Annotated in this window: 50 protein-coding genes, 1 pseudogene and 1 riboswitch (1 of these 52 running past the window's edge); of the genes and pseudogenes, 24 read left to right on the forward strand and 27 right to left on the reverse strand. The window is 71.7% G+C overall.

Annotated elements, in window-relative coordinates:
* Positions 1-187: 187 nt before the first annotated feature.
* From AC1DX8_RS16395 to AC1DX8_RS16410, 4 genes are all read right to left on the reverse strand, one after another.
* Positions 188-982 (reverse strand): DsbA family oxidoreductase, encoded by a 795-nt coding sequence (locus tag AC1DX8_RS16395; RefSeq protein ID WP_477631011.1) that lies wholly within the window; start codon positions 980-982, stop codon positions 188-190.
* A 154-nt stretch (positions 983-1,136) separates the two neighbouring features.
* Complete coding sequence (locus AC1DX8_RS16400; RefSeq protein WP_477631012.1) at positions 1,137-1,883, reverse strand: C40 family peptidase; 747 nt, start codon at positions 1,881-1,883, stop codon at positions 1,137-1,139.
* 2 nt (positions 1,884-1,885) lie between these two features.
* Positions 1,886-2,088: riboswitch (cyclic di-AMP (ydaO/yuaA leader) on the reverse strand.
* Between the two features lie 217 nt (positions 2,089-2,305).
* On the reverse strand, positions 2,306-3,004 hold the full coding sequence (locus AC1DX8_RS16405; RefSeq protein ID WP_477631013.1) for an iron-dependent transcriptional repressor DtxR: 699 nt from the start codon (positions 3,002-3,004) through the stop codon (positions 2,306-2,308).
* Positions 3,005-3,104: 100 nt separating this feature from the next.
* A complete protein-coding gene (locus tag AC1DX8_RS16410; RefSeq protein WP_477631014.1) occupies positions 3,105-4,469 on the reverse strand; it encodes an MFS transporter in 1,365 nt (454 codons plus the stop codon).
* A gap of 90 nt (positions 4,470-4,559) precedes the next feature.
* Between AC1DX8_RS16410 and AC1DX8_RS16415 the strand changes: the two genes are divergently transcribed.
* The 3 genes from AC1DX8_RS16415 to AC1DX8_RS16425 all read left to right on the forward strand — a co-directional run bounded on the left by AC1DX8_RS16415 (position 4,560) and on the right by AC1DX8_RS16425 (position 6,776).
* Positions 4,560-5,309: a hypothetical protein gene (locus tag AC1DX8_RS16415; protein ID WP_477631015.1), complete on the forward strand. Its 750-nt coding sequence runs from the start codon at positions 4,560-4,562 to the stop codon at positions 5,307-5,309.
* On the forward strand, positions 5,306-6,046 hold the full coding sequence (locus AC1DX8_RS16420) for an SDR family NAD(P)-dependent oxidoreductase (RefSeq protein WP_477631016.1): 741 nt from the start codon (positions 5,306-5,308) through the stop codon (positions 6,044-6,046). Before AC1DX8_RS16415 ends, AC1DX8_RS16420 begins: the two co-directional genes overlap by 4 nt.
* 61 nt (positions 6,047-6,107) lie before the next feature.
* Positions 6,108-6,776 (forward strand): malonic semialdehyde reductase, encoded by a 669-nt coding sequence (locus tag AC1DX8_RS16425; RefSeq protein ID WP_477631017.1) that lies wholly within the window; start codon positions 6,108-6,110, stop codon positions 6,774-6,776.
* Between the two features lie 334 nt (positions 6,777-7,110).
* Here AC1DX8_RS16425 and eda read toward each other — a convergent pair whose 3' ends face one another.
* The 3 genes from eda to pdxH all read right to left on the reverse strand — a co-directional run bounded on the left by eda (position 7,111) and on the right by pdxH (position 10,678).
* Complete coding sequence (gene eda, locus AC1DX8_RS16430) at positions 7,111-7,803, reverse strand: bifunctional 4-hydroxy-2-oxoglutarate aldolase/2-dehydro-3-deoxy-phosphogluconate aldolase (protein ID WP_477631018.1); 693 nt, start codon at positions 7,801-7,803, stop codon at positions 7,111-7,113.
* The gene (gene edd / locus AC1DX8_RS16435; RefSeq protein ID WP_477631019.1) at positions 7,800-9,725 is read right to left on the reverse strand and encodes a phosphogluconate dehydratase; all 1,926 of its coding nucleotides are present in this window, start codon (positions 9,723-9,725) and stop codon (positions 7,800-7,802) included. Before edd ends, eda begins: the two co-directional genes overlap by 4 nt.
* Positions 9,726-9,937: 212 nt before the next feature.
* Positions 9,938-10,678, reverse strand: a complete 741-nt coding sequence (gene pdxH, locus AC1DX8_RS16440) for a pyridoxamine 5'-phosphate oxidase (RefSeq protein WP_477631020.1) — start codon at positions 10,676-10,678, stop codon at positions 9,938-9,940.
* Positions 10,679-10,735: 57 nt separating this feature from the next.
* On the opposite strand from pdxH, the gene AC1DX8_RS16445 reads away from it, so the two are divergent.
* Positions 10,736-11,137 carry a hypothetical protein gene (locus AC1DX8_RS16445; RefSeq protein WP_477631021.1) on the forward strand — a complete coding sequence of 134 codons (402 nt, stop codon included), beginning with the start codon at positions 10,736-10,738 and terminating at the stop codon, positions 11,135-11,137.
* On the forward strand, positions 11,134-12,048 hold the full coding sequence (locus tag AC1DX8_RS16450; RefSeq protein ID WP_477631022.1) for an oxygenase MpaB family protein: 915 nt from the start codon (positions 11,134-11,136) through the stop codon (positions 12,046-12,048). Before AC1DX8_RS16445 ends, AC1DX8_RS16450 begins: the two co-directional genes overlap by 4 nt.
* A 181-nt stretch (positions 12,049-12,229) precedes the next feature.
* Here the strand turns inward: AC1DX8_RS16450 and AC1DX8_RS16455 are convergent, their stop codons facing one another.
* A complete protein-coding gene (locus AC1DX8_RS16455) occupies positions 12,230-12,943 on the reverse strand; it encodes a hypothetical protein (protein ID WP_477631023.1) in 714 nt (237 codons plus the stop codon).
* 196 nt (positions 12,944-13,139) lie between these two features.
* Between AC1DX8_RS16455 and AC1DX8_RS16460 the strand changes: the two genes are divergently transcribed.
* Both AC1DX8_RS16460 and AC1DX8_RS16465 read left to right on the forward strand, forming a co-directional pair.
* Positions 13,140-14,333 (forward strand): sensor histidine kinase, encoded by a 1,194-nt coding sequence (locus AC1DX8_RS16460; protein WP_477631024.1) that lies wholly within the window; start codon positions 13,140-13,142, stop codon positions 14,331-14,333.
* Positions 14,330-14,995 (forward strand): response regulator, encoded by a 666-nt coding sequence (locus AC1DX8_RS16465; protein WP_477631025.1) that lies wholly within the window; start codon positions 14,330-14,332, stop codon positions 14,993-14,995. The genes AC1DX8_RS16460 and AC1DX8_RS16465 overlap by 4 nt, the downstream gene beginning before the upstream one ends.
* Before the next feature lie 185 nt (positions 14,996-15,180).
* Here AC1DX8_RS16465 and AC1DX8_RS16470 read toward each other — a convergent pair whose 3' ends face one another.
* Entirely contained in the window at positions 15,181-16,518 is a 1,338-nt protein-coding gene (locus tag AC1DX8_RS16470; RefSeq protein ID WP_477631111.1) for an MFS transporter, read from the reverse strand.
* Here AC1DX8_RS16470 and AC1DX8_RS16475 point away from each other — a divergent pair.
* Positions 16,517-17,407 carry an NYN domain-containing protein gene (locus tag AC1DX8_RS16475; protein ID WP_477631026.1) on the forward strand — a complete coding sequence of 297 codons (891 nt, stop codon included), beginning with the start codon at positions 16,517-16,519 and terminating at the stop codon, positions 17,405-17,407. The genes AC1DX8_RS16470 and AC1DX8_RS16475 overlap by 2 nt on opposite strands.
* 7 nt (positions 17,408-17,414) lie before the next feature.
* Here the strand turns inward: AC1DX8_RS16475 and AC1DX8_RS16480 are convergent, their stop codons facing one another.
* A complete protein-coding gene (locus AC1DX8_RS16480; protein WP_477631027.1) occupies positions 17,415-17,996 on the reverse strand; it encodes a pentapeptide repeat-containing protein in 582 nt (193 codons plus the stop codon).
* A gap of 108 nt (positions 17,997-18,104) precedes the next feature.
* Here AC1DX8_RS16480 and AC1DX8_RS16485 point away from each other — a divergent pair, with 108 nt between their 5' ends.
* From AC1DX8_RS16485 to AC1DX8_RS16495, 3 genes are all read left to right on the forward strand, one after another.
* Complete coding sequence (locus AC1DX8_RS16485) at positions 18,105-19,202, forward strand: citrate synthase 2 (protein WP_477631028.1); 1,098 nt, start codon at positions 18,105-18,107, stop codon at positions 19,200-19,202.
* A gap of 111 nt (positions 19,203-19,313) precedes the next feature.
* On the forward strand, positions 19,314-20,435 hold the full coding sequence (gene serC, locus AC1DX8_RS16490) for a phosphoserine transaminase (protein WP_477631029.1): 1,122 nt from the start codon (positions 19,314-19,316) through the stop codon (positions 20,433-20,435).
* Between the two features lie 241 nt (positions 20,436-20,676).
* A complete protein-coding gene (locus tag AC1DX8_RS16495) occupies positions 20,677-21,915 on the forward strand; it encodes a lytic transglycosylase domain-containing protein (RefSeq protein ID WP_477631030.1) in 1,239 nt (412 codons plus the stop codon).
* A 256-nt stretch (positions 21,916-22,171) separates the two neighbouring features.
* On the opposite strand, the gene AC1DX8_RS16500 is transcribed toward AC1DX8_RS16495, so the two are convergent.
* The 5 genes and pseudogenes from AC1DX8_RS16500 to AC1DX8_RS16520 all read right to left on the reverse strand — a co-directional run bounded on the left by AC1DX8_RS16500 (position 22,172) and on the right by AC1DX8_RS16520 (position 28,178).
* Positions 22,172-23,470 carry an MFS transporter gene (locus AC1DX8_RS16500; protein WP_477631031.1) on the reverse strand — a complete coding sequence of 433 codons (1,299 nt, stop codon included), beginning with the start codon at positions 23,468-23,470 and terminating at the stop codon, positions 22,172-22,174.
* Positions 23,467-23,934: a MarR family winged helix-turn-helix transcriptional regulator gene (locus AC1DX8_RS16505; RefSeq protein WP_477631032.1), complete on the reverse strand. Its 468-nt coding sequence runs from the start codon at positions 23,932-23,934 to the stop codon at positions 23,467-23,469. The genes AC1DX8_RS16500 and AC1DX8_RS16505 overlap by 4 nt, the downstream gene beginning before the upstream one ends.
* A gap of 162 nt (positions 23,935-24,096) precedes the next feature.
* The gene (locus AC1DX8_RS16510) at positions 24,097-25,608 is read right to left on the reverse strand and encodes an NCS2 family permease (RefSeq protein WP_477631112.1); all 1,512 of its coding nucleotides are present in this window, start codon (positions 25,606-25,608) and stop codon (positions 24,097-24,099) included.
* 1,239 nt (positions 25,609-26,847) lie between these two features.
* Positions 26,848-27,783, reverse strand: a pseudogene (locus AC1DX8_RS16515) (DUF3027 domain-containing protein); the annotation flags it as partial.
* Complete coding sequence (locus tag AC1DX8_RS16520; protein ID WP_477631033.1) at positions 27,783-28,178, reverse strand: cold-shock protein; 396 nt, start codon at positions 28,176-28,178, stop codon at positions 27,783-27,785. The gene AC1DX8_RS16520 and the pseudogene AC1DX8_RS16515, both read right to left, overlap by 1 nt.
* 114 nt (positions 28,179-28,292) lie before the next feature.
* Here AC1DX8_RS16520 and AC1DX8_RS16525 point away from each other — a divergent pair, with 114 nt between their 5' ends.
* Positions 28,293-29,609: an MFS transporter gene (locus AC1DX8_RS16525; protein ID WP_477631034.1), complete on the forward strand. Its 1,317-nt coding sequence runs from the start codon at positions 28,293-28,295 to the stop codon at positions 29,607-29,609.
* Here the strand turns inward: AC1DX8_RS16525 and AC1DX8_RS16530 are convergent.
* Both AC1DX8_RS16530 and AC1DX8_RS16535 read right to left on the reverse strand, forming a co-directional pair.
* Positions 29,590-30,531 (reverse strand): aldose 1-epimerase family protein, encoded by a 942-nt coding sequence (locus AC1DX8_RS16530; RefSeq protein WP_477631035.1) that lies wholly within the window; start codon positions 30,529-30,531, stop codon positions 29,590-29,592. The two genes, AC1DX8_RS16525 and AC1DX8_RS16530, sit on opposite strands and share 20 nt — an antisense overlap.
* A 92-nt stretch (positions 30,532-30,623) precedes the next feature.
* Entirely contained in the window at positions 30,624-31,592 is a 969-nt protein-coding gene (locus AC1DX8_RS16535; protein WP_477631036.1) for a hypothetical protein, read from the reverse strand.
* Between the two features lie 102 nt (positions 31,593-31,694).
* On the opposite strand from AC1DX8_RS16535, the gene AC1DX8_RS16540 reads away from it, so the two are divergent.
* On the forward strand, positions 31,695-34,022 hold the full coding sequence (locus AC1DX8_RS16540) for a helicase-associated domain-containing protein (protein WP_477631037.1): 2,328 nt from the start codon (positions 31,695-31,697) through the stop codon (positions 34,020-34,022).
* Positions 34,023-34,035: 13 nt separating this feature from the next.
* On the opposite strand, the gene AC1DX8_RS16545 is transcribed toward AC1DX8_RS16540, so the two are convergent.
* Positions 34,036-34,968: a hydroxymethylglutaryl-CoA lyase gene (locus AC1DX8_RS16545; RefSeq protein ID WP_477631113.1), complete on the reverse strand. Its 933-nt coding sequence runs from the start codon at positions 34,966-34,968 to the stop codon at positions 34,036-34,038.
* Positions 34,969-35,066: 98 nt separating this feature from the next.
* Between AC1DX8_RS16545 and AC1DX8_RS16550 the strand changes: the two genes are divergently transcribed.
* The 8 genes from AC1DX8_RS16550 to AC1DX8_RS16585 all read left to right on the forward strand — a co-directional run bounded on the left by AC1DX8_RS16550 (position 35,067) and on the right by AC1DX8_RS16585 (position 44,484).
* A complete protein-coding gene (locus tag AC1DX8_RS16550) occupies positions 35,067-35,816 on the forward strand; it encodes a hypothetical protein (protein ID WP_477631038.1) in 750 nt (249 codons plus the stop codon).
* Positions 35,817-35,819: 3 nt separating this feature from the next.
* A complete protein-coding gene (locus tag AC1DX8_RS16555) occupies positions 35,820-37,466 on the forward strand; it encodes a DNA repair helicase XPB (RefSeq protein WP_477631039.1) in 1,647 nt (548 codons plus the stop codon).
* A gap of 60 nt (positions 37,467-37,526) precedes the next feature.
* Positions 37,527-38,234, forward strand: a complete 708-nt coding sequence (locus AC1DX8_RS16560) for a response regulator transcription factor (protein ID WP_477631040.1) — start codon at positions 37,527-37,529, stop codon at positions 38,232-38,234.
* Entirely contained in the window at positions 38,235-39,770 is a 1,536-nt protein-coding gene (locus tag AC1DX8_RS16565; protein ID WP_477631041.1) for a sensor histidine kinase, read from the forward strand.
* Between the two features lie 51 nt (positions 39,771-39,821).
* Positions 39,822-41,411, forward strand: a complete 1,590-nt coding sequence (locus AC1DX8_RS16570; RefSeq protein WP_477631042.1) for a S1C family serine protease — start codon at positions 39,822-39,824, stop codon at positions 41,409-41,411.
* A 99-nt stretch (positions 41,412-41,510) separates the two neighbouring features.
* Positions 41,511-43,532 carry a HelD family protein gene (locus tag AC1DX8_RS16575; protein ID WP_477631043.1) on the forward strand — a complete coding sequence of 674 codons (2,022 nt, stop codon included), beginning with the start codon at positions 41,511-41,513 and terminating at the stop codon, positions 43,530-43,532.
* A 29-nt stretch (positions 43,533-43,561) separates the two neighbouring features.
* Positions 43,562-44,212, forward strand: a complete 651-nt coding sequence (locus AC1DX8_RS16580) for an HD domain-containing protein (RefSeq protein WP_477631044.1) — start codon at positions 43,562-43,564, stop codon at positions 44,210-44,212.
* A gap of 176 nt (positions 44,213-44,388) precedes the next feature.
* Entirely contained in the window at positions 44,389-44,484 is a 96-nt protein-coding gene (locus AC1DX8_RS16585) for a transposase (protein ID WP_477631114.1), read from the forward strand.
* A gap of 939 nt (positions 44,485-45,423) precedes the next feature.
* On the opposite strand, the gene AC1DX8_RS16590 is transcribed toward AC1DX8_RS16585, so the two are convergent.
* Both AC1DX8_RS16590 and AC1DX8_RS16595 read right to left on the reverse strand, forming a co-directional pair.
* Complete coding sequence (locus AC1DX8_RS16590) at positions 45,424-45,936, reverse strand: NUDIX hydrolase (protein ID WP_477631045.1); 513 nt, start codon at positions 45,934-45,936, stop codon at positions 45,424-45,426.
* Positions 45,933-46,670: a DUF4031 domain-containing protein gene (locus tag AC1DX8_RS16595; RefSeq protein WP_477631046.1), complete on the reverse strand. Its 738-nt coding sequence runs from the start codon at positions 46,668-46,670 to the stop codon at positions 45,933-45,935. The genes AC1DX8_RS16590 and AC1DX8_RS16595 overlap by 4 nt, the downstream gene beginning before the upstream one ends.
* Before the next feature lie 122 nt (positions 46,671-46,792).
* On the opposite strand from AC1DX8_RS16595, the gene AC1DX8_RS16600 reads away from it, so the two are divergent.
* Complete coding sequence (locus tag AC1DX8_RS16600; RefSeq protein ID WP_477631047.1) at positions 46,793-47,083, forward strand: WXG100 family type VII secretion target; 291 nt, start codon at positions 46,793-46,795, stop codon at positions 47,081-47,083.
* A 128-nt stretch (positions 47,084-47,211) separates the two neighbouring features.
* On the opposite strand, the gene AC1DX8_RS16605 is transcribed toward AC1DX8_RS16600, so the two are convergent.
* The 4 genes from AC1DX8_RS16605 to groL form a co-directional block, all read right to left on the reverse strand.
* A complete protein-coding gene (locus AC1DX8_RS16605; RefSeq protein WP_477631048.1) occupies positions 47,212-49,752 on the reverse strand; it encodes an ABC transporter permease in 2,541 nt (846 codons plus the stop codon).
* 2 nt (positions 49,753-49,754) lie between these two features.
* On the reverse strand, positions 49,755-50,573 hold the full coding sequence (locus AC1DX8_RS16610; RefSeq protein WP_477631049.1) for an ABC transporter ATP-binding protein: 819 nt from the start codon (positions 50,571-50,573) through the stop codon (positions 49,755-49,757).
* A gap of 169 nt (positions 50,574-50,742) precedes the next feature.
* Entirely contained in the window at positions 50,743-52,440 is a 1,698-nt protein-coding gene (locus AC1DX8_RS16615; RefSeq protein ID WP_477631050.1) for an alkaline phosphatase D family protein, read from the reverse strand.
* A gap of 135 nt (positions 52,441-52,575) precedes the next feature.
* Positions 52,576-54,201: a chaperonin GroEL gene (groL, locus tag AC1DX8_RS16620; protein ID WP_477631051.1), complete on the reverse strand. Its 1,626-nt coding sequence runs from the start codon at positions 54,199-54,201 to the stop codon at positions 52,576-52,578.
* Positions 54,202-54,546: 345 nt separating this feature from the next.
* Between groL and AC1DX8_RS16625 the strand changes: the two genes are divergently transcribed.
* Complete coding sequence (locus AC1DX8_RS16625; protein WP_477631052.1) at positions 54,547-55,437, forward strand: endonuclease domain-containing protein; 891 nt, start codon at positions 54,547-54,549, stop codon at positions 55,435-55,437.
* A 110-nt stretch (positions 55,438-55,547) separates the two neighbouring features.
* Positions 55,548-55,985, forward strand: a complete 438-nt coding sequence (locus tag AC1DX8_RS16630) for a phage tail protein (protein ID WP_477631053.1) — start codon at positions 55,548-55,550, stop codon at positions 55,983-55,985.
* 7 nt (positions 55,986-55,992) lie between these two features.
* On the opposite strand, the gene AC1DX8_RS16635 is transcribed toward AC1DX8_RS16630, so the two are convergent.
* The 3 genes in view from AC1DX8_RS16635 to AC1DX8_RS16645 are tightly spaced (each overlapping or abutting the next) and all read right to left on the reverse strand, a layout consistent with a single transcriptional unit that may run on beyond the window.
* Complete coding sequence (locus AC1DX8_RS16635) at positions 55,993-56,433, reverse strand: hypothetical protein (RefSeq protein ID WP_477631054.1); 441 nt, start codon at positions 56,431-56,433, stop codon at positions 55,993-55,995.
* Positions 56,433-57,479 carry a P1 family peptidase gene (locus AC1DX8_RS16640; protein ID WP_477631055.1) on the reverse strand — a complete coding sequence of 349 codons (1,047 nt, stop codon included), beginning with the start codon at positions 57,477-57,479 and terminating at the stop codon, positions 56,433-56,435. Before AC1DX8_RS16640 ends, AC1DX8_RS16635 begins: the two co-directional genes overlap by 1 nt.
* Positions 57,479-57,671 carry the 3' portion of a VOC family protein gene (locus AC1DX8_RS16645; RefSeq protein ID WP_477631056.1) on the reverse strand. The gene runs 179 nt beyond the window's last position, so the window shows 193 of its 372 coding nt (coding positions 180-372); its start codon lies off the right edge, out of view; its stop codon occupies positions 57,479-57,481. The genes AC1DX8_RS16640 and AC1DX8_RS16645 overlap by 1 nt, the downstream gene beginning before the upstream one ends.

Consider the following 57,671-nt stretch of genomic DNA (forward strand, 5'->3'; position numbering starts at 1 on the left):
GGTCAGGGCAGCGTTAGCGTGGGACACGAGGGCCTCCTGTTTTGTGAGCGGATACCTAGGCAGTTCCACTCCACCGCGGGAGGCCCTCCCGCGCCACTGATCAGATCAGCGGATCACACCCACTCAACCAACGTCCCCGGTCAGTACAGCTAGCAAAGGTTCCTTGGACGGGAGGAACTGGAGGGCGTCAGGCGCCGGCGCTCATCGACTCGTGGTCGTCGTTCGCGGCCGCCTCGATCAGCTGGCCGATGACCTCGATCGAGTGGGCACCCGAGAGCGCGACCCGGCGGTTCGCCATGAAGAACGGCACCCCGGAGATGCCGATGTCGATGGCCGCGGCCTGGTCGGCCCGCACGCGGTCGGCGTACTCGTCGCCGGCCAGCACGGCAGAGACGCGGCGTCCGTCGAGGCCGGCCTCGGCCCCGAGCCGCTGCAGGGTCTCGATGTCGTCGACCGCCTTGCCCTCGGCGAAGTGGGCGCTGTAGAGGCGCTCGAGCACCGCGGCCTGGAGGGCGGGGCCGCCCTGGGCGAGCCCGAGCGCGACCAGCCGGTGGGCGTCGAAGGAGTTCGCCCGGAGCTGCTTGTCGACGTCGATGTGCACGCCGTCGGGACGACCCATCACAGCCGGCCGTTCGGCGATCTCGCGCGCGCCGTCGAGGTCGGTGCCGTACCGCTGGGCCAGCCACGCCAGCACCGTCTCCCCCGTGCTGTGCGCCGCCTTCGGGTCGAGCTCGAAGGCGTGGTAGGTCACGCTGACCTCCGCCGGGTGGGCGCTCTCGGCGATGGCCAGCTCGAGTCGCCGCTTGCCGAGGTAGCACCACGGGCAGACCACGTCGGCCCACACGTCGATCTCCACTGCGTTCCTGGCTGGGTTGTTCGTGGGGTTGCTGGTCGGGTTGCTGGCTGGGTTCGGTCCGTCCACGTTCATCACGCCATCCACGTTCGTCTGTCCCGCTGGGCTCGTCAGGGCGTTCACGTCCATCGCTCCATCCTCACACGAGGGCGCCACGGTGGCACGGCGCACCGTGGCCGGCCACCCGGCATACCGAACGCCGCAGGCCCCCGGCCGCCGAAGCGGAGGGGGCCTGCGGTGCGTGGCTCGAAGCCTGGCGTCAGCCTGACGAGGTCAGCTCGGGTCAGGGACGGCCGTAGGTGACGCTGGAGGACCAGATCGAGCGGAGGGCGACGGCCTTGCCGCTGCGCGGGGAGTCCCACATCATGCCGTTCCCGGCGTAGATGCCCACGTGGTAGGCGGGGCTGCCGAAGAAGACGAGGTCTCCCGGCTGCGGGTTCGACACGCGGGTGGTGGCCTGACGCTGCTCTTCCGCGGTGCGGGGGAGGCTGATGCCGACCCGGCCGAAGACGTACTGCGTGAAGCCGGAGCAGTCGAAGCCGGTCGACGGGCTGGTGCCGCCGTAGGAGTACATCAGGCCCTCGTACTGGGCCGCGATGGCCAGGACGCCACCGGTGGCGGGCTTGAGGCTGGTGTAGTCCTTGCGGGCCGTGGACCGGCTGGCGGTCGACGAGCTGCTGCGGTCGACCTTGGGGGCGACGACGCGGACGACCGGCTTGGGCTTCGGCTTGGCCGTGGCCTTGAAGCCGATGACACCGAAGGCGCTGGAGGCCGCGGGAGCCGCGGTCTCGGGGGCCTGGACGGCGACCGGCGCGGCGGTGGTGGCGCCCTTGGCAGCCGGGGCCGGGGCCGGGGCGGCGCTGGCGGCAGAGGCGGGCAGAGCGAACGAGGCGACCAGACCACCGGACGCGGCGATGACCGCAGAGGTCTTGACGGCCGGCTGCGCGGCGCTGGCCACGATGCCGGACAGCTCTTGGACGGGGTTGAAACGGCCCGGCGCGCGGTGGCGGCCAGTGCTGTGTGAAGCCACGATGGATGAACCTCCAGCGCCTACGAGGTGAGCTGTCGGGTTCGGGTGGAGGTAGATCACCCGGCCTCCACGGTTGTCGCCCGACCTTGCGGGCGCGTGCGTGGAGACTTAACCCCAAGGACCTTTTCGTGAAGAGAAGGCCCAAAGTTGGGTCCCCCGCTCCTGCCAAGCGGTTTGTACTGAGTGACTCGGGCGTGGTGACAGGACTAGGCGTTTCCACATCGAGCCGGTTCCCCCAGGGGGCGAGGGAACCGCAGCCACCGTACACAAGGCCTCCGCAAAAGTCACGTTGAGGTCACGGAGCGCCCAAGAAACCCCAAGGTGACGTCTCGCACAGTCCAGTCGCCGTGCTCAAAACCGCCGGTCAGTGACCTGGGAGGGGTCGAGCCGACCGCTCAGATGAGCGGCCCGACGAGCCCGCCTCAGACCAGCGCGGCGAACACGTGCTGGGCGACCTCGTCGGGCAGGGACACCCCGGTGGACTCGGGCGCCCCCTCGCGCACGGCGACCACCCGGCCGTCGGCTCGGTGGACCTGCACCCGCTCGCCGGGCAGCAGCCGGGCGACGGTGAGCAGGCTGAGCGCCTCGTGGTCGACCTGGACCGGCTCACCGATCCGCCGGACCAGCACGGTCTCGGGAGAGTCGCCGGCGAGCTCGGTGAGCGTCTTCAGGCCGGTGCGGAAGCCCTCGGAAGGCTCCTCGTCACCCAGCTCGTCGAGCCCGGGGATGGGGTTGCCGTACGGCGAGTCGTGGTGGTCCTTGAGCATCGCGAGGATCTTGCGCTCGACCCGCTCGCTCATCACGTGCTCCCAGCGGCAGGCCTCGTCGTGGACGTACTCCCACTCGAGCCCGATGACGTCGACGAGCAGTCGCTCGGCCAGGCGATGCTTGCGCATGACGCGGGTGGCCAGCAGCCGACCGTGGTCGGACAGCTCGAGGTGGCGGTCGCCCGCGAGGCTCAGCAGGCCGTCGCGCTCCATGCGGGCCACCGTTTGCGAGACGGTCGGGCCGGAGTGGCCCAGCCGCTCGGCGATGCGGGCGCGCAGCGGGGGGATGCCCTCTTCCTCGAGCTCGAAGATCGTCTTGAGGTACATCTCGGTGGTGTCGATCAGGTCGGTCACAGGCCCAAGCCTCTCACCTGCGGCTGTCAGCGTGTCACCGATCGCTCGCTGGCCGCGTCGCCAGCCGCGTCGCCGGCCGTGTTGCTGGCCGCGTCACCGATCACCCGCCGGCCGCGTCGCCGGCCGTGTTGCCGGCCGCACGCCGCACCGGGTCGTACCGGGGCACCCAGTAGGCCAGCCAGCCGGTCCCGACGATGGCCAGCCCGCCCAGGGACACGCAGGCGACGGCGAGCCCGGCCTCGGCGGTGATGAGGCCGATCAGCGCCGGCGAACCGCTCCCCCCGACCACCGAGACGAACCTCCAGCCACCGAGGAACTGCGACCTCCCCCACTCCGGCGCACTGTCGGCACCCAGGGTCATGACGATGCCCGACCCCATGCCGTTGCCCACCGCGGCCACGAGGGCGACGGCGGTGACGGCGAGCGCGGTGTGGGTCAGCGGGAGCGTGAGCATGCCGACGCCCAGCAGGACGACGCAGGGCACTGCCACCCAGATCCGGCCGAACCGGTCCATCACCGAGCCGGCGGGGTAGAAGAGCAGCATCTCCACCCCGCCCACGACGCCGAAGATGACCGCGGTGGTGCTCGCGGACAGCCCGACGTGCGCGGCCCACAGCGGGAGCAGCACGAGCCGGGCCGAGCGGGCCGCACCGATCACCATCACGCCCAGGCCGAGCGTGAGGTAGACGCGGCGGTGGTCCCAGAGCACCCGCGTCGTGCTCACCGAGGGGCGCTCGCGCGCCTCCTGCGCGGCCTGCGCCTCGTGCGCGGCGGTCAGGTCGGGGCCGAACTGCACGAGGGCCGCCGCCCCGAGACCGGCCACCACGGCCACGGCGAACCCGGCCCGCGGACCCCAGTAGTGGATGATCGGCGCCCCGATGAGCGGTCCGATGAACATGCCGATCCGGTTCACGCCGCCGAGCGTGGACATGGCCCGGGCCCGCATGGCGGTCGGCACCGCGTCGACGAGGTAGGCCTGCCGCGCGACGAGGAAGACCGACGACGTGAACCCCAACGCGAAGATGGTCGCCATGAGGACCGGCAGCGACGGTGCGGTCAGCGCCACGAGGGCACCCACGGCGTCGACCCCGCTCGCCCAGAGCAGGGCCCGCCGCTCCCCCACCCGGTGGACCAGGGCGCCGGCGGGCACCGCGAAGAACAGCTCGGCGATGAGCCCGAGCCCAGCGGCGAGGGCAGCCACCGACTGCGAGGCCCCGAGGTCGAGGGCGCTGAGCGCCACGATCGGCACCACTGCCCCGGCGCCGACGGCCGCGATGATCGTCGGGCCGTAGGCGGGCACGGCGATGCTGCGCAGGCTGAACTCCTGCTGCGCGGGGCTCCCCTCGGGCTCGGGGCTCCGCCCCGGCTCGCGGTCCCGGTCCGGCTCGGAGTCGTCCGGCTCGGAGTCGTCCGGCTCGGAGTCGTGGTCGAGGCCCCTGCGGGAGCTGGCGTCGGGTCGTGGCATCCCGCTCATTCTGACCTGCTGGTCGGTCGGCCGCCCCGCGGGTGCCGAGCCCGCACCGGCGCAGCGTCGCGGACCAGTAGGTTCGGTGCCATGGGTTTCGTCGTGCCGTCGCGGTTCTGTGGTCCGCCCGAGTCGGGCAACGGGGGCTGGGTCAGCGGCCACGTGGCCGCACTCCTCCACCCGACGCCTGACGAGTCGGTGACCGTGCGGCTGTGCACTCCTCCCCCGCTCGACCGCGAGCTCCAGGTGGTCCAGGGCGGGACCGACGGCCAGCGCACCGTGGTGGTGGACGACGGCGAGCACCCCGTCGCGGAGGCGACCACCGGCCCGGCCCTGCAACCGGCCGGCATACCCGCGCCCGTGTCCTTCGCGACCGCCGTGGCGGCCGGCGAGGGTTACGAGGGGCTGGCCGAGCACCCCTTCCCCACCTGCTTCTCCTGCGGCACGACGCGCGAGCGGGGCGACGGCCTGCGGCTGCAGCCGGGTCGGGTCGCCGGTGGCAACGGGGAGTATGCCGCGGCGTGGGTCCCCGCCGCGGACGTCGACGTCGAGACGGTGTGGTCCGCGCTGGACTGCCCCGGCGGCTGGGCTTCGGGCATCGCCGGGCGACCGATGGTGCTGGGCACCATGACGGCGCAGGTCGCGAGCCTGCCTGCCGTCGGCGAGGAGCACGTGGTGATGGCTTGGCAGCGTGACGGGGCGGACCGCGGCGCCAGCTCACGCAAGTACACCAGCGGAACGGCACTGTATGCCGCGGACGGCCGCCTGCTCGCCCAGGCCGAGGCGACGTGGATCGCCATAGACCCCAAGACAGTTCGACCGGCAGGAGGCACGGCATGAGCAAGCTCGCAGTGGTGACGGGGGCCAGCAGCGGCATCGGCGAGGCCACTGCGCGTCGACTCGCCGCCGACGGGTTCGAGGTGGTCTGCGCGGCCCGACGAGCCGACCGCATCGAGGCGGTCGCGGCCGAGATCGGTGGACGCGCCGTCGTGTGCGACGTGACCTCTGCCGAGGACGTCGCCCGGCTCGCCTCCGAGGTCGGCGACCGGCTCGACGTGCTCGTGAACAACGCGGGCGGGGCCCTCGGCCTGGCGCCCGCGGCCGACACCGACGTGGCGGACTGGCGCGGGATGTTCGAGTCCAACGTCATCGGCACGCTCCAGGTCACCCAGGCGCTCCTGCCCGCCCTGGTGGCGTCGGGGGCCGGGACGATCGTCAACGTCGGGTCGATCGCGGGCCGGGTCGCCTACGAGGGCGGGTCGGGGTACGTCGCGGCCAAGCACGCCGTCGCCGCGCTGACCGAGACCCTGCGGCTCGAGCTGGTCGACCAGCCGGTGCGGGTCGAGGAGATCGCGCCCGGGATGGTGCGCACGGAGGAGTTCGCGCTGACGCGGTTCGGGGGCGACCAGGAGCGGGCCGACAAGGTCTACGCGGGGGTCTCCGAACCACTGGTGGCACAGGACATCGCCGACGCGATCGGCTGGATGGTCTCGCGTCCCGCGCACGTCAACATCGACCTGCTGGTCATCAAGCCGCGCGTCCAGGCCGCTCCCCACAAGGTGCACCGCGAGTCCTGACCCAGCGGGTCAGGTGCCGCACCCGCCCTGACCTGCGGTGACATGGTTGAGGAATGCAACCATGAAGTTGATTGTTCAATCACTCATGACCCAGACCCATGACTCCCTGACCGCGCTCGAGGCCCAGTTCGCCGCTGACCACCTCGAGCTCTCCCCCGAGGCCCAGGACCTGCTGTTCCGCGACGCCCGCACCGCGAACGCCTTCACCGACGAGCCGGTGTCCGAGGAGCAGGTGCGCGCCATCTACGACCTGGTCAAGTGGGCCCCCACCTCGATGAACAACCAGCCGCTGCGGATCGTCCTCGTGCGCACCCCCGAGGCCCGCGGCCGGCTCGTCGAGCTGATGGGCGGCAACAACAAGGGCAAGACCTCCACCGCTCCGCTGGTCGCGATCCTCGCCGCCGACACCGACTTCCACGACGAGCTCGGCAAGGTCTTCCCCCACTTCGAGGGCGCCCGCGACCTCTTCGCCGACAACGACGAGATGCGCGAGGGCTCGGCCCTGCTCAACGCCACCCTGCAGGTCGCGTACTTCATCCTCGGCGTCCGTGCGGCAGGCCTCGCGGCCGGCCCGATGACGGGGTTCGACGCCGATGGCGTGGACCGCGAGTTCTTCCCGGACGGCGCCCACCGCACCATCGCGGTGGTCAACGTCGGCCGCCCCGCCAAGGGCGCCTGGATGGACCGCCTGCCCCGCCTCGACTACGACGAGGTCGTCACCTCCGTCTGACCGACGGATCCGGACCAGCTGATCCCGGCGGATCCGGACAAGAAAACTGTTGCACGGGGCGACCTTCCCGTCTTAGCGTCGAGCTACACGGAAGGGAGGTGGTCCAGAAAAGTGATGTCAATTTGGACGCGTGAGGTGACTGCGCGCTAGCGCACCTCGACTGCTCGAGGTCCGCCATCCCGGCGCAATCCCCAGCAGTTCACCGCAGCCCGTGGGCCGCGCAGGTCGTCCCCTGCGCATGTCGAACCGCTTGTCGGCGAGGCGAGGCCCGCGGGCTGTTCCATGCCCGGGTGGCAACAAGCCGCCCCTCACGCGACTTGTTGCCACCCGGTGTTCAGGACCGCAGCGCGGCAGCCTCGGCAGCCAGGTCCTCGATGCGGGCCCAGTCCCCTTGCACCACAGCGTCTTTCGGCGTGAGCCAGGACCCTCCGACGCAGCCGACGTTGGGCAGCGCGAGCCACAACGCGGCCGTCTCCGGCGTGATGCCTCCGGTGGGACAGAACCGCAGCTGCGGGCAGGGGCCGGCGACCGCCGACAGGTAGGGACGGCCGCCGCTCGCCTCGGCGGGGAAGAACTTCATCGCCTCGAGCCCGGCCTCGGCGAGGGTCAGCATCTCCGTCAGCGTGCCGGCCCCGGCGAGCAGCGGGAGCCCGCTCGCGAGCGCAGCGTCGAGCAACCGCGGCGGGGAACCGGGGGTCACGAGGAACTGGGCGCCGGCGTCCTTGACCTGCTGCACCTGGGCCGGCGTGACGACGGTGCCCGCGCCGACGACCATGCCCTCGACCTGCGCGGCCACCGCCTCGATCGCGCCGAGTCCGGCTTCGCTGCGCAGCGTGATCTCGATGACCGGTATGCCGCCGCGCACGAGCGCGCGCGCCAGCGGCACCGCCTGCTCGACCGTGTCGACCACGACGACCGGGATCACCGGGGCGAGGGCCAGGACGTCGGCGCCGTCGCGCAGGAGGGTTGCGTTCGCGACAGGGGCGGCGGCGCCCGTCGCGCTGCTGGTCACGCTGGTGGTGGTCATCGGGTCTCCTCGTGGCTCAGGAACGGTGCGGCGTCGGCCTTCTCCCACAGCCGTCCGAGGCTGCCGAAGACGTGGGCTCCCTCGTCGGCGCGGCCGACCGCGCCGCGCATCGCGGCGAACAGCTCACGGCCGGTGCCGATGCCCTCCTCGCTGACGCGCGGTGAGGGCAGCCGGGCGGCGAACTCCTCCTCGTCGACGAGCACGTCGAGGCGGCCGGTCAGCGAGTCGACCCGCACGACGTCGCCGTCCTGGAGCTTGGCGATCGGCCCGGCGTGCACCGACTCGGGGGTCACGTGGATGGCGGCCGGGATGGCGCCCGACGCCCCGCTCATGCGGCCGTCGGTGACCAGCGCCACGGCATACCCGCGCTTCTGGAGCACGCCGAGCGAGGGGGTGAGGGCGTGCAGCTCGGGCATGCCGTTGGCCGACGGGCCCTGCTCGCGGATGACGACCACGACGTCGCGGTCGAGCTCGCGCCGGGAGAACGCCTGGAGGAAGCCCACCTGGTCGGTGAAGACCCGGGCCGGCGCCTCGATGACGCGGTGCTCCTCCGCGACCGCCGAGACCTTGATGACGGCGTGGCCCAGGGTGCCGCCGAGCACCCGCAGACCACCGTCCACGGTGAAGGGGTCGTCGGCCGCACGCAGCACTGCCGGGTCGCCCGACTCCGCTGCGGCGTCGACGAACTCGAGCCGACCGTCAACCAGCACCGGGCGCTGGGTGTAGCGCCGCAGCCCGGGACCGGCGAGGGTCAGGACGTCCTCGTGGAGCAGCCCGTGGTCGAGGAGCGTGCGCACGAGGAACGCCGTGCCGCCGGCGGCGTGGAAGTGGTTCACGTCGGCGGGACCGTTGGGGTAGATCCGGGCGACGGACGGGATGGCCGTCGAGAGGTCGTCGAAGTCCTCCCACGTCAGGTCGATGCCTGCTGCGGCAGCCATGGAGATGAGGTGCATGGTGTGGTTGGCCGAGCCGCCGGTGGCGAGGAGGGCGACGACACCGTTGACGATCGCCTTCTCGTCGACGACCTGGCCGATGCCGTACGACGCGTCGGAGGCGGCGATCTCGGCGACCCGCTCGGTGGTCGCCGCAGTGAGGGCGGCACGCAACGGGTCATCGGGGTGCACGAAGGCCGCACCCGGCAGGTGCAGACCCATCACGTCCATGAGCATCTGGTTGGAGTTGGCGGTGCCGTAGAAGGTGCAGGTGCCCGGCGAGTGGTAGGACGCCACCTCGCTCTCGAGCAGCTCGTCGCGCCCGACCTCGCCGGCGGCATACGCCTTGCGGGTCTCGGCCTTCTCGGCGTTGGAGCGACCCGACGCCATCGGGCCGGCCGGCACGAGGGCGGTCGGCAGGTGGCCGAAGGCCAGCGCCCCCGCCACCAGACCGGGCACGATCTTGTCGCAGACGCCGAGCATGAGCACGCCGTCGAACACGTCGTGGCTCAGCGCGATGACCGTCGACATCGCGATGACGTCGCGGCTGAACAGGCTGAGCTCCATGCCGGCCCGGCCCTGGGTGATGCCGTCGCACATGGCGGGCACGCCACCGGCCACCCGGGCGACCGCGCCGACCTCGCGTGCGGTCTGCTTCATGGCCGCGGGGTAGTGCTCGAACGGCGCGTGGGCCGAGAGCATGTCGTTGTAGGACGTGATGATGCCGAGGCTGACCCCGGTGTCGGCGGCCATCGTCGTGCGGTCGCTGCCGCCACACGCCGCGACGGCGTGCGCGAGGTTGGAGCAGCCGAGGTCGGTGCGGGCCGGGCGCAGGCTCAGCTCGGAGGCTGCGCGCGAGAGCCGCTGGAGGTATGCCGTGCGGCTGGCCCGGCTGCGGTCGGTCACCCGGGCGGTGACGTCGGCCACGACCGGGTGGATCGCGGGGCTCGGCGGGGTCGGGGAAACGGCGGTGGTGTCGGCGGGCGCCATGAGGCTCCTCGGAGTCGGCGGTCGGGGAAGGGACCGCGCGAACGGCGACACTGACGCGCGCGTGTGATTCAGTTCACAAGTGTGGGGGCACGCCGCCACCCTCCCGCCGACCGTTCCGGGATACGGACGGGTAGCAGCGCCGGTTCGATGTAAACCCGCTGGGGATCCCCGGCGGGTTTACATCGAACCGGGAGAGGAAGGGGGGCGGGTGGTCAGGGCTGGCGGCGGCTGAGCGTCCAGGCGTCAGGGTCGCCGAGCGAGCCCGGGGCGACCCGGCTGAAGACGAGCCGGTCGTGCAGCCGGTTGCGACGGCCTCCCCAGAACTCGACCTCGTCGCAGACCACCCGGTAGCCGCCCCAGAAGTCGGGGACGGGCACGTCGGTGGGGTCGCCGCGGTCAGGGAACTGCGCGGCATACCTCGCGTAGGCGTCCTCGAGCCCCTGGCGCCCGTCGATGGGCTGGGACTGCCGCGAGGCCCACGCGGAGATCCGCGAGGCCCACGGCCGGGAGCCGAAGTAGCCGGAGACCTCCTCCCGCGACAGCTGCTCGGCGACGCCCCGGAACCGGATCGCCCGGAACATCGCCGGCCAGGTGAGGGCGGCCGCGATGCCACCGGTCGCGGCGATCTCGAGGCCCTTCGTGGACTCGGTGCCGGTGACGAACCCAGGGCCGCGCTCGTCGAAGAACCGCATCAACACGGTGCGCACGTTGGGTCGGCCTGCGGCGTCGACGGTCGCGACCGAGATGGCGTAGGGCTCGGGGACGTCGGCGTGCACCTGCGCGCGCGCGACCGCGTCGTCCACCCAGAGCCGGGCCTGTTGGAAGGGAGTGGCAGCCACCTCCGCCTCGGAGATGCCCTCGCCGGCGTAGTCAGTGCGCAGGGGGTCGGTGCGCAGGGGGTCGGTGCTCAGGGGGTCGGTGCTCAGGGGGTCGGTGCGATCCACGTCACTCATGGTCGAAGACTAGGCGTCCGAGATTAGGGTGAAGGTCGGACCAGTCAGGGAGGCAGCATGGCCAGCAAGGGCAAGGCAGTCGGCAACCTCGTGAAGTGGGGCGTCAAGTACGGTCCCCACGTCGTGGTGCTGGCGCAGCAGGCCAAGGAGCCGGCGATGAAGGCCGCCCAGACCGCCCTCGACCGGCAGAAGGCCCGTCGCCGCGCGATCGAGCACGCAGCAACGGTGCGCGAGGGCACGGTGCTCAAGACGTTCGACCCGCGCGCCGACCACAGCGAGCCCGTGTGGGTGGTGTTCTCGGGCGACGACCCGATCGCCGCGCACCCCACCTCCACGACGCCCATCGCCGAGCTGATCGCCAACAGCGACCTGGCCACCCGGGTGCGCCCGGCCGACGTCCCCACCCCCGCGGCGCGCCTCAAGGAGCTCCCGCGACGCAGGCTCAGGCGCTCTCGGTGACCCTCCTCTCGCCCCTCGCGCCGGTGGCCGACGGAGCCCGGCGCCAGCTCGCCACCGCGTTGCGGTCGCGCGTCGCCGGCGCCGACGCGCAGACGAAGGCCGACCGCATCTGGGGCGCCGAAGGACCCCGCTGGTTCACCCCGGACGACCCGATCTGGCGCGTCCACGCCGACGCGGCCATGTTCCCCGGCGGCATCCGGGCGCTGCTGCTCCAGTCGCTGCACCCACTCGCGATGGCGGGGGTCGCCGGCCACTCGGGTTACAAGGGCGACCCGTGGGGTCGGCTCCAGCGCACCAGCGAGTTCCTGGCCACCACGACCTTCGGCACGATCGACCACGCGCAGGAGCAGATCGCGCGGGTCCGCTCGATCCACGACCGGGTGCGCGGCAAGGCAGCCGACGGGCGTCCCTACTCGGCGGGCGACCCCCACCTGTTGGCGTGGGTGCACGCCACCGAGGCCGACAGCTTCCTCACGGCCTACCAGCGCTACGCCGTCTCACCGCTGAGCCCAGCCGAGGCAGATCTCTACGTCGAGCAGTCCGGCGTCGTCGCCAGCGCCCTCGGGGTGGTCGACCCCCCGACGACCGTGGCGGCGCTGCGCGCGACCATCGGCAGCTACCGCCCCGAGCTCGAGTCGACCGCGGCGGCCCGGGAGGCCGCGCGCTTCCTACTCGTCCACCCGCCGCTGCCGCTGGCCGCCAAGCCCGGGTATGCCGCGCTCGCAGCGGGCGCCGTGTCGATGCTCCCACGGTGGGCGCGCCAGCCCCTGCGGCTCCCGTGGCTCCCCGTGACCGAGCGCCTGGTCGGCCGGCCGCTGGGCGGGGTGGCCACCTCGACGGTGCGGTGGGCGATGGCCGACGCGAACGACGAGCGGCGCCGGGCCGCGGAGCGTCGCGGCAGCTCGGTCTGACCGCGCGCGGCCCCCTCAGCCGCCCGCCTGGCATGAGGATTCGGCCAATCGCCCGAGAGTCCGGCGCCACCGGGCCCAGCGTCCCTCGAATCTCGGCCCATGGGCCGAAGTTCTTGGCACCACGACAGGTATGCCGCGTGGCTGGGCCAGCCACGCGGCATACCTTGCGGTGCAACGGGTTTCAGGCTAGCCGGCTGCGCTGGAGCAGGCGGAGCCCCACGAGGGCGAAGGGCGAGAACCCGACGAGGACGCACGCGGCGGCCACGAGGGGACTGGTCGCCCCGAACACCATCAGGCCCGCGACACCGGTGACGATCAGCCCGAGGCTCCACCAGCCGAGGACACCTGCCCTCGCGAGGCCGGCCAGCAGGAGCAGGGGGCCGATCAGGCTGAGCGGCTCGGTGCCGTCCCAGAACGGCAGGAGTGAACCGGTCTTGAAGCCGCGGAACACCTCGACCGCCTGCTCGGAGCTGAGGTGCGTGCCGGCGGAGGCGTTCCACCAGTCGCTCAGGACCATCCCCGACACGTTGGCGAAGCCGAGTGCGGTGGCGAGCGCCCCGGCGACGGCGAGCCGCAGGCCGCGGGCGCCGCGCACCAGGCTCGGTCCGGCGAGGATGCCGAGCGCGATGACGAGGTTGCCGTAGTGCAGGAAGAGCGCGGAGACCTGCGTCATCGTCGTGTCCCGCGTGAGGGAGGAGATGTAGTCGGCGTCCGCCATGCTCACCTGCGGCGGCGAGGTGACCATGCCACCGGCCCACAGCAGGGGCCCGGCGACGAGGGCGAGGCCCCCGGCGACGGCCATCGCCCGGCTGGGCACCCGGGGTGCGTGGTCGGAGGTGCCCTGGTCGAGGGCGGCGTGGGTGGTCCGTGCGGTCCGTGTCGTCGTGCTGGTCACGGTCGGGTCCTTTCGTGGGGTGGCCGGTCGGCCGTCGCCGTCTCTCGGCGTTGCACCAACCGTCGCGGCCCGGCACCTCACCGCAGATCCGTCGAGGGGCACCGACCTGTCCTCCCCCTCGAGGCGGAGCGCGCCGCCTCACCGCTCCTCCCCAAGTGGGATACGCGTGCTCGACGAGCGCCCTACTGTTTTCGCCATGTCTCGAGCCAGCGCCCTGCGCGACCACCGGGTGGTGCCCGCCGTGGCGGCGGTGGCGCTCGGCCTGCTGGGCCTGGTGGAGGCGTGGTCCGACCCCGAGTTCCGGCCCCACTTCGGGGTGCTGGCCGTCGCGTCTGCCGTCATCGCCGCGGGCTTCGCGGTGGCCGTGCGGTGGCCGGTCGCCGGGGCCTTCGTGGTCGCCTGCTTCTACCCCGTCTCCACCCTCCTCGGCGCCCCCGGCCCGGGCGGCGCCGGCCTCATCGCGTCGCTCGTGGCCACCGCGTATGCCGGCTTCGCGGCCTCGCCGCGCACGTCCCGGGTCGCGATCGTCGCCTCGGTCGGCGTGTTCATCGTGACCGAGGGCCTGCGCAACGGGCTGAGCTGGGACACCGTCTTCTTCCCCGCCGCCTTCGTCCCGGCCTGGTGGGTCGGCACCCTCGTGCGACGGGAGCGCGAGCGCAGCCGACAGGTCATCGCCCTCGCGACCGAGCTCGACGCCCGGCGGGAGGCCAGTGCCCGCGCTGCGGTGGTCGAGGAGCGGGCCCGCATCGCCCGCGAGGTGCACGACTCGGTGGCGCACTCGGTCAGCGTCATGACGCTCCAGCTGGGCGGGCTGCGACGGCAGCTCGACTCGGTGCTGGTGGACCACCCCGCCGAGCGCGACGTGATGCTGGGGCTGGAGCGCCTGGGTCGTCAGTCGGTCGAGGAGCTCCGGGCCACGGTGGGCCTCCTGCGCGAGAGGGGCGACGCCGTGGACGGGGCGCCGCCCCCCTCCCTGGCCCGGCTCGACGACCTCGTCGCCGACGTGCGCGCCACCGGCCTCCCCCTGTCCCTCGACGTGAGCGGATCGCTGGAGGGGCTTCCCAAGGCCGTGGACACCGCGGCATACCGGATCGTCCAGGAGGCGCTGAGCAACGTGCTCCGGCACGCCCCGGGGGCCCATGCTGTCGTGCGGGTCGTCAACGACGACAGCGTGGTTCGGCTCACGGTCAGCGATGACGGCGGGGCGAGCCACTCCCACGCCGACGAGTGGACGACCACCCCCGAAGCCGGCGCAGCCCCCGGTGGGCACGGCATCGTCGGCATGCGCGAACGCGTCCAGATGCTCGGAGGAAGCCTGGCGGTCGGACCGGTGACCGGTGGCGGCTTCGAGGTCGACGTGCGGCTGCCGATCCGGAGGGAGTGGTCGTGAGCATCCGGGTGCTGCTCGTCGATGACGAGGCGATGGTGCGGGTCGGGCTGCGCATGGTCCTCAGCGCGGAACCCGACATCGAGGTGGTCGGCGAGATCGGGGACGGCGAGGCCGCCGAGGCCGCTGTCCTCGAGCTCGCCCCCGACGTCGTGCTGATGGACGTCAGGATGCCGAGGGTCGACGGGATCGAGGCGGCTCGGCGCGTGATGGCGGCGAGGTCGCGGACCAAGGTCGTCATCCTGACCACCTTCGGCGAGGACGAGTACGTCGAGGGGGCGCTGCGGTCCGGCGTCAGCGGCTTCCTGCTCAAGGTGTCGCCCCCGGAGCAGCTGGTGGCGGCCGTGCGGACGGTGGCCTCGGGCGGCGGGCTGCTCGACCCGTCGGTCACGCTCCGGGTGATCGAGCGGTTCGCGGGGGCGCCGACACCGCGGACGGTGCGCTCCGCGGCGCTGGACGCCCTCACCGAGCGCGAGCGCGACGTGCTGACCCTCATCGCGCGAGGGCTCTCGAACGCCGAGATCGCTGCGGACCTCTACCTCGGCGAGGCCACGGTCAAGACGCATGTCTCGAACGTGCTCATGAAGCTCGGCCTGCGCGACCGCGTGCAGGCGGTCGTGGCCGCGTACGAGCTCGGGCTCGTCGCCCCGGGGAGCTCCGGCTAGGACTCGGCCCATCGGCCGGGATTCGGGCCCCGCGCGACGCTCCGGCCCGCGAATTGCGGCCCATGGGCCGGGATTCGGGCCCCGCGCGACGCTCCGGCCCGGGAATTGCGGCCCATGGGCCGGGATTCGGGCCCCGCCCGACGCTCCGGCCCGGGAATTGCGGCCCATGGGCCGGGATTCGGGGCCTACGGCGTGGGGTGCCGCGCGTCGTAGCGCACGAACCCCGGCTGGAGCCGGGCCAGCACGACGATGGCGAGCACGCAGGCGAACCCACCGACCACCGCGGTGCGCGCCTCCCCGATGCCCTGGGACAGGAAGCCGCCGGCCATCTCCCCGAGCCTCGGCCCACCCGCCACGACGACGATGAAGACGCCCTGGAGCCGCCCGCGCAGGTGGTCGGGGGTGGCCGCCTGGAGGATGGTCGTGCGGAAGACCGCGCTGACCGAGTCGGACCCGCCGGCGACCGCCATCGCCACGAGCCCGAGCCACAGCGCCGCTCCCTTCGACATCACCCCACCCGCTGCGAGCATCGCTCCCCCGAAACCGGCKATCGCGAACCCCCACCCCACGATCGACACGAGGATCGCCAGGCCCTGGCGACGCACGTGCCCGAGCTGACCGGAGAAGAACATCGCGACGATCCCGCCGACCGCGGCAGCGGCCGACAGGGCGCCGACGGTCTTGGCGCCCCCGCCGAAGATCACCGCGCCCGCCGCTGGGAAGAGCACCCGTGGCTGGGCCAGCAGCATGGCGCAGATATCGGCGACGAAGGTCATCCGCACGTTGGGCCGGGTGGCCAGGAACGCGAACCCGTCGAGCACCGACCGCAGCCCGGGCCGGCTGGGCGCAGCGCCCTCCTCGGCCGGTTCCGGCGGCAGGGACGGCAACCGCGCCAGCCCCCAGAGCGCGGCCGTCGTGATGAGCGCGTCGGTCGTGTAGGCCGCCTTGAACCCGCCCCAGTCGACGAGCACCCCTGCCAGCAGCGGGCCGACGGTCATGGAGGTGGCCATCGCGAAGACCGACAGGGCGTTCGCCGCGGGCAGCAGGTCGCGCGCGAGGATGCGCGGGTAGATGGACGACCGGGCGGCTGACGAGACCGCGAACGCGCCGTTCCACAACGCCACCAACGCATAGAGCACCCACACGTGCGTGTTTCCGGCCCAGGCCTGGAGAGCACACAGCAGGCTCGCCAGGAAGGAAATGGCCTGCGCGATGAGCCCGACCCTGCGCCGGTCGAAGTGGTCGACCAGCGTCCCGCCGTAGAGGCCCATGAACACCAGCGGCACGAGGGCGCAGAACCCGACGATGCCGACCGCCGCGGTCGAGCGCGTGATCTCGTAGACCTGGAGGCCGATCGCGACCACGGCCATCTGGCTGCCGACGTTCGAGAGGGTGAACCCGGCATACAGCCGCCGGTACGGCGCGTTGTCCCGCAACGGGGTCAGGTCGAGGAGCAGCGCCACGAGCCGACAGTATGCCGCGCGGTCACGGCCGCGACGCCCGGTGCCGTACGGTCGGGCCATGGACCCCCGCGCCCGGATCGCCCTGCTCATCGACGCCGACAACTCCTCGGCCACGAAGATCGACCTGATCCTCAACGAGCTCAGCGCCTACGGCGAGACCAGCATCCGCCGCGCGTACGGCAACTGGACCAAGGCCGGGCTGCGGCCCTGGGCCGACGTGCTGCACCCGCGGGCGATCCGCCCCATGCAGCAGTACGACTACAGCCGCGGCAAGAACGCCAGCGACATGGCGATGGTGGTCGACGCGATGGCGTTGCTGTACAACGACCACCCCGACGCGTTCGGGATCGTCTCGTCGGACGCCGACTTCACCCCGCTGGTGATGCACCTGCGCGAGAAGGGCGCCGCCGTCTACGGGTTCGGCGAGCGCAAGACGCCCGAGCCGTTCCGCTCGGCCTGTACGAAGTTCCTCTTCCTCGACCAGCTCGCCGAGCCCGACGAGGTCGCCGACACCTCCGCCGCGGAGGCCTCGTCAGCGACCCAGAGCGCCGACACCCCCACTGACTCGCCCACTGACTCCGCGCAAGGCAGTCGCACGACCAAGGCCACAGCGGCCCAGGCCGCGGCCAAGAAGGGCGCGACCAAGGCTGCCACGAAGGCAGCTCCGAAGGCGGAGCCCAGCCCCGCTCGCCGGACGACCGCCGAGCTCCGCCAGGACGGCGGGCTGGTGCGGTTGCTGCGCAACGCCGTCGCCCGGGCTGCCGACGACGACGGCTGGGCCAGCGTCGGCGCGGTCGGCAACAGCATCTCGAACCAGTCGTCCTTCGACTCGCGCAACCACGGCTACGCGTCGTTGAGCAAGCTGCTCAAGGCGACCGAGCTCTTCGAGGTCCGCACCGTCGGCAACACCATGTCGGTGCGCGACAAGCGGCAGGCCCGCAAGGCCTGACGCCCGCTCAGTCGGCGACCTTGAGACCGAGCTCGTGAGCGAGGGCTGGGCCGAGGTCGATCAGCTGCACCGCCGACACGGTGGCACCACGCAGCCCGGCCACCCCGCGTGGACCGGCGAGGTCGGCGCCGGTGAGGTCGACGTCCTTGAAGGTCCCCTTGGTGAAGTCGGGCGAGACCAGGCGGCACCCCTCGAACGACACCCGGGTCAGCGTGGCCTCCCCGAAGTCGGCCTCCACCAGCTGGCAGTCGACGAACTCGACGTCGAGCAGCGTCGCCCCCCTGAGGTTGAGGAACTCGACCTTGCAGCCCTCGAGACGCACCCGCGCCAGCTCGGACCCGTAGAGCGCCACGGCCCCGAGCCGCGCACCCTGCACGAGGCAGTCGGCCCAGGTCGACTCGGCGAGGTCGAGGCCCGCTCCGTGCACGGCATACAGGCTCGTCTCGGAGAAGCGCGAGCGCGGGGCGCGCAGCTCGCTGAGGTCGCACCGCTGGAAGGTGCACTCGAGGAACCGCGCACCGCCCGCGGAGGACCCGCTGAGGTCGTCGGTGAAGACCTCTCCGTCGTAGTCCGTCTCAGGCCTGAGCATCGGCCCATAGTGGCCCATCGGGCAGACAGTGCAGAATGAACCCGCCAGTAGGAAACCGGGCGCCCCACCGGGCGACCCCCTCCAACACCGAATGCCGAGAGGACACCGATGTCCGACAGCGACTTCAAGCCGGGCCTCGAGGGCGTCATCGCCTTCGAGTCAGAGATCGCCGAACCCGACAAGGAAGGCGGTTCGCTCCGCTACCGCGGCGTGGACCTCAAGGACCTCGTCGGCAAGGTCAGCTTCGGGCAGGTCTGGGGGCTGCTGGTCGACAACGAGTTCGACCCCGGCCTCCCCCCGGCCGAGCCGTTCCCGCTGCCGGTGCACACCGGCGACATCAGGGTCGACGCGCAGTCGGCGATCGCCCAGCTGGCGCCGCTGTGGGGCTTCAAGCCGCTCCTGGACATCTCCCCCGAGCAGGCCCGTGACGACCTGGCCCGCGCGTCGGTGATGATCCTGTCGTTCATCGCCCAGTCCGCACACGGCCAGCACACCCCGATGGTGCCGCAGGCGCGCGTCGACGAAGGCCGCACGATCGTCGAGCGCTTCATGATCCGCTGGCGGGGCGAACCCGACCCCAAGCACGTCGAGGCGATCGACTCGTACTTCACCTCCGCGGCCGAGCACGGCATGAACGCCTCGACCTTCACCGCCCGGGTGATCGCCTCGACCGGTGCCGACGTCGCTGCCTGCCTGTCGGGCGCGATCGGCGCGCTGTCGGGCCCGCTCCACGGCGGCGCCCCCTCCCGCGCGCAGCACATGATCGAGGGAGTGGAGCGCACCGGTGACGCCCGCGCGTACGTCAAGGACGTCCTCGACCGCGGCGAACGGCTGATGGGGTTCGGGCACCGCGTCTACCGTGCCTACGACCCGCGGGCCGCGGTCCTGCGTGACACCTGCAAGCGGCTCGGGGCCCCGCGCTACGACGTGGCCCTCGAGCTCGAGCAGGCAGCGCTCGCCGAGCTGCGCGAGCGCCAGCCCGACCGCGTGCTCGAGACGAACGTCGACTACTGGGCAGCCGTGCTGCTCGACTTCGCCGACGTACCCGGCGACATGATGACTCCGCTGTTCGTGTCGGCGCGCACCGCCGGCTGGTCGGCGCACATCCTCGAGCAGAAGAAGACCGGCCGCCTGATCCGGCCGTCCGCGCGCTACATCGGCGAGGGCCCGCGCGGGCTCGACGCCGTCAAGGGCTACCAGGGCTGAGCCCCGGTCGGTATGCCGCGTGGCCGAGCCGGCCACGCGGCATACCTGTGCCTTGGTCCGGGTGGTGGACCTCACGTCCCACGCCTCGGGACAGGGTGAGAGACTGACGACGTGACCGAGACTGCGACGCCCACGATCCCCGCCGACCTGCTGCCCAAGGACGGCCGGTTCGGCTCCGGCCCCTCCAAGGTGCGACCCGAGCAGGTCGACTACCTCGCCAGCCTGGGGACGACCCTCCTCGGCACGTCCCACCGCCAGGCCCCGGTCAAGAACCTCGTCGGCGCGGTCCGCGAGGGGCTGTCCGAGCTGTTCAGCCTCCCCGAGGGGTACGAGATCATCCTCGGCAACGGCGGCTCGACCGCCTTCTGGGACATCGCGGCGTTCGGGCTGGTGCGCGAGCGCGCCCAGCACCTCGCGTTCGGCGAGTTCTCCGCGAAGTTCGCCTCGGTGACCCAGAACGCGCCGTTCCTCGGTGACTCCACGGTGATCAAGGCCGACCCGGGCACGCTTGCCACCCCCCGCGCCGAGGCCGGGGTCGACGTCTACGCGTGGCCGCACAACGAGACGTCCACCGGCGTGATGGCCCCGGTCAAGCGCGTCGACGGCGCCGACGACGGCGCCCTCGTGCTCGTCGACGCGACCTCCGGCGCCGGCGGCCTGCCCGTCGACGTGTCCGAGTCTGACGTCTACTACTTCGGTCCGCAGAAGTGCTTCGCCGCCGACGGTGGCCTCTGGCTGGCGGCCTTCTCGCCCGCAGCGCTCGCCCGCGTCGAGGAGATCGCCGCCTCGGGTCGGTGGGTGCCCGACTTCTTCAGCCTGCCGACGGCCGTGACCAACAGCCGGCTGAACCAGACCTACAACACGCCCGCCCTCGGCACGCTCGCGCTGCTGCGCAGCCAGGTCGACTGGATCAACGAGCAGGGCGGGCTCGACTGGGCCGTCAAGCGCACCGCCGACTCGAGCGGTCGCCTCTACGACTGGGCCGAGCGCACCTCCTACACGACCCCGTATGTCGTCGACCCCGCCGCCCGCTCGCAGGTGGTCGCCACGATCGACTTCGCTGACGAGGTCGACGCGAGCGCCGTCGCCGCGACGCTGCGGGCGCACGGCGTGGTCGATGTCGAGCCGTACCGCAAGCTGGGGCGCAACCAGCTCCGGGTGGCCACCTTCCCCGCGGTGGACCCCGACGACGTGTCGGCCCTCATCGCGTGCATCGAGCACGTCGTCGGCTGACCACCGCCCTCGCTCCGTCCCTCCCCCTCTCCACCCCTCCCCTTCCCCGGCAAAACGGCCGTTGCGCGACAAAACGGCGTCTATAGCGCCCGTTATGCCGCGCAACGGCCGTTTTGCGGGCCATTCCACCCGCCTGGCGATCGATCTGTCGCGTAACTTCGAGCCGAACCACTCGTTGACCCTCATGTGACCCGGGGTGGACACCCCAACGGTCGAGACAGCGACGTCGAGGAGCCGGACGATGACACGCACGATGCGACTGCCGTGGCGGACTGCTGCTGGAGCCGTGCCGGCGATCGCCCTCGTCGCCAGCGGGATCGCCCTCGCGGCGACCGGCGGGAGCCCGTCGACCCACATCGTGGCCGACTCCTCCCCCCTGGTGACCGTCCCCGGCACGGCGCTCGACCGCCTCGACGCACCCGTGCTGCCGTCGTTGCCCGAGCTCCCCGCACCCGCCGAGGCCGAGCCCACCCCGCTCTACCAGCCGGCCGGCCTACCGTCGTCGATGACCGTGAACGGCATCCCTGCCGCCGCCCTCGACGCCTATCGCCGCGCAGCCACGATCGTCGACGCCGCCGATGCGCAGTGCCGCATCGACTGGGCCCTGATCGCCGCCATCGGCAAGGTGGAGTCCAACCACGGGCGCTACGGCGGGAACGGCATCGACCGGGACGGTACCGTCCGCCCGGGCATCTACGGCATACCCCTCAACGGCAGCAACAACACCGCAGCCATCCGCGACACCGACGGCGGGGTGTACGACCGCGACCTCACCTGGGACCGCGCGGTCGGGCCGATGCAGTTCATCCCCGGTACGTGGCGCGTGGTCGGCGTCGACGCCAACGGCGACGGGCGCAAGGACCCGCAGAACATCGCCGACGCCGCAACGGCCACCGCGGTCTACCTCTGCTCAGGCCCCGGCGACCTCAGCACCGACTCCGGCGCCCGCTCGGCCGTGCTGCGCTACAACCACAGCGACGCGTATGCCGACCAGGTGCTGGCCCTCGCTGCCGGTTACCGCAGTGGCTACACGGTCGTGCCCGGCTCCGACCTCACCGACTCCCAGCGCAACGGCTCCCCTTACCTCCCCTCCGGCGAGCCGCGGCCGATGACGAGCTACGACCCCGTGAAGGCCTCGCAACCCGCAGCCAAGCCGGCCACCAAGCCGGGCAGTGGCGGATCGTCGACCCCCGCGGGTGGCGGCAGCACGGGCGGTGGTTCGTCCAGCCCGACGCCCACGCCCTCGCCCAGCGGCGGTGGCAGCGTGACCGGCGTGGTCAGTGGTGTCGTGGGTGGTGTCGTCGGCGGGCTCACCGGCAGCACGCCGACCCCGACTCCCAGCCCGAGCACGCCCGCTCCGGCTCCGACCACCCCCGCCCTGCCGCTGCAGGTGCTCCCGGTGGGTGGGAAGTGCCCGGCCGGCTATGACCCGGTGCTCAGCGCCCTGGGCGTCGTCGTGCTCTGCAACCTCCACACCTGACGCCCCTCCTGCGACTTCTGGCCGCTGGTGTCGCACCGAGGCCCGGATCAGGCCCTCGGATGAGGCATGGGTGGCCAGCAGTCGGGGTGCTCAGCAGGCGGGGGTGCTCGGCAGTCGGGGTGCTCGGCAGTCGGGGTGATCAGCAGTCGGGGGTGGTCGGCGGACGAGGATGGTCAGCGGACGAGGCTCGCGATGACTGCGGCGGCCACGACGATCACGAGGACCGCGATGGTGACCCGCCGCCGGAAGACGGGCGTCACCGGGCGGCCTCAGGCACCGGCTCGGACACCTCGGGCTGCGGGAGGGTGCGGATCCGGATGCGGGGGCGACGCTGGGACTCGTAGGTCACCTGCACATTCTCGTGCCTGGCCGTCCAGATCGACACCACCACCAGCGTGATGGCGATGGCGATCGTGCCGATGGCGATGGTCCAGCGCGGACCCCAGACATCACCGATCCAGCCGATGAGGGGCGCTCCGAGCGGCGTGCCGCCCATGAAGATCGCCATGTAGAGGGCCATCACCCGACCACGCATGGCCGGGTCGACGCTCAGCTGGACCATGGCGTTGGCCGTGGTCAGCGCGGTGAGCGCGGACAATCCCACCGGCACCAGGGCGAGGGCGAACAGCACGTAGCTCGGCGCCATCGCGGCCAGCCCGCTGGAGATCGTGAACCCGACGAGCGCGACGAGCAGGATGCGCAGGCGTGGCCTGGCCCGCCGGGCCGACAACAGGGCGGCGGTGAGCGAGCCGATCGCCATGATCGAGCCGAGCAGGCCGTACTCCTGAGGTCCCTTGCCGAACTCCTTGGTGGCCATCAACGCCGTGGTGATCTGGAAGTTCATGCCGAAGGTGCCGAGCACGAAGACCAGCACCATCACGAGCTGGATGTCGGGCCGGCTGCGCACGTAGGAGATGCCCTCGCGGATGGCGCCCTTGCCGCGGGCCAGCGCCGGGGCTGGTCGCAGCTCGCCGGGCCGCATGGAGACCAGCGCGAGCAGCACGGCGATGAAGGTGAGCGTGTTGAGCATGAGGGTCCAGCCGGTGCCGAACGCGGCGATCGTCAGTCCGGCGACCCCGGGCCCGATGAGACGGCCCGCGTTGAACGACGCGCTGTTGAGCGACACGGCGTTGGCGAGCCGGTCCCGAGGCACCATCTCGGAGACGAACGTCTGGCGGGCGGGGTTGTCGACCGCGGTCGCGACGCCGGTGAACAGCGCGAGGCCGTAGACCATCCACAGCTGCGCGGAGCCGCTCACGACGAGCAGCCCGAGGGCGAGCGAGGACAGCGCGAGCGAGGTCTGGGTGATGGCCAGGATCCGCCGCTTGGGGTAACGGTCGGCGATCATGCCGGCCCACGGCGCGAGGAGGAGGAACGGCAGGAACTGCAGACCGGTCACGATGCCGAGCGCCGACGACGAGTGGTTGGTCAGCTCGGTGAGCACCAGCCAGTCCTGGGCGACGCGGCCCATCCAGGTGCCGATGTTGGAGATGAACGCCCCAGCGGCGTAGATCCGGTAGTTGCGGATGTCGAGCGAGGAGAAGGTCGGGCTCACTCGTTGGCCACCCGGGTCAGGATGGCCGAGGCCTGACGCAGGACGTCCTGCTCCTCGGCGGTGAGGCGGCCGACGCGCACCGACATCCAGGCGTCGCGCTTGCGACGGATGTCCTTGAGCAGGGAGGTCGCGTCGCGCGTGAGCGACAGGATCACCTGGCGGCCGTCAGCCGGGTCAGCGGTGCGCTCGACGAGGCCGCGCTCGACCAGGGCGGCGACGGTGCGGGTCATGCTGGGCGCGCTCACCTTCTCGATCTCCGCGAGCTCGCTCGGGGTGCGCGGCGCCTCCTCGAGGCGACACAGCACCGAGAACTGGTGCGGCGCAACAACATGCGTGCTCTCGAACCGCACACGGCGACTGATGCGCATGCAGGCGAGACGGAGCTCACCCGCGAGGGCGGAGACGGCGGAGGGCGAGAGACCAGCATCGGCAGCGCGGCGGGCGCGTGCGGGGGGTGGTGTCATGGTTCGCTCCTTGTCGATACTTAGCATAACTCATTACCTCTGCTAAGTATTTCCGGAGCCTCCCACCTCCAGCCCGACCCCGCCAAACCACACAGGTATGCCGCGTGACCCCCTCACGGGGCCACGCGGCATACCTGCGTGTGGTCGTGGTCGGGCTGGAGGTCAGCCGACGCCGAGGACCTCCTTGATCGGGGTGATCGCGAAGTAGAGGAGGAACAGCGCCGAGACCGTCCACAACAGCGGGTGGATCACCGAGGCCTTGCCGCGCACCACCTTGATGAGCGTGTACACGACGAAGCCCGCGCCGATCCCCACGGTGATGGAGTAGGTGAACGGCATCAGGACGATCGTCAGGAAGGCCGGCACGGCGATGTCGAGGTCGTCCCAGTCGATCCCCCTGACCTGCTGCATCATCAGGAAGCCGACGACCACGAGGGCCGGGGTGGCTGCCTCGTAGGGGACGACCTTGACCAACGGGGCGAGGAACGTCGCAAGCAGGAACATCACACCGGTCACGACCGAGGCCAGGCCGGTGCGGGCGCCCTCGCCGACCCCGGCGGCCGACTCGATGTAGGAGGTGTTGGACGAGACCGAGCCGGCGCCGCCCGCGATGGCTGCGACCGAGTCGACGAGCAGGATCTTGTCGGAGTTCGGGGGGTTGCCGTGCTCGTCGAGCAGGCCGCCCTCGGCGCCGACGGCGACCATCGTGCCCATGGTGTCGAAGAAGTCGGCGAGCAGGAGGGTGAAGACCAGCAGCAGGGCCGCGACGAAGCCGAGCTTGTCGAACGAGCCGAGCAGGTTGAACTTGCCGATGAGGGAGAAGTCGGGGACGTCGACGACCTGGTCGGGCAGGGCGGGGACGTTGAGGCCCCAGCCGGCGGGGTTGACGAACTTGCCGGTGGCGTCGAACTGGCCGCCGATCTTGCCGATCGCCTCGACGATGATCGCCAGGACGGTGCCGCCGAGGATGCCGTAGAGGATCGCGGCCTTCACCTTGCGGACCATCATGATCACGATCGCCAGGAACCCGAGCACGAAGACCAGCAACGGCCAGCCGTTGAGGGTGCCCCCGATGCCGAGCTCGACCGGGACCGGACCGGTGCCGGTGCGGCGCACGAAGCCGGCGTCGACCAGGCCGATGATCGTGATGAACAGGCCGATGCCGACCGAGATCGCGGTCTTGAGCTGGCCCGGGATCGCCTTGAAGACCGCCTGCCGGAACCCGGTCATCACGAGCACCAGGATGATGACGCCTTCGATGACGATCAGGCCCATGGCGTCGGCCCAGGTCATCTCCGGCAGCTTTGCGATGCCGAACGTCACGAACGCGTTCAGGCCGAGACCGGTGGCCAGCGCGAGCGGGTAGTTCGCGACGATGCCCATGAGCAAGGTCATGACCCCGGCGATGAGGGCGGTGCCGGCCGCGACGAGGGTCTGCGCCTTGACGATGTCGCCGCCGCCGAGGAACTGGCCGACGCCGTCCTGCTGCGTGCCGATGATGAGCGGGTTGAGGACCACGATGTACGCCATCGTGAAGAAGGTGACCAACCCACCGCGGACCTCGCGGCTGAGGGTCGAGCCACGCTCGGTGATCCGGAAGAAGCCGTCGAGTCCACCGGCACGGGCCGGGGAGGGACGTTGCGCCGCCTTGGGCGGGGAGGAGGGCTTGGCCATGGGCAGCAGGGTAGGGCCTGCGTGTTTCCGAATCGTGAAGGCTACGCTGCCCGCATGAGCGAGTCGCAGGGTCGGGGCCGGCCGGGCACCGACGGGGAGCCGGTGGCGCCCGCTGCGGTGGGGGCCGGGACCGACGTCCCACCCGCGGGTGAGGAGCTGCAGCCGCTCGCCGTCAGCACCGCCCGGGTCGTGCTCTGGGGCGAGGTCGCCTGGGTGGTCGCGCTGGTCGTCATCCTCGCCGTGCCGACACTGCACGAGGGCAGCCGCGACTGGTGGCCCTGGGTGCCGGTGGCGGGCATCGCGCTGGGCCTGATCGGGTTCTCCTACGTGCGCCGCGGTCGGGGCAACGCGGCCGGCGCCGAGTAGCCCCTCCCTGCGCTCCGGCAACCCCCTGCGCACCGGCAACCCCCTGCGCACCGGCAACCCCCTCCGCAAAACGGTGGTTGCTCGACGAAACGTGGTCTGTGGAGCCCGTTTCGTCCGGATCCGGGCCAGGATCCGCTCAGGATGGGCGAGCTCGTCCCAGGTGACCCGGACCACCTCGTACCCCAGCTCCCTCAGCCGGTCCTCACGCCGCTTCTCGGCCACGACGACTGCCGGGCCGTCGTCCCCGCGGTACTTCAGGGCGCCGTCGAACTCCACCACCACGCGACCGGCGACCAGGAAGTCGACTCGACCCACCAGCTCGCCGCGCTCGTCGCACAGGGTGGCCTGGGACTCAACGGGCAGGCCGAGGGCCTCGAGCACCAGCCGGGTCCTGCTCTCGCCGGGCGACTCCGCGGCCGGGTCAAGGCTCGCCATGGCTCGGCGAAGGCGGGCAGTCCCACGCAAGCCCCGGCGGAGTCGTCCGGCCGCGGCCTGCAGGTCGCCCAGGCTGCATCGGCCGTCATGGAGGGCCGCATCACCGGCGACGACGCCGGCTTCGACACTGACCGAGGAGCTCGTGACGATGGCATCGGCGACCGCGAGCGTGGTCAGCCCGTCGACCTCCCGGCGGTCCACGAGCGCACGCAACGGCATGACCCGCAGGCCCGATGACGTGGTGGTCTCCTGCACGTCGGCCATCAGGACGACGAGGCCGCGGTCGACGTGCCACAGCGGCAGACCGTGCAGGGCGAGCGCCGAGTGGTGGGTGGCCGTCTCAGACCTGCTCCTCGAACGCATCGTCGCGGCGACGGTGAGCCGGTAGCGCTCGTCGTGGCCGGCTCCAGTCCACAGGGACGCATCGGCATACGCCCCTCTTCTCACCCGCACCAGCTCGCCGCGGTCAACCCACCGACCCACCTCGTCGGCACTGATCCCGAGGGTGCTCAGCTGCACCGCCCCGACGACGCCCTGCTGTGCGGTCAACAGTGCTCGTGACTGGGAGTCCATGTCGCGAGGATCGCGGGCGCACCCGCTGTGGGGGACCTGGCACCGACGGACCTGTGGACGGGCCCGAGCCGCGACCGTGGCCTGTGGAAAGACCCTGCCCGCAAAACGGTGGTGGGGCGTCGACACCGGGTTGACAAATAACATATAGTAGCCGCAGCCGTGGTCAAGGCTTACGACGCGACCGTCGGAAGGTGACCAGGCGTTGGCGCACACGCCGAAAAAAGAGCGAAGTGCACCCGCCATCGGGAGGAAGTAGCCACAGGAGGAGCAGGGGGCCGGGGCCTTCTCGGCGACGTCGGCGTGCGGGCCGCTCTCGCCCTCGTACCAGCGCTGCGCAGCAGCCTCGCGGCCCTCCGCCGACAGCACGCGCTTGCGGCCGAGGCCCAGCTCGTACGCGGCGAGCTCGTCGACCTCCTCGTCACCGGTCGCCTCGAACCCGGGCTCGAGCAGCGGGTCGTCCTCCTTGTAGGGGAGGACGTCGCCGGCCCCGAGGTCGCCGGGAGCCAGCCGATCGGCATACGGGAGCCACTCGGGCGAGAGCAACGCGCCGTCACCCGGGACGAGGTTGGTCTCGCACACCGTCGCGGTCTTGCCGCGGGGCACGCGGGCGATCGTGATCGCCCAGCGCCAGCCGGGGTAGGACTTCGCGGTGCACGCGAAGTAGTGCGTGGCGAGCCGTTCGTCGTCCATCTCCATGCCGAGGTGGTCACCGACGGTGCCGCGCTCCGCGATCGACTCGGCCGCCTCGCGGGCGAGGTCGACGGCTGCGGCCAGGACGGCGTCCGCCTTCATGGCCGGCATCAGGGCTCGATCTGGTCGGCGAGGAAGCGCAGGACGGCGGCGAGCTTGGTGGCGTGGTCCTTCTCGGGCCGACGCCCGCGCCGCAGCGCGTTGGAGGCGTTGTCGAGCAGCTTGATGGCATCCTCGACGAGCGGCGCGAGGTCCTCCGGGGACTTGCGCGACGCCTCGCGCTTGCCGGCGCTGACGGTGGGGGCGGCTTCGAGCAGGCTCACCTGCAGCGCCTGCGTGCCGCGACGTCCCTCGGCCACGCTGAACTCCACGCGCGTGCCGCCCTTGAGCGTCGCGACGCCCTCGGGAAGGGCGTTCGCGTGCAGGAACACGTCGCTTCCGTCGTCGTCGGAGATGAAGCCGAAGCCCTTCTCCGCGTCGTACCACTTGACCTTGCCAGTAGGCACTTGTCTTCCTCTTGCCTCGAAAAGTGTGGGGGTGCGTCGATGCGCACTCGCAAGGTTATCGGGTGAGTCCAAATCCTTTTGGGAGTTGTCGGTGCCGTGGGGGAGGATCGCCCGGTGAACGAGCAGGGAACACCGGGGCACAGCATCCGCGAGTTCTGGGCAGAGCTCCCACCCGCGGGGCGCTGGCTGCTCTCGACGGTGGCCGTGCAGACCCTCGGTCGCGGCCTCACGCTCCCCTTCACGGTGATCTACCTGCACGAGGTGCGCGGCATCTCGCTCGACCTCGCCGGGCTGTTGATGGCCTTCATCGCCGTGGTCGCGCTCGCCGTCACCGGACCGGCCGGCGCCCTGACCGATCGCGTCGGGGCCCGCACCATGCTGCTCTGGGCCACCTCCGCCCAGCTCGTCGGCTGCGTCGTGCTGGCCTTCGCGACCACCCCACTGGTCGTCGCGGTCGGGTTCCTGTTCCTGGGGCTCAACTTCGGCGTCTCGTGGCCGGCCTTCAACTCCCTCGTCGCCGCCGTGGTCTCCGGGCAGGCCCGCCAGCAGTACTTCGGCATCAACTTCGCGCTGGTCAACCTCGGCATCGGGCTCGGCGGGGTGGTCGGTGGGCTCTACGCCGACGTCGACAACCCGACGTCCTTCACGGTGATCTTCCTGGCCGACGCCGCCAGCATGCTGGTCCCGATCGGCCTGTTGCTGGGGCCGCTGCGCCACGTGCACGGTCGGGCCGAGAAGCCCGAGGACGCGGAGGTCGGAGAGGGCTCCTACCTGACCATCCTGCGCAAGCCGGCAGTGGCCTGGCTGACCGTGCTGACCTTCCTCGGCGTGTTCGTCGGGTACGGCCAGATGGAGGCCGGGTTCCCCGCCTTCGCGCGGCAGGTGAGCGGAGTCTCGACGGGCGTGATCGGGTTCGCCTTCGCCATCAACACCGCGGTGATCGTCGGACTCCAGTTCTTCGTGCTGCGACAGATCAGGGGCAAGCGCCGCACCAGGGTGCTGATCGTCATGCTCGGCCTGTGGTCGGTGGCCTGGGTCGTGCTGGGGCTCACCGGCCTGGTCAGCGGCACGATGGCCGCCGCAGCCGGCGTGCTGCTGTTCCACGCCCTCTTCGCCCTGGGCGAGACCCTGCTCCAGCCGACCATCCCGGCGATCACCAACGACATGGCGCCAGACCACCTGCGCGGCCGTTACAACGCCGTCAACGCCGGCGCCTTCCAGGCCGGCACCATCCTCGGCCCGGTCGTCGCCGGGTTCATGCTCAACCACCGCTGGTCGACGGCGTTCGTGGCGATGATCGTGGTCGGCTGCGGGGTCATGGTGGTGCTGTCGCTGACCCTGGAGCGCCGGATCTCCCCGTTCGTCAACGGCCTGCAACGCGACCCGGTCGGGTCCGACCCGCTTCCGCAGGTCAGCGAACGGTCCCCCTGAGCGCGGCGGGTTCGATCCCCCACCGGGCCGACCAGGAGTCACCGGGTGCGAGCACCACGAGACCCTCCCCGCTGTTGAACGCGTTGGCCGGGCACGACATCGGCTCGACAGCGATGCCCCGTATGCCGTCGACGCCCGTGTCCTTGCCCTTGGCGGTGAAGACCTGGGCCCAGTCCAGCGACTCGTCGCCCCACACGCTGACGTCACCGGTCTCGAGGCCTCCGACGACGACTTCCCACCCACCGTCGGCACGGGCGCGGGTGAGGTCGGTGAACGCCGTGTCCAACGACGTCGTCCCCAGCGGCCTGCGGGTGCGGAAATCCACCTCGGGACGGACCACCGCCGTGGCCGTCGGGATCAGCTGGTCGTCCACGAGCACCTCGAGCCCGGCCGGGATGGTGAGCTCGACCTCTGCCAGAGGGGTACGCCCGAGGGCGATGTAGGGGTGCGCCCCGAAGCCGAACGGCGCGGGGGCCGGGCCGACGTTCGACGCGTGCACGCTGACCACGAGCCCGTGCGGCTCGAGGACGTAGTTGACGCTGAGGTCGAGCGTGGCGTCCCAGCCCGGTTGCGGGTGGAGCCGGGTGCGGACGGTCAGCGCCGACCAGTCGTCAGCGTGCCAGTGCAGCTGCCAGGTGGCCCACCGCACCAGGCCATGGCTGGCGTTGTGCAGGGCGGGCTCGCTCAGCCCGAGCTGGAGGTCGGCGCCCCCGAAGCGGTACTTCCCGTCACGAATGCGGTTGGGCCAGGGCATCAGCACCTGTCCGCGACCTGCGCGGCATACCTCGTCGTCGGCGTAGCCGGCCACCACGTCGGTGTCGTCGACGCGGTAGGTCCGTAGGCCGCCACCCACCTCGACGACGGTGGCCTCCTGGCGGCCACGTCGGAGGGTCCACTGCTCGCCGCTGGGAGAGGTCGTCACGGGATCACGCTAGTGCCCGCCCCGCGCGCCCGGCGGGCGCCGACACCTCGCCGGGGAGCCCGATCGTGGGGTCGGCACAGCGGGACGCCGGTTCAGCCCTTCCGGGCGGCGGTGACGAGGACCGCCTTCGCGCCGTCCTTCTCGGCGACCACGAGCACCGAGTCACCGACGGCGAGGGCACCGGTCCGGCCGCGGGTGTCGGTGCCGAGGGTGTAGGTGGCGGTGAAGTTGTCGTCGCTCTTGACGGTCACCGACGTCGCACTGGCCTTGGTGACCGTGCCGCGCTGGACCGTCATGACGACCGCCGTGCCGTTCTGCTGCACGGTGAACTCCCCGTGCTGGACGGCGCCGAGCCCCATGGCGCCACGCATGAGGCCACCCATGCCGTTGCCCATCCCGCCCGGGCCGCCCTGGCCGCCCAGGCCGTCCGGGCCGTCGCCGTCGTTCTGGTCGTCACCGGGGCCGTTGCCCTGCCGGCCCGGCGCGCCCGGTCCTTGGGGCATGCGGTCGAGCTTGCGCTGCTGGCCGGGCGGGAGTCCTGGTCCGTCCATGCCCGCCCGTTCGATGCGGGCGTTGCCGTCGTGGTGGGCGGCCCGCACGGCGAAGAGCCCGACGGCCCCCACGGTGCCGAGCACGAGCAGGGTCGTCAGCGCGGCGGCCACGATGACGGCGATCAGCCCACCGGTGGTCGACGTCGCCTGGCGCCAGAGCCCCGGGCGCCTCGGCGGCGGTCCCGCGGGCCCACCGGCAGCGGGCCACACCGGCCCCCCGGGTGGACCGACCGGCGGCCGACCGGAAGGCGGCCCGGCCGGCGGCGGCCCGCCAGGCACCGCCTCCGAGAACCCGGGCACCGCACCGATCGGCGTCATCGGCTGCGTCGCCGCAGGTATGCCGCTCGTGGGCGTCTCCGACGCACCCGACCCGGGCGCGGGGTCGGTCATGGACGGCGGCGGGACCGGCGGTGTCGAGGAGGCCCGCGGGTCGGCGGCCGATGCTTGCTGGTTCGCGGTGGCCGACCCCTTCGTGCTGCGGGGCTTGCCTGGTCCGGTGGGCTCCGACATGGCGCCTCCTCTCGTTGTCACCAGTGTGGGTGCGGAGGCTGTGCATGGCATGGGAAATGGCTGAGAGTCTGACCGTCCGACGGAGGCGACTACCGTGGTGCGGTGGCCGTCCCCTCCTCTCCCCGTCGCTCGACCCCTTCGTCGGCGAGCTCCGGTGCCGTGGGGGGCGCCGGCGCGACCTCGGCCCGGGGGGCGCGCTCGATGGCCGACGACGTGCGGGAGCGCAGTGACGACCAGCTCGCCGAGCTGCTGCGCCGACGCCAGGACCTGGCCCGCCCGGCGCCCGCCGACCTCTCGTCGCTGGCCGCGAGGGCCGGCACCCGCGCCAGCGTCCAGCGCGCTGTCGACTCCCTCGACCTCGCCCACCTCCAGGCCCTCGAAGCCGCCCTCGCCGCGCCCTCGCCCGTCGAGACCGCGGCCGTCGGGGCGCTGCTCGGGGCCGACGCGTCCGAGGTCGAACCCCTCCTCGACGACCTCTGGACCCTCGCGCTCCTCTGGCGCAGCCCGGAAGGCCTGCGCGTCGCCCGCACCGTCGCCGAAGTCCTCCCGCACCCGGCCGGACTCGGCCCCCGCGCGACCGACAGCTTCGTCGAGGTGCCGGCCGCCGACTCCGTCGCAGCCCTGCTCGAGGAGGCGCCCCCGGCCGCGCGCGCCATCCTCGACCGGCTCACCTGGGGACCCCCGCTGGCGGTCCTGCCGCCCGGGACCCCCGAGCGCGTAGCCCTGGGGGCGGACTGGCTGCTCGGGCAGCACCTCGTCTTCGCGCCGACGCCCGACCAGCTCGTGCTGCCGCGCGAGGTCGCGCTCGCCCTGCGCGAGGGTCGCAGCCACGCCTCCCCCGCGCTGCAGCCGCCCGCCCTCGAGGGAGCGCTCCGGCAGGACTCCGAAGTCGACGCCGCGGCGGGGCAGCAGGTGACCGACCTCCTCGCGCTCGTCGACGAGCTCGCCGCCGCGTGGGGACTGCGGCCGCCCCGCGTGCTGCGCTCCGGTGGCCTGGCGGTCCGTGACCTCAAGCGGCTGGCTTCGGTGCTCGACGTCGACGAGACCCGGGCGGCGTTCGTCGCCGAGCTCACGTATGCCGCGGGCCTCCTGGCCGACGACGGCTCACTCGACCCGTCGTGGGCGCCGACGCCCGCCTACGACGAGTGGCAGCAGCAGCCCGGGCACCAGCGCTGGGCGGTGCTCGCCCGGGCGTGGCTGCTCAGCACCCGCGCCCCCCACCTCGTCGGCACGACTCCCGCCGGCGCCTCCGGCACGGTCAACGCCCTCGGTCCCGATGCCCACTGGCCCCCGGCCCGTGGCCTGCGCAAGGACGTCATCGACCAGCTGGCGGCCGCCGAGCCGGGACTGGCTCCCGACCGCGCGAGCGTCGGCCGGGCCCTGTCGTGGCACCGGCCACGCCGGGTCCCGGCCAGCCTCGACACCGTCGTGGGTGCGGTGCTGGTCGAGGCGGAGTGGTTGGGGGTGACCGGTCGTGGCGCCATCTCGAGCGCCGGTCGGGCGCTGCTCGACGGCCGCTCCGACTCCGACCTCGCCGCGGCCATGCAGCCGCACCTCCCCGAGCCCGTGGAGCACGTGCTGCTCCAGGCCGACCTCACCGCCATCGCACCGGGCCCCCTGGCCGGGGGGCTCGCCACCTTCATGCGGCTGGTGGCCACTGTGGAGTCCCGAGGCGGCGCGACCGTGTACCGGTTCAACCAGGAGTCCGTGCGCCGGTGCCTCGACGCGGGGTGGTCGGTCGACCAGGTGCTGGGCGCCCTCGGTGATGCCAGCCACACCCCGATCCCCCAGCCGCTGGACTACCTCATCCGAGATGTCGCCCGCCGGCACGGGCAGGCGCGGGTCGGGGCGATGCGGGCCTACATCCGGTGCGACGACGAGGCCACCCTCGGCGCGATGGTCGCCGACCGAGAGCTCTCGCCGCTCCAGCTCCGCAGCATCGCGCCCACCATCCTCGTCTCACCAGTGGCGGCCGAGACGGTGCTGGAGTTCTTGCGGGAGAACGGTTTTGCGCCCGCGGCCGAGACGCCCGACGGCGGCATCATCGTGCCCACCACGGGGGCCCACCGCACCCCGCTCCAGCGACGGCCCACCCCGGTGACGGCGCAGACGGTCGACGACGAGCTGGTGACGACGATGGTCGGTGCGCTGCGCGCCGGCGAGGAGGCCGCGGCATACCAGCGTGAGCAGGTCGCGAGCAGACCCGGACCCAGCCTCCCGAGCACCGACCCGACCACGACGCTCGCGGTGCTGCGCGACGCGGCGGCGGACCGGCAGGCGGTCTGGATCGGCTACTCCGACGCGGACGGGCGCACCCAACGCCTGCTGTTCTACCCCGATCGGGTCGAGGGCGGGCGGGTGCACGGCACCGCCGACGGGGCCGCACGGACGCTGTCGATCCACCGCGTGACCGGCGCCGTCCAGGGCTGAGCCGGCCCGCTGGTCAGCCGCCGGCGAGGGCGCGCACGACACCGGACGGCGAGGGGCGACCGAGGTGGCCGGCCATCCAGACGCTGGTCTCCACCAGCTGGGTGAGGTCGACCCCGGTCTCGACCCCGGCGCCGTCGAGCGCCCAGACGAGGTCCTCGGTGGCGAGGTTGCCCGTGGCGCTCTTGGCGTAGGGGCAGCCGCCGAGCCCGCCGGTGGAGGCGTCGACCACGGTGACGCCATGGCGCAGGGCGGTCATGGTGTTGGCGAGCGCCTGGCCGTAGGTGTCGTGGAAGTGGACGCCGATGCGCTCGTCCCCGATCCCGCCCGCGTCGAGGGCGTCGAGGAGGCGGCTCACGTGGCCGGTGGTGCCCGTGCCGATGGTGTCGCCGAGCGAGAGCTGGTCGGCGCCGAGGTCCATCAGGCGTTGCGACACGGTGACGACCTGCTTGATCGGCACCGGCCCCTCCCACGGGTCGCCGAAGCACATGGAGACGTAGGCCCGCACCCACAGCCCGGCCTCTTTGGCGCGGGCCACGACCGGCGCGAACATCTCGACCGACTCGTCCACGGTGCGGTTGAGGTTCTTGCGCGCGAACGTCTCGGTGGCGCTGCCGAAGATGGCGACGGCCCCCACGCCGGCCCGCAGCGCGTCGTCGAGGCCGCGCTCGTTGGGCACGAGCACCGGGCGACGCGGCCCGCGGCCGAGCTCGCCCAGGTCTTCGAGCACCTCGCGGGCGTCCGCGAGCTGCGGCACCCACGTCGGTGGCACGAAGGACGTGGTCTCGATCGTGTCCAGACCAGCAGCAGCGAGGCGTCGGATGAACTCGGCCTTGACGGCTGCCGGCACGACCGACTTCTCGTTCTGGAGCCCGTCGCGCGGACCGACCTCGTAGATGGTCACCCGCTCGGGCAGCTCGGGGTTGGGCTCGCGCTGGGGAAGTCCGATGCTCACCCCCTGATCCTGCCATTCCCGGACTCGGGCGTTCACCCGTGCGTCGGGGGGTTAGATTTGCACCGCACCGCACGCCGCCGAAGGGACGCACGATGAGCGACACACCTCGCAACGACGACAACCTCGAGTTCCGTGACCCCACCGCGCCGAGCGACCCGACGGGTCCCAGCGACACCGGTTCGTCCGACTCCGACAGCGCCTTCGACGAGACCGCGGCCATCGACACCGACCGGACGCAGGCCGTTCCGCCGGTGCCGCCGACCCCCGCGACCCCTCCCCCGCCGCCCGCTGCCTACCCCAGCAGCCCCGGCGGCCCCGGCGGCTCTGGCCAGCCCTCCTACGGTGCGCCGTCCGGCGACGCCCCGCAGAACCCGTACGGCACGACGCCCGCTGGCGCAGGCACGCCGCCGCCTCCCCCGAACCCCTACGGCAGCGCTCCCGGCGCGGCACCCCAGAACCCCTACGGCCAGCCGCAGTACCCCACGCAGGGCCAGGTCCAGCAGGGTTACGGCGCGGCATCCGCGTACGGCGCACCGGCCTACGGCCCCCCGGGCTACGGGCAGCCGGCGTATGCCGCGCCCCAGTCCATGAGCGGCAACACGATCGCGCTGCTCGTCGTCTCCGGCCTCACGACCATCGGCTGTGGCTTCGGGATCGTCGCCCTGGTCTTCGCGATCGTGGCGGCGACCAAGAAGGACCAGCCCGCGGAGGCGGCGAAGTACACCCGCTGGGGCTGGATCGCCCTGGTGGCCGGCCTGGTGCTCGTCATCGTGGTCATCGTCGCCTTCATCGCCCTGGCCGCCACGTCGAGCACGTCCTCAAGCTTCAACTCGGGGTACTAGCCGGTGCCAGACGGCCCGCTGATCGTCCAGAGCGACAAGACGCTGCTCCTGGAGGTCGACCACCCGAACGCCGAGGAGGCGCGTCGGGCGATCGCACCCTTCGCGGAGCTCGAGCGAGCCCCGGAGCACATCCACACCTACCGCGTGACGCCGCTCGGCCTGTGGAACGCTCGCGCGGCGGGCCACGACGCGGAGCAGGTCGTCAACGCCCTGATCACCTACAGCCGGTATGCCGTGCCGCACGCCCTCCTCGTGGACATCGCCGACACGATGGACCGCTACGGCCGGCTGACGCTCGAGAAGGACCCCGACCACGGCCTCGTGCTGCGCACGACCGACCGGCCGGTGCTCGAGGAAGTGTTGCGGCACAAGAAGATCAAGCCGCTGATCGGTGAGCGGATCGACCCCGACCGGGTCCTGGTGCATCCCTCCGAGCGGGGCCACCTCAAGCAGGAGCTGCTCAAGGTCGGGTGGCCTGCCGAGGACGAGGCGGGCTATGTCGACGGCGAGGCGCACCCCATCGGCCTCGACAACGCCGACTGGTCACTGCGCCCCTACCAGCAGCAGGCCGTCGACGGCTTCTGGCACGGCGGATCCGGGGTGGTCGTGCTGCCCTGCGGTGCCGGCAAGACCCTGGTCGGCGCGGGGGCGATGGCAGTGGCGAAGGCCACGACGCTGATCTTGGTCACCAACACCGTGTCGGCGCGGCAGTGGCGTGACGAGCTGCTCAAGCGCACCAGCCTCACCGACGACGAGATCGGCGAGTACTCGGGCGCCCGCAAGGAGATCCGCCCGGTCACCATCGCGACCTACCAGGTCCTCACCACCCGCCGGAAGGGCGTCTACACGCACCTCGACCTCCTCGACGCGCGTGACTGGGGCCTGATCATCTACGACGAGGTTCACCTCCTGCCCGCCCCGATCTTCCGGATGACCGCCGACCTGCAGGCCCGTCGGCGGCTCGGCCTCACCGCGACGCTGGTGCGCGAGGACGGCCGCGAGGCCGACGTGTTCTCGCTCATCGGCCCCAAGCGCTACGACGCGCCCTGGAAGGACATCGAGGCGCAGGGCTACATCGCGCCGGCCGACTGCGTGGAGGTGCGGGTCACCCTCCCCGACAGCGAGCGCCTTGCGTATGCCGTGAGCGAACCGGAGGACCGCTACCGGCTGGCCTCGTGCAGCCCGGTCAAGATCCCCGTGGTGGAGCGGATCGTGGCGCAGCACCGCGGCGAACCCACCCTCGTCATCGGCCAGTACCTCGACCAGCTCGCCGAGCTGTCCGAGCGGCTGGGCGCCGACGTCATCACCGGCGAGACCCCGGTGTCCCAGCGACAGAAGCTCTTCCAGGCCTTCCGCGTCGGAGAGATCAGCCTGCTGGTCGTGTCGAAGGTTGCCAACTTCTCGATCGACCTGCCGGAGGCGAGTGTCGCGATCCAGGTCTCGGGCACCTTCGGCTCGCGCCAGGAGGAGGCCCAGCGGCTCGGCCGGGTGCTGCGGCCCAAGGGCGACGGTCGCACAGCGCACTTCTACTCGGTCGTCTCCCGTGACACCGTCGACGCCGAGTTCGCGRCGCACCGCCAACGCTTCCTCGCCGAACAGGGCTACTCCTACCGGATCGTCGACGCCGACGACGTGGACGCCACGGCCTGAGCACGGCGCGTTCAGGCGGCATACAGCCAACTCCCAGACTCAGGCCCGAGACTGGGTCACGTGACCACTGCCCAACCCGAGGCCAAGCTCCTCGTCGTCGAGGACGAGCCCAACATCCGCGAGCTCCTCGCGACCTCCCTGCGGTTCGCCGGGTTCGAGGTGCACGTCGCTGCCGACGGCGCGACCGCCCTCCACCTCGCCACCACCCACGAGCCCGACCTCGTGGTGCTCGACGTGATGCTGCCCGACATGGACGGCTTCACCGTGACGCGCAAGCTGCGTGACACCGGACGCCAGCTGCCCATCGTCTTCGTCACCGCGCGCGACTCGGTCGACGACAAGATCAAGGGCCTCACGGTCGGCGGTGACGACTACGTCACCAAGCCGTTCAGCCTCGAGGAGGTGGTGGCCCGGATCCGTGCGGTCCTGCGCCGCACCAGGGGAGAGGTCGACGACGCCAGCGCGCTGCGCTTCGAGGACCTCGAGCTCGACGAGGACTCCCACGAGGTGAGCCGCGGCGGTCGCTCGATCGACGTGTCGCCCACCGAGTTCAAGCTCCTGCGCTACCTCATGCTCAACCCGAACCGCGTGCTGTCGAAGGCACAGATCCTCGACCACGTCTGGGACTACGACTTCCGTGGCGAGAGCGGCATCGTCGAGTCCTACATCTCCTACCTGCGCCGCAAGATCGACTCCGACGGCGTGCCGCCCCTGATCCACACCAAGCGCGGCGTCGGCTACGTGCTGCGCAAGCCGCCGGAGGCGTAGATGACGGCACCCACCACCCCCGCTCCGACGGCCACGCCACCCACTCCCGCACCGGGCGCGCGCCGCTCGCCTCGCGTTGTCGTGGAGCGGGCCAAGGGGCAGCTGGAGCTGCTCCCCCTGCGGGTGCGCCTGATCGCGGTGATGCTCGTCCTCCTGCTGCTGGCCCTCACCCTGACCGCCGCGGCCACCGCGGCGCTGATGCGTCGCGACCTCATGAGCCGCGTGGACGACGACCTGAAGCGGGCTTCACCCACCGTGGCCCAGCAGGCGTTGAACACGTTGCGCGCCCCGACCCGCAACCGCCTGCCCAGCGGCTACGCCGTGGTCTTCTATCCCACTGACGGCTCCACCGCGGTCGAGATCGACCCCACCGGCGCGGTCACCCGCCCCGGCGTGCCTGACACGCTCGCCCTCGACGACCCGCGGGTCACCTCCCTGGAGGCCTTCACCATCGGCAGCCGCGACGGGTCGGGGCAGTGGCGGGCCTATGCCGGCAACCTCCGGGACGAGTCCGCGACCTTCATCGTGGCGGTGCCCCTGTCCAGCGTCAGCCACACGGTGCGTCGCCTGGTCCTCGTGGAGCTGCTCATCGGCCTCGCCGTCCTCGTCGCGTGCGCCATCGGGGGTTGGTATGCCGTGCAGCGAGCCTTCCGCCCCCTGCGCGAGATCGAGGACACCGCCGCCGCCATCGCCGACGGCGACCTCGCCCGCCGCATCCCGACGCGGACCGCCAAGGACGAGGTCACCTCGCTGGCGCGGTCGCTCAACGTGATGCTGGCCCAGATCGAGCAGTCCTTCGCGGCCCGTGAGGCGTCCGAGGAGCGGATGCGGCAGTTCGTGGCCGACGCCTCCCACGAGCTCCGGACCCCGCTGGCCGCCGTCCGCGGGTACGCCGAGCTGTACCGGCAGGGTGCGGTGCGAGAGCCGACCGACGTGGCGAGCGCGATGACGCGGATCGAGGGCGAGGCCACCCGGATGGGCGGTCTGGTCGAGGACCTGCTGATGCTGGCCCGGCTCGACGACCAGCGCCCGATGCGGTTCGCGCCGGTCGACCTGACCGTGCTCGCCGCCGACGCGGCACAGGATGCCCGCGCCATCGAACCGAGCCGGCAGATCACCGTCTCGGGCCTTGCGGGGCCGCTCGGGCCCACCGTGGTGCCCGGTGACGACGCCAGGCTGCGACAGCTGCTGGCCAACCTGGTGTCCAACGCCCTCAACCACACGCCAGCGGGGTCGCCCCTGGAAATCGCCGTGGGGACACGGGAATCCGACCACCACGTGGTGTTGGAGGTACGTGACCACGGTCCGGGTGTGGATCCTGAGAATGCCCGCAAGGTGTTCGAGCGGTTCTACCGGGCCGACCCGTCGCGCGTCCGCGGAGCCGGCGGCGGCAACGGCCTCGGCCTGGCCATCGCCGCCGCGATCGTGAACGCCCACCGGGGCCGGATCGGGGTCTCCCAGACCCCGGGCGGGGGCGCGACCTTCATCGTCGAGCTGCCCACAGACAACTCTCAGGCGACGCCCAGCACCCCTTGACGTTGGTTGGGTTGACTGAGGCCACCAAGCCACATCGAGGAGTGCAACGCCATGACCCAGATCCACCCGGACACCCGACCGGACACCAGCGGTGACGGCGGCCAGCCTCCAGTGACGTCGGCCCCCGCCGCCCCGCACGTCACCCAGTACGGCGCACAGCGCGACTCCCAGTACCGCGCCGCGCAGTGGGCGTCCGAGGCGCACGAGCCGTGGGCGGCCCCGCAGCAGCAGGACCCAGTCACCACCCCGATCCACGAGCAGGCCGCCCCCACCCAGGGCGAGCCGACGACCCCGGTCTGGTTCGGCCAGACCAGCGAGATCCCGCGCGAGCACGCAGCCTTCGGCCTTCCTGCGGCGGGTGCCCACCCGGCATACCCACCGCTCACCCCTCCTCCGGCTGGACCGCCCCCTTCCTTTCCCACTCGGGACGGGGCAGAGCCTGTCCAGCCGGGCAAACGGCGCCGACTGACGGAACTCACCGCCGTCGCGGCGCTCGCCGCGCTCCTCGCGAGCGGCGGCACCTACGCCGCGGTCCAGCTGGGTGACAGCCCGCAGGCCTCCTCCCCTGCGAGTGCGTCATCCCTGGGCCGCGGCGCGGACGCCGGACCGGTGGTCCAGGCCGACGCCACCAACCCCAACTGGACGGCCACTGCGGCCGCCGTGGCGCCCAGCGTCGTCTCGATCACCGTGAAGTCGGGGCAGAGCGAGGCCCAGGGGTCCGGGGTGATCATCGACGCCAAGGGACACGTCCTGACCAACAACCACGTCGTGAGCGGCGCCGGCACCGGCACCACGATCACGGTGACGCTCAACGACGGTCGCACCTACAAGGCCACCGTTGCTGGCACCGACCCGAGCACCGACCTCGCCGTCATCACCCTGTCGGGCGCCCCGAGCGACCTAAAGGCCATCGCGATCGGCAACTCCGACGACCTCAAGGTGGGCGACCCGGTCATGGCGATCGGCAACCCCCTGGGGCTCGCTGGCACCGTCACGACCGGCATCGTCAGCGCGCTCAACCGTCCCGTGACCACCGCGGCCGAGGACACCCAGCCGCAGGACCCGTTCGGCCAGGGCCTGCCGGGCCAGGGTCAGCAGCCCTCGACCGGTAGTGACGGCAGCGCCGTCGTGACCAACGCGATCCAGACGTCGGCCGCGATCAACCCCGGCAACTCGGGCGGAGCGCTCGTCAACGCCTCGGGTCAGCTCGTCGGCATCAACTCGTCCATCGCGAGCCTCGGCTCGTCGGGCAGCGGGCAGAGCGGCAGCATCGGCATCGGCTTCGCCATCCCGGCCAACGAGGCCAAGAGCATCGCCTCGCAGCTCATCTCGTCGGGCAAGGCAGAGCACGCCTTCCTCGGGGTCAGCCTCGGTGACGGCACGGCCTCAGACGGCACCAGCCAGCGCGCCGGCGCCGAGATCACCCAGATCTCGAGCGGCACGCCCGCGGCCGACGCGGGCCTGCAGAAGGGTGACGTGGTCATCGCCGTCGACTCCGAGCGGGTCGACTCCGCCCTCGCCCTCGTGGCCAACATCCGCGAACGCGCCGTCGGCGACAAGGTCACCCTGACCGTCTTGCGCGACGGCAAGAAGATCGACCTGACCGCCACGCTGGTCGCCAAGGCCGCGACGACGAACTAGTCCCACCACCAGACGGTCGGCACCTCCCGGGCGCCGACCGTCTGCACGGTCCGGGAAACCGTTCGACGCCGAGGCGACTCGGTGGCAAGGTAGACCCTTGTGTCTGCTACCGCCCCCACCCCGGAACTGAAGCGCGAGCAGGACTACCTCGGCGCCGCCCGTGCGGCGCTGGCCGCGATGCGCGAGCAGACGCTGTCGCTCAAGGTCCAGGCGCACGACCCGATCTCGGCCGAGCACCTCGCCCGCACGCTCCACCTGCGGGCCGCCTCCCTGCAGGACGACCCGTCGACGACGCTGTTCTTCGGGCGGATCGATACGGACACGGACGAGCGCTGGTACATCGGCCGTCGCCACGTAGCGGACACCGCCGGCGACCCCCTCGTCATCGACTGGCGCGCGGGCATGTCCACGGCGTTCTACCGCGCGTCGCGCACCGAGCCGATGGGTGTGGTGCTGCGTCGACGGTTCGGGCTCGACCGTGGCGCGATCACCGCCTACGAGGACGAGCACCTCCAGGACCGTGCCGAGCACGACGTGCGCAGCCACATCCTCGCCGAGGAGATCGAGCGCCCGCGCGTGGGGCCGATGCGCGACATCGTGGCCACGATCCAGCCCGAGCAGGACGAGATCGTGCGGGCCGGCGCCGAGCAGACGATCTGCGTCCAAGGCGCTCCCGGCACCGGCAAGACCGCGGTCGGGCTCCACCGCGCCGCCTGGCTGCTCTACGCCTTCCGCGACCGGCTCGCCCGCTCCGGCGTCCTGGTCATCGGGCCCAACCGCGCCTTCCTCGAGCACATCGGCGCCGTCCTGCCTGCCCTCGGCGAGGTGGCCGTGGGGCACACGACGATCGAGGAGCTGGTCGCCTCCGTGCCGGTCCGGGGCACCGACCCCACCGAGACGGCCGTACTCAAGGGTGACGCCCGGCTCGCCGAGGTGCTCCGGTATGCCGTGTGGTCGGCCGTGCAACCGGCGACCGAGGCGCTCGTGGTGCCACGCGGGGTGCGCAAGTGGCGCGTGCCGGCATACGAGGTCAACGAGATCCTCGACGAGCTGCGGTCCCGCGGCGTGCGCTACGACGCGGCCCGACAGATGCTGCCGCAGCGCCTCGCCCACGCGGTCCTGCTGAAGATGGAAGGCGCCGGCGACTCGCCCGACGACCGGGTGCAGGACCAGGTCGCGCGCTCGGCCGTCGTGAAGAAGTACGTCGCGACGCTCTGGCCGGCGCTCGACGCCAAGGCGGTGCTGTTCTCCCTCCTGTCCGACCCCGACGAGCTCGAGCGCCACTCGCGCGACGTGCTGAGCGACGAGGAGCGACGAGTCCTCCTGTGGGACGACCCGCCACGGTCGAAGGGCTCGGCCAAGTGGTCGCGCTCCGACACCGTGCTGCTCGACGAGCTCGGCGACCACATCGCCCGCACCCCGTCGCTCGGGCACGTGGTGCTCGACGAGGCCCAGGACCTGTCGCCGATGCAGCTGCGCGCCGTCGGGCGCCGTTGCTCGACCGGCGCCGCCACCGTCCTCGGCGACATCGCCCAGGGCACCACGCCGTGGGCCACCGACTCGTGGGAGTCGTCGCTGCACCACCTCGGCAAGCCGGGCAGCCACGTCGAGGTCCTCGACCGCGGGTTCCGGGTGCCCGCGAGCGTCATCGAGTACGCCGCCCAGCTGCTCCCCCACATGGCCCCCGGTCTCGGCTCCCCTGTCTCGGTACGAGACAACCCGGGCCGCCTCGACCACGTCGCGAGCGACGCCGCCACGCTCCACGAGCGGGTCGCCGCAGTGGTGACGGCCGAGCTCCAGGAGCCCGGCTCGATCGGCGTCATCGCCCCCGATGCCATGGTCGATGCGCTGTCGGTGTCCTTGCGCCGCAACGGAATCGATCACGGGGTCCTCGGCCAGGACCACGGCGACATCGACCACCAGGTCGACGTGGTCCCTGCGACCGTCGCCAAGGGACTGGAGTTCGACCGGGTCGTGGTGGTCGAGCCCGCTGCCATCGCCGCCGCTGAACCGGACGAGCGCACCGGGCTGCGCCGCCTCTACGTCGTGTTGACCCGCGCCGTGTCCGCCCTGACCGTCGTGCACGCCGAACCCCTCCCCAGCCAGCTGGGTCCCGCCTGAACGGATCGACTTCTGCCACAATCGCGCCTGTGCCGGCCATGATCACCTGGTGGACGCTCGACGTCGCCGACCTCGCCCCCGGGGCCCACTCCGACGCGGTCCACGCCGTCGGGGCCGACCTCCTGGGGCGGTTGGGTGAGGAGCACCGCAGGTATCACAACGCGCGCCACGTCCTGGAGATGTTCTGGGCGCTCGAGGACCTCGAGCAGGCAGGGGTCGTCACCGCACGTCAGGCTGCGCTGGCCCGGATCGCGGCGTGGTTCCACGACGCGGTCTACGACACGACGAGCTCCGGCGGGGAGAACGAGCTCGACAGTGCAGCCCTCGCGGTGCGTGACCTGTCGGCCCTGGGCTTCCCCGCCCAGGACGTGGAGACCGTGCGCGACCTGGTGCTGTCGACCCACGACCACGAGCTCACCGGCACCCCCTTGGCCGCCGCGTTCCACGACGCCGACCTGTGGATCCTCAGCTCACCGCCAGGACGCTACGAGGAGTACACCGCCCAGGTGCGAGACGAGTATGCCGCCGTGCCCGACGACGTGTTCCGTGCTGCCAGGGCGTCGATCCTGAGGCCGTTCCTCGACCGCGAGACGATCTACGCCACCGAGTTCGCGCGCGAGTCGTGGGAGGACGCAGCCCGCGCCAACCTCGCCGCGGAGCTCGGAGTGCTCACCGGCTGACCCCTTACTCGGTGTGTCCCTATTGCGCGCGTCGTGACGGTGGGCACCGTGCCCCGCAGGTCGTACCCAAGTGACCTCACCGATGACCAGTGGTCCCTGCTCGAGCCGGTGGTCAACGCGACCGGGCAAGCGCAGCCGCAAGCATGCCGAAGACCTGCGAACCGTGGTGGGACGCCATGCTCTACATCGCCCAGACGGGGTGTCAGTGGCGCTACCTCCCGGCGTCGTTCGGGCCCTGGACTCGGGTCTGGTCGCAGTTCCGCCGGTGGTAGCGGAACGGAACGTGGGCGCAGGCCCTGACGGTGCTGCACGCGTGGACCGAGGTGTCACCGCAGCCGCCGCTCGACTCTCGCCCGAGGCCATGGGCTTGAGGTCCGCCGAGTCGCCTGGGACGACCAGCAGCCTGCCTTCCGTCCTATCCGGCACGCCTGGCGCGTCGAGGTTGGTCACGGGCGCCTCGGACGCTCCCGCCGGCTGGCGAAGTCATTCGAGAACACCACCACCTCGGCGACCGGGTGGCTGCAGGTCGCCTGTATCGCGACGACGCTGCGGCATCTGTCACGGGAACGAACCCGTCGTCGCGCACTCGAGCTCACAGCCTGACTGCACTCGCTAACCGCGCGGAACGCGGTGGGGGTTCAGGCGGTCGATGGGCCGTGCCAGTGATGGGACTACGGGAGGTGGGCCTATCTACGACCGCGGACCCAGAACTGCCACCCGTTCGGGGGTTCCGGCCACCGGGGATCCGGTTCCCAGCCCGGCGTGACCCGCCAGTTTCCGGGCGGAGTCGGCCATCCCGGGGGGACGTTGAAATCGAGCCGAGCCCGAACCCAGGCCCAATAGGCAGCCAATCCTGCGCTGAGCAAGGCGAGCAGGCCCGCGACGAGCCCGCTGATCAGCCATGCCTGATCCACCGATGCGCACGCAGCCGCTTCAGTTGGTCCGCACGGGTCCGACGGCGCCATGACGACAAGGACACGCATGAAGGCGTAGAGCCCCAGAATCGACGCAAGGAGGAGCAACCACGATCCGGAGGCGAAGGGGCCTTGCCGGGGGCTTTCGACAGGAGGGGTGCGGGCACGGCAGGAGCGTAGCCTCTGGTCACCCTTGGGTCAGCGATCCGACGAGGCTGCGGCACTGAAGGGGCCTTCCTCATATCGGCAGAACCCGTAAACGCCGCCGCCCGCGGCGGTCAATAGGGACACACCCAGTTAGCGCTCCGGGGTCATCGCCGCGGCCACCAGCGGCCACCAGAACTGCCGCCCCGACAGCGCCTCGAACTCCTCGGCCCTCACCCACTTCGGGTCGACGGCATCCGGCTCGGCAGCGACGAGGTCATCCCCTGTCACGGGCAGCTCGACCCGGAAGAGCTGCATCGAGCCCCCTCCTGCCGGCCAGCGGCCGTGCGACACGGGGGCGAAGTCCTCGTGTCCGAAGACCCGCAGGTCCTCCGGGTCGAGCCGCAGGCCGGTCTCCTCCCAGACCTCTCGGACGACGCACTCGACGACGGTCTCACCCGGCTCACGCCAGCCACCCGGGATCCCCCATTCACGGCGCCGGGGGCTGTAGACGGCGGCATACCGACCGGTCACGTCGGTCACCACCGCCATGGCCGCGAAGACGGTCTCGTCGGGCGCCGGGTGGGACGACTCCCACAGCTCGACGTCGGCCACTGATCCGTCCGCGAACGTCGCCCCCGCGACCGACCCGATGAGGCGGCTCACCGGCCCGGCCTCTCCAGGTGGTCCACGAGCGGCCACCAGTGCCGTGACGACAGCTCGGCCCGGGCCCGGGTCGGGGCCAGCCACCACCCAGTCGGGACCTCGACGTCTGGCGCGAGCCGTGCGGAGTACACCGCGAAGCAGGCCTGGGGGGCGGGCCACGGGTAGTCCGCGGTCGGCTGGGGCACGGTGTTGCGGACGTACCCGACCAGGCTCGCCACCCGCAGGGATGACCCCACCAGCTCCTCGACCAAGGCGGCAAGGTGCTCGGCCGGTGTGCCGTCGGCGACCGGCCTCGAGGGCAGGTCCCACCCACCCTCGTTCCGCTCCACGGCGAGGAGCTCGGCGCCACGGAGCAGGGCCAACCGAACGACCACCGTGGTGGCCGGCGCCTCGTCCTGACGCGACGCGATCACGTCCGCCCGCGAACCCGGCGGCAACCACGGGGCACCAGGGAGTGCCTCGACGACACGCTCGTGGCGACGCTTCTGGATCCGCAGACCACTGCGCTGGAGGATCCGCACCACCTCACGACCGTCGACCGGCACCGCCCCCGCCGCCACCAGCGCGGCATACCGCTCCTCGGGCACGTCGTAGTGGTCACCCTCGAAGCCGCGGCGCGGAATGCCTTGTGCCGCGGCGAAATCATGCAGCTCGTCATAGGAGGTGTCACTGACCAGGTGTGACCACAGCGTCCCGTGGGCCGGCCACGCCGGCGGGTCGATCCAGATGGTCACCCGGCTGACGCTACCCGTCCCGAGCCCGCCTGTGGACAACCGGGCAGGCCGGTCGCGGCCAGCCCCTAACCTCACGTCAGGCGGAGGCCACGGGGGGCTCCGCACTCGTCGGGAGGACAACCATGTCGGCACAGTTCACGGTGGACACCGAGCAGATCCAGGCCGCCTCGGGCGACATCGCCCGCATCTCGTCGGAGATCGACGGCCAGGTCACGGCCATGATGGCTCGCCTTACCGGCCTCCAGGGGGCCTGGACCGGCACGGCGTCGGCGCGGTTCCAGTCGCTCGTCGGGGAGTGGCAGGGCACCCAGCGGCAGGTGCGGGCGTCGCTCGACTCGATCGGCTCGGTGCTGGCGGCAGCGGGCGCTCACTACGCCGAGACCGAGGCCCAGACCCTGCGCATGTTCAGCTGACGGGTCGACCGACGCGGATGCTGCCCCTCGCCGCCCTCCCTTCCCCGCAACCTGGGCGCCCTCCAGGGTGCTCAGGTTGCAGGGAAAGGAGGGGGGCAACAGGCACGCAGTTCCGCAGCGCCCGCTCGCTACTCGGTCGTGATCGCCTTGAGGACGTCGAGCCGGGCAGCCCGTCGCCCGGGCCAGAGGGCTGCGAGCACCCCCACGACGCCGGCCAGCACCACGAAGATCGCCAGCTGGCCTCCCGGGATCGACAGCACGTCGATGCCGTCGTCGGCCAGGCTGCGCTGCAGGGCCCACCCGGCGGCGAGGCCGAGGACGACCCCCAGCACCGCCCCGAGCAGGGCGATCGCCACGGACTCCAGCCGCAGCATCGACCGCAGCTGTCGCCGACTCAGGCCGACCGCCCTCAGCAGCCCGATCTCGCGGGTCCGCTCGATCACCGACAACGCGAGCGTGTTGATGATCCCGAGGACCGCGATGACCACAGCCAGTCCCAGGAGCGCGTAGATGATGTAGAGCAGCTGGTCGATCGGGGCCCGCTGCTCGGCAGCGAACTCGTCCTGGTTCTTGAGGGTGACCGACGGCAGGTCGGCGATGACCTTCTCGATGCCCGCCGCGACCGCCTTGGGGTCGGCTTCGGCGGCTCGCACCACGAAGGCGGCGCTGTCCTGCTGGGGCACCCCAGCGGCGTTCGCGTCGGCCAGGGTGACGATGATCGAGTTGGGCAGCGCGGCAGTGCTCTTGAAGACGCCCACGACCGTGGACGTCCCCTTGGTGCCCGAGATGTCGGTGTCGACCTTGCTGCCGACCGACACGCCCGCCTTGGTGGCGCGGTCCTGGGAGAGGAGCAGGGTGCCCGGCTTCAGTGCCGCGAGCGAACCGCTGGTGAAGTCGATCGGCACGGCCCTGCCGAGGGCCACCGGGTCCACGGCCGCCGCGAACCCGCGGTCGCCGTTGACGGACACCCCGAGGTAGCGCATCGGGCTGACCACCTCGACCCCGGGCACGGCCGCCACGTCACGGGTGACGGTCGTCGAGAACGGCTGGCCGATGGCGTTGGAGACCACGTAGTCCGCGGCGAAGTTCTCGCTGATCGACTTGTCGACACTGGCCTTCGCGGACGCACCGAACACTGACATCATCGCGACGAGCGTGAGCCCGATCATCAGCGCCGAGGCGGTGGCCGCCGTCCGACGGGGGTTGCGGGTCGCGTTCTGCTCGGCCATCACCCCCACCGCCCCGAACAGCCGGCGGTACGCGAGCCCCAGCAGCTTGATGACCGGCCGACCCACGACAGGGCTGGTGAGGATCGCCGCCATCACGAGGGCGAAGACCCCCGTGCCGACCCAGTACGACGCGTGGTCGATCGGCGTGAAGGCACCCAGGTAGGTGTTCCACAGCCCGATGACGAACAAGACCGAACCGACCCAGATGCGCCGGTGCAGCGTCGCCTCGGGCAGCGCGATGTCGTCGCGCATGGCCGCCACCGGCGGCATCTTGCCGGCTCGGCGAGCGGGCAGGTAGGCCGCGACCATCGTCACGACCATGCCCACGGCATACGCGATGAAGGCGGTGCTCGGCTGGAAGACCAGGGGCGAGCCGCTCAGGTCGAGTCCGAACTGGGCGAACAGCGCCTGGATGCCGAGGGCGAGCAGGAAGCCCATGCCGAGGCCGATGGTCGACCCGACGAGCCCCACGACGAAGGCCTCGAACAGCACCGACCTCGTGACCTGATGGCGTCCGGCACCGAGGGCCCGCAGCATGGCGAGCTCACGGCTGCGCTGCGCCACGAGGATCGAGAAGGTGTTGATGATGAGGAACGACCCGACGAAGAGGGCGATCCCGGCGAAGACGAGCAGGAAGATGTTGATGAAGGAGAGGGCCTTGTTGATGCCGGTCGCCTGCTCCTTGGCCACCGAGGCGCCGGTGACGGCCTCGAACCCCTTGGGCAGCGACCCCTGCACCTTGGCCGCGAGGTCCTCTGGACTGGTGCCGTCCTTGGCGGTCACCCACACGTCGGAGAACTCGTCCTTGCCGCCGTAGTAGAGGTCCTGGGYAGTCCTGGTGTCGAAGAAGGCCAGCGTCGCTCCGACGGTGYCGCCCTTGAACTCGGCCAGGCCGACGAGCGTGGCGGTGACCTTGGGCTTCGCTCCGCTGGTGACGAGGGTGACGGTGTCCCCCACCACGTAGTCGGCCCGCCGGGCGGTGCCGGCGTCGAGGACCACCTCACCCGACTTGTCGGGCCAGCGTCCCTGCGCGATGGTCGCGGCGGGCTCGCCACCGGTCGTCGGGGCGTCGCTCCAGGAGAGACCGAGCCCGGGCGGGCCACCGCCCCCGATCAGCTTGCCCTTCTTGGAGACCACGAACGTGGTCGGGTCGGTGACGTTGCCGTCGGCGCGGGCCACGTCGGGCAGCCCCGACAGGGTCTGCACGAGGCTGCCGGGGACCGTCTTGGAGGTGGGCCCGGAGTCGAAGTCGCTGCTCGTCGACTCGGGCCGCACGACGACCTCACCCACGGTGTTGACGATGCCGTCGAAGGCCCGGCTCAGGGTGTCGGTGAAGATGAACGACCCCGAGACGAACGAGACGCCGAGGATGATCGCGAACGCGCTCATGAACAGCCGCAGCTTGCGACCGAGCAGGCTCTTCCAGCTGGCACGCAACATGGTCAGGCACCCGTCGGGTCGGCGTGCACGCGCACGTCGAGCCGCTTCATCCGCTCGAGGATCTTGTCGGCGGTCGGCTCGCGCATCTCGTCGACGACGTGACCGTCCGCGAGGAAGACGACGCGGTCGGTGTAGGCGGCGGCGACCGGGTCGTGGGTGACCATGACGATGGTCTGGCCGAACTCGTCGACGCTGCGCCGCAGGAAGCCGAGCACCTCGGAACCAGAGGTCGAGTCGAGGTTGCCGGTGGGCTCGTCGGCGAAGACGATCTCGGGCTGGCTCACGAGGGCGCGGGCACAGGCGACGCGCTGTTGCTGCCCGCCGGAGAGCTCGCTCGGGCGGTGGCTGAGCCGGTCGCGCAGCCCGACGGTCTCGATGACGGTGTCGAACCAGGCCGGGTCGGCCTTGCGGCCGGCGATCGCGAGGGGCAGGAGGATGTTCTCCTCCGCGTTGAGCGTGGGGATCAGGTTGAAGGACTGGAAGACGAACCCGATGCGGTCGCGGCGCAGCGTGGTCAGGGCCTTGTCCTTCAGGCGGGTGATGTCGACGTCACCGACATACACCTCGCCGCTGGTCACGGCGTCGAGCCCGGCGGCACAGTGCATCAGCGTCGACTTGCCGGAGCCCGAGGGCCCCATGATCGCGGTGAACTCGCCCCGCGCCAGGTCCACGCTCACCCCATCGAGGGCGCGGACCTCCGCCTCGCCCTTGCCGTAGACCTTGTGCAGGTCGACGACGCGGGCGGCGGGGGTGCGCGTGGTCGACGCGGTGGGGGCGTCGGCGGTCAGGGGTGTCGCAGTCATCTCAGTCTCCCGGCTCATGGTGGATTCCGTTCTCCTCAAAGGTAGGGACGCAGCCCCTGCGACGCATTCAGGTTCGACCCTGAGCCCACCCGAAGTGAACCCCCAGTCCGCCTACCGGCTGTCAACCAAACGGTGGACGGCGGGTGAACGTGCCCGACCGGTCTCGAGCCGGCCGACGACGGTGCGCTCAGGTGATGGCGACCCGTGCCACCTGCCGCAGCTCCGGGGCGTCGTAGCGGTCGCCGCGCACCTCGCCGGCCTCCCAGCGCAGCACCAGGCCCCTCCCCCGGACCTCGAGGGTGGCGAGGTTGTTGTCGAACCACGGGCCGTGGGTCACGAGCCACCGGTATGGCGCGCTGGGCACCTTGTCGGTGCGGCTCACCAGGAACTCCAGCGGGCGCGCCAGCCCCTTGCCGAGGAAGGCCTGGGCGACGCGGACCTGGCGCGGCAGGGGGTTGCGAATCGGCGAGCAGACGGCCTGGAGGATCGTGCTGCTGCCGGCTCCGAGCTGCTCCGGGCCGATCTCGGTCACGTAGGAGTTGTGCACGTCGCCGGACAGGAAGGTGATCGTGCCGGGAGCCCGCCCGCGCTCGCCGTGGGCCACCTGCACCACCATCTCGAGCACCGCGGCGAAGCCGTCCTGGAAGGCGGCCCAGTGCTCGAGGTCGAGGGCGCGCCGCATCTTCTCGCCCCACTTCGCCACCCTCGGGCCCCAGGCCCCGGTGGCCATCGCCTCGTTGATCGCCTCCAGGTCGTGGATGCCCTGGGCGATGAAGAAGGGCAGCGAGGTGCCGATGAAGAGGTGGTCGACGTCGCCGTGCAGCTGGCCGTCGAGCCAGGCGAGCTCGTCGTCGTCGAGGATCGAGCGTCGCTCCGGCTCGAGGACCCGCGCAGCCCGGGAGTCCACCACGACGAGCTTGGACTCCCCCAGGTCGCGGGCGTAGCTCCAGCGGTAGGTCTCCGGCTTGGCATCCACGCGCTCGGCGAGGTCGTCGAGCACCTTCGTCAGGTCGAGCTCGTCGGTCGCCCCGGACTCCGCGTGGGCCACGACCTGCTGCCACACCTCGTCGTCGGCCAGCTCCTCGGGCGAGAGGTTGCCGACGTGCTGGTAGACCCAGTAGGACGAGAGCCCACCCACGATGCGTTCGTGCCACCACGAGGTCTGGTTCATCTCGCGGTGCCAGCTCTGCGAGGTGTTCCAGTCGTCACGGATGTCGTGGTCGTCGAAGATCATCGCGCTGGGCAGCGTCGAGAGCAGCCAGCGGTTGAGGGGGTCGGTCCAGGCCAGCCAGTACAGGTGCGAGTACTCGACGAAGTCCTTCAGCTCCTCGCCCGGCGGCTCGTCGAGGCTGCGACGCGAGGCGATGTACTCGCGCATCTCGTCGCTGGTCTCGTCGGCGTAGACCTGGTCGCCGAGGAAGCACACCAGGTGGGGCCACTCGCCCTCCTGGCGCTCGGGCCGGCTCAGGTAGTGGGCGTAGGCCCGCAGGGCGTCCACGCCGTTGCTCGCGTTCCCCTCGGCGTCGTGGGGCACGCTCGTGCGGCAGGAGCCGAACGCGAGCCGGGTGGGCTCGCTGCGGAGCAGGGTCCTGATCCGGCTCGGCGGCAGGTCCGCGCGCTCCGGCTCAGGCTCGGGCCAGACCCGCTCGTCGTCCACGTCGACGGTGTACTCGCTGGTCGTCCCCGGCTCCAGGCCGTCGAGGACCACCAGGGCGTAGTGCCGTCCGTGGGCCCCGAAGGTGGGCATGGACCATTCCCGGTCGAAGGCGCGGACCCGCACGACGGCCGAGTCCCGCGTCTGCACCCAGATCGTTGCCGACCTCTCGCCGATGTAGCGGAGCAACGGCCCCAGGACGAGGGGACCGGGCGGAGGGGAAGACGGCACGAGGATGTTCTACACGGCATACCCTCTGCTTGGGTAACGTCCCCGGGCAGTGCACCCCTTCGGTGGATGCCCGAAGGGCGGCCCACCTCTCGGTGGACCGCCCTTCGACGTCGTGACGTATGCCGCGTGGCTGGGCTAGAAGCCCATGCCACCCATCTCGTCGCCACCGGGGGCCATCGGCGCAGCCTTCTCGGGCTTGTCGGCGATGACGGCCTCGGTGGTGAGGAACAGCGCAGCGATCGACGCGGCGTTCTGCAGCGCGGACCGCGTGACCTTCGCCGGGTCGATGATGCCCGCAGCGATGAGGTCGACGTACTCGCCGGTGGCGGCGTTGAGGCCCCACCCAGCTGCGAGCGTGCTGACCTTCTCGGTCACGACGCCGCCCTCGAGGCCGGCGTTGATCGCGATCTGCTTGAGCGGAGCGGAGGCTGCGACGCGGACGATGTTCGCACCGGTGGCCTCGTCACCCTCGAGCTCGAGCTTCTCGAACGCGGCCTTGGTCGCCTGGAGCAGGGCCACGCCACCACCGGCGACGATCCCCTCCTCGACAGCAGCCTTGGCGTTGCGCACGGCGTCCTCGATGCGGTGCTTGCGCTCCTTGAGCTCGACCTCGGTCGCGGCACCGGCCTTGATGACCGCAACACCGCCGGCCAGCTTGGCCAGGCGCTCCTGCAGCTTCTCGCGGTCGTAGTCGCTGTCCGACTTGTCGATCTCGGCGCGGATCTGGTTGACGCGACCCTGGATCTGGTCGGCGTCGCCAGCACCCTCGACGATGGTCGTCTCGTCCTTGGTGACGACGACCTTGCGGGCGCGGCCGAGCAGGTCGAGCTCCGCGGTGTCGAGCTTGAGGCCGACCTCCTCGGAGATGACCTGGCCACCGGTGAGGATGGCGATGTCGGCCAGCATGGCCTTGCGACGGTCACCGAAGCCCGGGGCCTTGACGGCGACGGACTTGAAGGTGCCGCGGATCTTGTTGACCACCAGGGTCGACAGCGCCTCGCCGTCCACGTCCTCGGCGATGATCAGCAGCGGCTTGCCGGACTGCATGACCTTCTCGAGGAGGGGCAGCAGGTCCTTGATGCCGGAGATCTTGGAGTTGACCACGAGGACGTAGGGGTCCTCGAGGACGGCTTCCATGCGCTCGGTGTCGGTGACGAAGTAGTGGCTGATGTAGCCCTTGTCGAAGCGCATGCCCTCGGTGAGCTCGAGCTCGAGGCCGAAGGTGTTGGACTCCTCGACGGTGATGACGCCTTCCTTGCCGACCTTGTCCATGGCCTCGGCGATCATCTCGCCGATCTGGGGGTCAGCAGCGGAGATCGAGGCCGTCGAAGCGATCTGCTCCTTGGTCTCGACGTCCTTGGCCATCTCGAGCAGCTGGGCGGAGACGGCCTCGACGGCCTTCTCGATGCCACGCTTGAGGGCCATCGGGTTGGCGCCTGCGGCGACGTTGCGCAGCCCCTCCTTGACGAGGGCCTGGGCGAGGACGGTGGCGGTGGTCGTGCCGTCACCGGCGACGTCGTCCGTCTTCTTGGCAACTTCCTTGACCAGCTCTGCGCCGATCTTCTCGTACGGGTCGTCGAGCTCGATCTCCTTGGCGATGGACACACCATCGTTGGTGATCGTGGGGGCTCCCCACTTCTTCTCGAGGACGACGTTGCGGCCCTTCGGACCGAGGGTGACGCGCACGGCGTCGGCGAGGATGTTCATTCCCCGCTCGAGACCGCGGCGAGCCTCTTCATCGAAAGCGATGATCTTGGCCATTCGGGTGGTTCCTCCCACGCGAAACGTAAGCGGTGGCCAGCGGGTGCCCGCGACGGACGGACCGGCTCGCGCGGCTCACGTCGCCGCGTTACCCGGACCTCACCCAGACTGGCCTGGATTGTCACTCTCAGGGTGAGAGTGCTAACGCCATTATTGGCACTCTCACCGGGAGAGTGCAAACGGGTCGGTGCGGGCCCGGACAGCCGCGGCGGACGATCCGCCGAGATCCCAGCTCTCGGGCCTGCGCACCCCATGTCGGCCCGAGAGCTGGGATCTCGGGAGGGCGCCCTCGGCACGCTGTGGAGAACTCCGGGCGAGCTGAGGCGAATTTGTCAGGCTCTCGGGGTGGCTCGCCCGTTGACCCCGCTCCCCGACCCGCTGCTCGAGCGCGCTTTCACGGTGGCCGAGGCGCGAGCCGCGAAGGTCGCTCGCTCCCGCCTGGACGCGCGCGACCTGGCGCGACCGTCGTGGGGTCTGCGCAGCACCCGACCGGCGACAACCCTCGACGAGCAGGCCCGCGACCTGGCGACGATCCTGCCGCCCGGCGCCGCCTTCTCCCACGTGACGGCCGCCCGGCTCTGGCGCCTCCCGCTGCCGACGCGGTGGGTCCGAACCGAGCCGATGGACGTGCTGACCCGGGGCACGCCCCTGAGACGGGCCGGCATACGGGGTCATCGCGGTCTCGAGCGACGCGAGGTGGAGATCCTTCGCGGGCTGCCCGTCACCTGCCCGATCCCCACGTGGGCCGACCTCGCCACGGTACCCGCCCTCACGGTCGAGGACCTCGTCGTCGCGGGAGACGCGTTCGTCACGCGCGACCCGGCGCTGCTGGCCCCTTTGGCCAGCGCCGCGACGGGTTCGGGGGGAAGGGGCAAGCGCAAGCTGCGTGCCGCAGCCGAGCTCGTGCGGAGCGGCAGCGGGTCGCCGATGGAAACCAGGGCCCGGCTCGCGTTCGGCCGCGCTGGCCTCCCGGAGCCGGAGCTCAATGCGACCGTGTATGCCGAGGACGGCCACTTCCTGGCGAGGGTGGACTTCCTGTGGCGGGAGTCGCGCGTCATCGTCGAGTACGAGGGTGACCAGCACCGCACGGACCGACGGCAGTGGGAGAACGACATCCAGCGCGTGCGCCTCCTCGAGGCCCTGGGCTGGAAAGTCATCCGGATCACTGCCTCCGACCTGTCCGACGGGCACCGGCGCGGTGAGCTGATGCGCACGCTGCACGAACTCGTGGGTTGACCCGCGGCCCGAGATCCCAGCTCTCGGGCTTCAGGGCCCCGATCTGGGCCGAGAGCTGGGATCTCGCCGGTGGGGGTCGCCGTGCCGGCCGTCTGGTGCCACCCTGAGACATGGCCGCACACCCCGACCCGTTAGAGGGGTCCCACTTCATCGTCGACTTCGCCGGCACCGAGGACGCGTCGTTCTCCCACGTCGACCTGCCGGTGGCCGTGCTCGACGAGGTCGCCTACCGCTCCGGGAACGACAAGGCGAACGAGCCGCGCAAGCAACCCGGGCTCGCGAGCTACTCCCACCTCGTCCTCAGCCGTGGCCTGACCACCAACCTCGACCTCTGGAACTGGTGGGAGGCGGCCCGCAACGGTGACCCCGCCGTGGACCGCAACGTCGTCGTCAAGCTGCTGGACGGGACACTCCAGCTGGCCTTGACCTGGAAGTTCCGCAACGCGTTCCCCGCCGTCTACCGGCTGAGTCCCCTCGACGCCGCCTCCAGCGACCTCGTCATCGAGACCGTGGAGCTCGCCTTCGACTCCATGGACGTCGAGGTCTGACCCAGGGTCAGAGGAGGGTGCGCAGGGTCGCGTCGGCTTCCGACTCCACCGGGTCGTCGAGGTCCCCGACGAAGACGGCGTACGCGGTGCGCGCTGGGTTGGCCTCGAGCTCGGCCAGCACGGTGCGCCAGGCGGCGAGGTTCGGGTGGTCGAGGCTCGTGCAGGCCTCGGTTGGGCGCAGCGTCTCCACGGCGGCTGCGAGCTGGTGCTGCGAGAGGTCGTACGTCCGGGACCCGTTCGCATGCCCGAGCAGCTTGGCCAGGATCACCGCGGGGAGGGCGTGCCGGCCGCCCGGCGCGTTCACGTGGGGGAACTCCAGCTCGGGCGAGGACGACGCAGAGCTGATGCCCACGGCATACGCGACCGGCGGCTGCCAGTCGTCGATGGTGGCGGCGAGCGCGTCCTTGATCGCCGCGAGTCCTTCAGGCGTGCTCCAGTCGGGTTCCATCAGGGCATCCTGACAGCCGACGGGAACGCGTCGCGGTAGGAGCGCAGGTCGACGGTGCCGTTGGCCACCGACTCGGCCGCCAGCACCGCATGACCCACCGCCCTCGTGACACAGTCGCCGGCGGCCACCATGAGGGCGTGCAGGGCGGGCAGCTCGGGCGCAGGCAGCTCCCCGGTCGCCAGGGTGAACAGCGTGTCGCCGTCGAGCAGCGTGTGCACGGGGTGAACCGCCCGGGCGAGCCCGTCGTGCCCGAGTCCGCTCACCTTCTGGCACTGCGCCTTGGTCAGGGTGGCGTCGGTGGCGATGACCCCGATCACCGTCGCCATCCCCGGCCGGACCGGCTGTCCGTCGTATGCCGCGGCGGCACGGGCGCGCGCGGCGTCCAGCTCGTCCGCGCTCGGGGTGCCGACCTGGGCGAACTCGTCGCCGAGGCCGTAGCGGGCGGCGAAGAGCTCGCCGGTGCGCTGGTCGTGCGGCGCCCCGAAGGAGTTGAGCGCGACCAGGGCCGCGACGGTGCTGCCGTCGTCGAGGACCGCGCTGGCCGACCCGATCGCTCCCTTGAGCCCGCCAGCGCGAGCGCCCGTCCCCGCACCGACACACCCCTGGAGCACCGCGTCACCCGACGCCACGGCGAACGCATCGGCGCCGTCGGCGGCCGTCGGCGCGTTCGCGAACTCACCCCCGCGACCGAGGTCGAAGAGGACGGCCGCGGGCACGATCGGGACCACCTGTCCCGGTTCGCCCATCGGCCAACCCAGCCCGGCGGCATACAGGGATCGGGCCACGCCGTCGGCGACGGCGAGGCCGAACGCGCTCCCGCCGGTCAGCACCACGGCGTTGACGCGGTCGACGAGGTTGCGGGGGTCGAGCAGGTCGGTCTCGCGCGTGCCGGGAGCGCCACCCCTGACGTCCACCCCCGCCACGGCGCCCCCGTCGGGCGCGACGACCACGGTGCAGCCGGTGAGCCAGCCCGCTTCGCGGCGGGTGGCGTGGCCGACCCGTAGTCCGGCGACGTCGGTCAGGGAGTTCGTCGGGCCGGGCCGCATCAGGCGGGAGGTGCGTCGATCACGCAGAACCGGTTGCCGTCCGGGTCCTCGAGCACCTCGAAGTCACGCTCACCCTCGGGGTACTGCCAGTCCTCGACGCGGTGCGCACCCAGGCCGACCAGCCGCTCGATCTCGGCCGCCTGGTCGTGCGCGTAGAGGTCGAGGTGGATGTGCGGGTGCAGGAGCGGTCGG

It is taken from the genome of Pedococcus sp. P2_A3, assembly GCF_056405035.1.

Bases quoted from the DNA above. Each gene is read 5' to 3' on its own strand.
- eda (WP_477631018.1), bottom strand. From the start codon at position 7,803: ATGACCACCACCAGCGTGACCAGCAGCGCGACGGGCGCCGCCGCCCCT.
- AC1DX8_RS16410 (WP_477631014.1), bottom strand. From the start codon at position 4,469: ATGCCACGACCCGACGCCAGCTCCCGCAGGGGCCTCGACCACGACTCC.
- AC1DX8_RS16585 (WP_477631114.1), top strand. From the start codon at position 44,389: ATGCTCTACATCGCCCAGACGGGGTGTCAGTGGCGCTACCTCCCGGCG.
- AC1DX8_RS16415 (WP_477631015.1), top strand. From the start codon at position 4,560: ATGGGTTTCGTCGTGCCGTCGCGGTTCTGTGGTCCGCCCGAGTCGGGC.
- AC1DX8_RS16640 (WP_477631055.1), bottom strand. From the start codon at position 57,479: ATGCGGCCCGGCCCGACGAACTCCCTGACCGACGTCGCCGGACTACGG.
- AC1DX8_RS16565 (WP_477631041.1), top strand. From the start codon at position 38,235: ATGACGGCACCCACCACCCCCGCTCCGACGGCCACGCCACCCACTCCC.
- AC1DX8_RS16475 (WP_477631026.1), top strand. From the start codon at position 16,517: ATGGACCCCCGCGCCCGGATCGCCCTGCTCATCGACGCCGACAACTCC.
- AC1DX8_RS16420 (WP_477631016.1), top strand. From the start codon at position 5,306: ATGAGCAAGCTCGCAGTGGTGACGGGGGCCAGCAGCGGCATCGGCGAG.
- groL (WP_477631051.1), bottom strand. From the start codon at position 54,201: ATGGCCAAGATCATCGCTTTCGATGAAGAGGCTCGCCGCGGTCTCGAG.
- AC1DX8_RS16425 (WP_477631017.1), top strand. From the start codon at position 6,108: ATGAAGTTGATTGTTCAATCACTCATGACCCAGACCCATGACTCCCTG.
- AC1DX8_RS16570 (WP_477631042.1), top strand. From the start codon at position 39,822: ATGACCCAGATCCACCCGGACACCCGACCGGACACCAGCGGTGACGGC.
- AC1DX8_RS16550 (WP_477631038.1), top strand. From the start codon at position 35,067: ATGAGCGACACACCTCGCAACGACGACAACCTCGAGTTCCGTGACCCC.
- pdxH (WP_477631020.1), bottom strand. From the start codon at position 10,678: ATGAGTGACGTGGATCGCACCGACCCCCTGAGCACCGACCCCCTGAGC.
- AC1DX8_RS16505 (WP_477631032.1), bottom strand. From the start codon at position 23,934: ATGACACCACCCCCCGCACGCGCCCGCCGCGCTGCCGATGCTGGTCTC.
- AC1DX8_RS16535 (WP_477631036.1), bottom strand. From the start codon at position 31,592: ATGTCGGAGCCCACCGGACCAGGCAAGCCCCGCAGCACGAAGGGGTCG.
- AC1DX8_RS16495 (WP_477631030.1), top strand. From the start codon at position 20,677: ATGACACGCACGATGCGACTGCCGTGGCGGACTGCTGCTGGAGCCGTG.
- AC1DX8_RS16635 (WP_477631054.1), bottom strand. From the start codon at position 56,433: ATGGAACCCGACTGGAGCACGCCTGAAGGACTCGCGGCGATCAAGGAC.
- AC1DX8_RS16630 (WP_477631053.1), top strand. From the start codon at position 55,548: ATGGCCGCACACCCCGACCCGTTAGAGGGGTCCCACTTCATCGTCGAC.
- AC1DX8_RS16610 (WP_477631049.1), bottom strand. From the start codon at position 50,573: ATGAGCCGGGAGACTGAGATGACTGCGACACCCCTGACCGCCGACGCC.
- AC1DX8_RS16395 (WP_477631011.1), bottom strand. From the start codon at position 982: ATGGACGTGAACGCCCTGACGAGCCCAGCGGGACAGACGAACGTGGAT.
- AC1DX8_RS16480 (WP_477631027.1), bottom strand. From the start codon at position 17,996: ATGCTCAGGCCTGAGACGGACTACGACGGAGAGGTCTTCACCGACGAC.
- AC1DX8_RS16600 (WP_477631047.1), top strand. From the start codon at position 46,793: ATGTCGGCACAGTTCACGGTGGACACCGAGCAGATCCAGGCCGCCTCG.
- AC1DX8_RS16460 (WP_477631024.1), top strand. From the start codon at position 13,140: ATGTCTCGAGCCAGCGCCCTGCGCGACCACCGGGTGGTGCCCGCCGTG.
- edd (WP_477631019.1), bottom strand. From the start codon at position 9,725: ATGGCGCCCGCCGACACCACCGCCGTTTCCCCGACCCCGCCGAGCCCC.
- AC1DX8_RS16445 (WP_477631021.1), top strand. From the start codon at position 10,736: ATGGCCAGCAAGGGCAAGGCAGTCGGCAACCTCGTGAAGTGGGGCGTC.
- AC1DX8_RS16485 (WP_477631028.1), top strand. From the start codon at position 18,105: ATGTCCGACAGCGACTTCAAGCCGGGCCTCGAGGGCGTCATCGCCTTC.
- AC1DX8_RS16510 (WP_477631112.1), bottom strand. From the start codon at position 25,608: ATGGCCAAGCCCTCCTCCCCGCCCAAGGCGGCGCAACGTCCCTCCCCG.